Origin of the sequence: Enterococcus sp. 3C7_DIV0644, from assembly GCF_002141235.1 — a bacterium.
Taxonomy (GTDB): domain Bacteria; phylum Bacillota; class Bacilli; order Lactobacillales; family Enterococcaceae; genus Enterococcus_D; species Enterococcus_D entomosocium.
In genome coordinates this window covers 57,672-114,178 of record NZ_NGLK01000001.1, presented here as the reverse complement: position 1 = coordinate 114,178, position 56,507 = coordinate 57,672, and the positions used below count along the sequence as shown (strand labels likewise).

At 42.3% G+C, this 56,507-nt stretch carries 63 protein-coding genes and 1 pseudogene (1 of these 64 only partly in view); 22 read left to right on the top strand and 42 right to left on the bottom strand.

What is annotated here, in order from left to right; genetic code table 11:
* The 3 genes in view from A5877_RS00600 to A5877_RS00590 are tightly spaced (each overlapping or abutting the next) and all read left to right on the top strand, a layout consistent with a single transcriptional unit that may run on beyond the window.
* Window positions 1-40, top strand: partial view of a flavodoxin gene (locus A5877_RS00600; RefSeq protein WP_086316142.1) — the end only. It extends 527 nt beyond the left edge of the window; only the last 40 of its 567 coding nucleotides appear in the window; its start codon lies beyond the left edge, outside the window; its stop codon occupies window positions 38-40.
* Window positions 9-353, top strand: a complete 345-nt coding sequence (locus A5877_RS00595; protein WP_086316141.1) for a carboxymuconolactone decarboxylase family protein — start codon at window positions 9-11, stop codon at window positions 351-353. The genes A5877_RS00600 and A5877_RS00595 overlap by 32 nt, the downstream gene beginning before the upstream one ends.
* Complete coding sequence (locus A5877_RS00590; protein WP_086316140.1) at window positions 354-773, top strand: cupin domain-containing protein; 420 nt, start codon at window positions 354-356, stop codon at window positions 771-773. It abuts the gene before it with no gap.
* Between the two features lie 211 nt (window positions 774-984).
* Here the strand turns inward: A5877_RS00590 and A5877_RS00585 are convergent, their stop codons facing one another.
* Complete coding sequence (locus tag A5877_RS00585; protein ID WP_034878552.1) at window positions 985-1,839, bottom strand: LysR family transcriptional regulator; 855 nt, start codon at window positions 1,837-1,839, stop codon at window positions 985-987.
* Between the two features lie 117 nt (window positions 1,840-1,956).
* Here A5877_RS00585 and A5877_RS00580 point away from each other — a divergent pair, with 117 nt between their 5' ends.
* From A5877_RS00580 to A5877_RS00545, 8 genes are all read left to right on the top strand, one after another.
* On the top strand, window positions 1,957-2,871 hold the full coding sequence (locus A5877_RS00580; RefSeq protein ID WP_008379990.1) for an ACP S-malonyltransferase: 915 nt from the start codon (window positions 1,957-1,959) through the stop codon (window positions 2,869-2,871).
* A gap of 5 nt (window positions 2,872-2,876) precedes the next feature.
* A complete protein-coding gene (gene mdcA, locus A5877_RS00575) occupies window positions 2,877-4,523 on the top strand; it encodes a malonate decarboxylase subunit alpha (protein WP_086316139.1) in 1,647 nt (548 codons plus the stop codon).
* 25 nt (window positions 4,524-4,548) lie between these two features.
* On the top strand, window positions 4,549-4,848 hold the full coding sequence (locus A5877_RS00570) for a malonate decarboxylase subunit delta (protein WP_005226050.1): 300 nt from the start codon (window positions 4,549-4,551) through the stop codon (window positions 4,846-4,848).
* A complete protein-coding gene (mdcD, locus tag A5877_RS00565; protein ID WP_016611805.1) occupies window positions 4,838-6,520 on the top strand; it encodes a biotin-independent malonate decarboxylase subunit beta in 1,683 nt (560 codons plus the stop codon). The genes A5877_RS00570 and mdcD overlap by 11 nt, the downstream gene beginning before the upstream one ends.
* A 3-nt stretch (window positions 6,521-6,523) precedes the next feature.
* Window positions 6,524-7,117, top strand: coding sequence for a malonate decarboxylase holo-ACP synthase (locus A5877_RS00560; protein ID WP_086316138.1), 594 nt, complete (start codon window positions 6,524-6,526; stop codon window positions 7,115-7,117).
* A gap of 24 nt (window positions 7,118-7,141) precedes the next feature.
* Window positions 7,142-8,227 (top strand): acyltransferase family protein, encoded by a 1,086-nt coding sequence (locus A5877_RS00555; protein ID WP_086316137.1) that lies wholly within the window; start codon window positions 7,142-7,144, stop codon window positions 8,225-8,227.
* A gap of 12 nt (window positions 8,228-8,239) precedes the next feature.
* On the top strand, window positions 8,240-9,097 hold the full coding sequence (locus A5877_RS00550) for a triphosphoribosyl-dephospho-CoA synthase (protein WP_016611802.1): 858 nt from the start codon (window positions 8,240-8,242) through the stop codon (window positions 9,095-9,097).
* A 172-nt stretch (window positions 9,098-9,269) separates the two neighbouring features.
* Window positions 9,270-10,313: an AI-2E family transporter gene (locus A5877_RS00545; RefSeq protein ID WP_008379977.1), complete on the top strand. Its 1,044-nt coding sequence runs from the start codon at window positions 9,270-9,272 to the stop codon at window positions 10,311-10,313.
* 69 nt (window positions 10,314-10,382) lie between these two features.
* Here A5877_RS00545 and A5877_RS00540 read toward each other — a convergent pair whose 3' ends face one another.
* The 4 genes from A5877_RS00540 to A5877_RS00525 form a co-directional block, all read right to left on the bottom strand.
* Window positions 10,383-10,859, bottom strand: a complete 477-nt coding sequence (locus A5877_RS00540) for a GNAT family N-acetyltransferase (protein WP_016611801.1) — start codon at window positions 10,857-10,859, stop codon at window positions 10,383-10,385.
* A gap of 176 nt (window positions 10,860-11,035) precedes the next feature.
* Window positions 11,036-11,260, bottom strand: coding sequence for a hypothetical protein (locus A5877_RS00535; RefSeq protein WP_005235901.1), 225 nt, complete (start codon window positions 11,258-11,260; stop codon window positions 11,036-11,038).
* A 159-nt stretch (window positions 11,261-11,419) separates the two neighbouring features.
* Window positions 11,420-12,385: a Gfo/Idh/MocA family protein gene (locus A5877_RS00530; protein ID WP_008379972.1), complete on the bottom strand. Its 966-nt coding sequence runs from the start codon at window positions 12,383-12,385 to the stop codon at window positions 11,420-11,422.
* Window positions 12,382-13,275 carry a MurR/RpiR family transcriptional regulator gene (locus A5877_RS00525; RefSeq protein ID WP_016611800.1) on the bottom strand — a complete coding sequence of 298 codons (894 nt, stop codon included), beginning with the start codon at window positions 13,273-13,275 and terminating at the stop codon, window positions 12,382-12,384. Before A5877_RS00525 ends, A5877_RS00530 begins: the two co-directional genes overlap by 4 nt.
* A gap of 204 nt (window positions 13,276-13,479) precedes the next feature.
* Between A5877_RS00525 and A5877_RS00520 the strand changes: the two genes are divergently transcribed.
* The 3 genes from A5877_RS00520 (at window position 13,480) to A5877_RS00510 (ending at window position 16,019) form a co-directional block, all read left to right on the top strand.
* Entirely contained in the window at window positions 13,480-14,505 is a 1,026-nt protein-coding gene (locus tag A5877_RS00520; protein WP_086316136.1) for a Gfo/Idh/MocA family oxidoreductase, read from the top strand.
* Between the two features lie 72 nt (window positions 14,506-14,577).
* Window positions 14,578-15,018, top strand: a complete 441-nt coding sequence (locus tag A5877_RS00515) for a heme-binding protein (RefSeq protein WP_308810356.1) — start codon at window positions 14,578-14,580, stop codon at window positions 15,016-15,018.
* Between the two features lie 23 nt (window positions 15,019-15,041).
* Window positions 15,042-16,019, top strand: coding sequence for a Gfo/Idh/MocA family protein (locus tag A5877_RS00510; protein WP_086316135.1), 978 nt, complete (start codon window positions 15,042-15,044; stop codon window positions 16,017-16,019).
* A 62-nt stretch (window positions 16,020-16,081) separates the two neighbouring features.
* Here the strand turns inward: A5877_RS00510 and A5877_RS00505 are convergent, their stop codons facing one another.
* Entirely contained in the window at window positions 16,082-16,270 is a 189-nt protein-coding gene (locus tag A5877_RS00505) for a hypothetical protein (protein WP_005226063.1), read from the bottom strand.
* A 180-nt stretch (window positions 16,271-16,450) separates the two neighbouring features.
* Here A5877_RS00505 and A5877_RS00500 point away from each other — a divergent pair, with 180 nt between their 5' ends.
* Entirely contained in the window at window positions 16,451-17,776 is a 1,326-nt protein-coding gene (locus A5877_RS00500) for an NAD(P)/FAD-dependent oxidoreductase (protein ID WP_086316134.1), read from the top strand.
* Between the two features lie 242 nt (window positions 17,777-18,018).
* On the opposite strand, the gene A5877_RS17115 is transcribed toward A5877_RS00500, so the two are convergent.
* The 4 genes from A5877_RS17115 to A5877_RS00475 form a co-directional block, all read right to left on the bottom strand.
* The gene (locus A5877_RS17115) at window positions 18,019-18,186 is read right to left on the bottom strand and encodes a hypothetical protein (protein ID WP_005235914.1); all 168 of its coding nucleotides are present in this window, start codon (window positions 18,184-18,186) and stop codon (window positions 18,019-18,021) included.
* 262 nt (window positions 18,187-18,448) lie between these two features.
* Entirely contained in the window at window positions 18,449-19,171 is a 723-nt protein-coding gene (locus A5877_RS00485; protein WP_254907405.1) for a hypothetical protein, read from the bottom strand.
* A complete protein-coding gene (locus A5877_RS00480) occupies window positions 19,161-19,700 on the bottom strand; it encodes a sigma-70 family RNA polymerase sigma factor (protein ID WP_005235917.1) in 540 nt (179 codons plus the stop codon). Before A5877_RS00480 ends, A5877_RS00485 begins: the two co-directional genes overlap by 11 nt.
* Before the next feature lie 61 nt (window positions 19,701-19,761).
* The gene (locus A5877_RS00475) at window positions 19,762-20,154 is read right to left on the bottom strand and encodes a hypothetical protein (RefSeq protein ID WP_005235919.1); all 393 of its coding nucleotides are present in this window, start codon (window positions 20,152-20,154) and stop codon (window positions 19,762-19,764) included.
* 161 nt (window positions 20,155-20,315) lie between these two features.
* On the opposite strand from A5877_RS00475, the pseudogene A5877_RS00470 reads away from it, so the two are divergent.
* Window positions 20,316-21,560 (top strand): annotated as a pseudogene (locus A5877_RS00470) (glycosyltransferase).
* Between the two features lie 15 nt (window positions 21,561-21,575).
* Here A5877_RS00470 and A5877_RS00465 read toward each other — a convergent pair.
* Complete coding sequence (locus tag A5877_RS00465; protein ID WP_086316133.1) at window positions 21,576-22,061, bottom strand: AmiS/UreI family transporter; 486 nt, start codon at window positions 22,059-22,061, stop codon at window positions 21,576-21,578.
* Window positions 22,062-22,402: 341 nt separating this feature from the next.
* Here A5877_RS00465 and A5877_RS00460 point away from each other — a divergent pair, with 341 nt between their 5' ends.
* Window positions 22,403-22,657 carry a LexA family transcriptional regulator gene (locus tag A5877_RS00460; RefSeq protein WP_016620130.1) on the top strand — a complete coding sequence of 85 codons (255 nt, stop codon included), beginning with the start codon at window positions 22,403-22,405 and terminating at the stop codon, window positions 22,655-22,657.
* A 32-nt stretch (window positions 22,658-22,689) separates the two neighbouring features.
* Here A5877_RS00460 and A5877_RS00455 read toward each other — a convergent pair whose 3' ends face one another.
* The gene (locus A5877_RS00455) at window positions 22,690-23,676 is read right to left on the bottom strand and encodes a DNA/RNA non-specific endonuclease (RefSeq protein ID WP_008379949.1); all 987 of its coding nucleotides are present in this window, start codon (window positions 23,674-23,676) and stop codon (window positions 22,690-22,692) included.
* A 408-nt stretch (window positions 23,677-24,084) separates the two neighbouring features.
* Between A5877_RS00455 and mgtE the strand changes: the two genes are divergently transcribed.
* Both mgtE and rsgA read left to right on the top strand, forming a co-directional pair.
* A complete protein-coding gene (gene mgtE, locus A5877_RS00450; protein WP_034878560.1) occupies window positions 24,085-25,449 on the top strand; it encodes a magnesium transporter in 1,365 nt (454 codons plus the stop codon).
* Between the two features lie 152 nt (window positions 25,450-25,601).
* Complete coding sequence (gene rsgA / locus A5877_RS00445) at window positions 25,602-26,543, top strand: ribosome small subunit-dependent GTPase A (protein ID WP_086316132.1); 942 nt, start codon at window positions 25,602-25,604, stop codon at window positions 26,541-26,543.
* Between the two features lie 313 nt (window positions 26,544-26,856).
* Here rsgA and A5877_RS00440 read toward each other — a convergent pair whose 3' ends face one another.
* The 4 genes from A5877_RS00440 to A5877_RS00425 all read right to left on the bottom strand — a co-directional run bounded on the left by A5877_RS00440 (window position 26,857) and on the right by A5877_RS00425 (window position 28,279).
* Entirely contained in the window at window positions 26,857-27,210 is a 354-nt protein-coding gene (locus A5877_RS00440) for a DUF2200 domain-containing protein (protein WP_086316131.1), read from the bottom strand.
* A gap of 96 nt (window positions 27,211-27,306) precedes the next feature.
* A complete protein-coding gene (locus A5877_RS00435) occupies window positions 27,307-27,594 on the bottom strand; it encodes a hypothetical protein (RefSeq protein WP_008379940.1) in 288 nt (95 codons plus the stop codon).
* Window positions 27,591-27,869 (bottom strand): hypothetical protein, encoded by a 279-nt coding sequence (locus tag A5877_RS00430; protein ID WP_016611786.1) that lies wholly within the window; start codon window positions 27,867-27,869, stop codon window positions 27,591-27,593. The genes A5877_RS00435 and A5877_RS00430 overlap by 4 nt, the downstream gene beginning before the upstream one ends.
* Window positions 27,870-27,910: 41 nt before the next feature.
* Complete coding sequence (locus A5877_RS00425) at window positions 27,911-28,279, bottom strand: hypothetical protein (protein ID WP_008379938.1); 369 nt, start codon at window positions 28,277-28,279, stop codon at window positions 27,911-27,913.
* Between the two features lie 213 nt (window positions 28,280-28,492).
* Here A5877_RS00425 and A5877_RS00420 point away from each other — a divergent pair, with 213 nt between their 5' ends.
* Window positions 28,493-28,879: a hypothetical protein gene (locus A5877_RS00420; protein ID WP_086316130.1), complete on the top strand. Its 387-nt coding sequence runs from the start codon at window positions 28,493-28,495 to the stop codon at window positions 28,877-28,879.
* A gap of 160 nt (window positions 28,880-29,039) precedes the next feature.
* On the opposite strand, the gene A5877_RS00415 is transcribed toward A5877_RS00420, so the two are convergent.
* The 24 genes from A5877_RS00415 to A5877_RS00300 all read right to left on the bottom strand — a co-directional run bounded on the left by A5877_RS00415 (window position 29,040) and on the right by A5877_RS00300 (window position 52,206).
* Window positions 29,040-29,450: a hypothetical protein gene (locus tag A5877_RS00415; RefSeq protein ID WP_086316129.1), complete on the bottom strand. Its 411-nt coding sequence runs from the start codon at window positions 29,448-29,450 to the stop codon at window positions 29,040-29,042.
* A 1,490-nt stretch (window positions 29,451-30,940) separates the two neighbouring features.
* Window positions 30,941-31,789 (bottom strand): sce7725 family protein, encoded by an 849-nt coding sequence (locus A5877_RS00410; RefSeq protein ID WP_008379911.1) that lies wholly within the window; start codon window positions 31,787-31,789, stop codon window positions 30,941-30,943.
* Between the two features lie 15 nt (window positions 31,790-31,804).
* Window positions 31,805-32,473, bottom strand: a complete 669-nt coding sequence (locus A5877_RS00405) for a hypothetical protein (protein WP_008379910.1) — start codon at window positions 32,471-32,473, stop codon at window positions 31,805-31,807.
* A gap of 87 nt (window positions 32,474-32,560) precedes the next feature.
* On the bottom strand, window positions 32,561-33,013 hold the full coding sequence (locus A5877_RS00400; RefSeq protein WP_242691943.1) for a hypothetical protein: 453 nt from the start codon (window positions 33,011-33,013) through the stop codon (window positions 32,561-32,563).
* A 13-nt stretch (window positions 33,014-33,026) separates the two neighbouring features.
* Entirely contained in the window at window positions 33,027-33,200 is a 174-nt protein-coding gene (locus A5877_RS17290) for a hypothetical protein (RefSeq protein WP_254907404.1), read from the bottom strand.
* A 136-nt stretch (window positions 33,201-33,336) separates the two neighbouring features.
* A complete protein-coding gene (locus A5877_RS00395; RefSeq protein WP_086299439.1) occupies window positions 33,337-35,604 on the bottom strand; it encodes an AAA family ATPase in 2,268 nt (755 codons plus the stop codon).
* A gap of 18 nt (window positions 35,605-35,622) precedes the next feature.
* A complete protein-coding gene (locus A5877_RS00390; RefSeq protein WP_005235941.1) occupies window positions 35,623-36,102 on the bottom strand; it encodes a DUF6530 family protein in 480 nt (159 codons plus the stop codon).
* Window positions 36,103-36,291: 189 nt separating this feature from the next.
* Window positions 36,292-36,549 carry a TfoX/Sxy family DNA transformation protein gene (locus A5877_RS00385; RefSeq protein WP_005235943.1) on the bottom strand — a complete coding sequence of 86 codons (258 nt, stop codon included), beginning with the start codon at window positions 36,547-36,549 and terminating at the stop codon, window positions 36,292-36,294.
* Window positions 36,542-37,084, bottom strand: a complete 543-nt coding sequence (locus A5877_RS00380; RefSeq protein WP_008379907.1) for a GNAT family N-acetyltransferase — start codon at window positions 37,082-37,084, stop codon at window positions 36,542-36,544. Before A5877_RS00380 ends, A5877_RS00385 begins: the two co-directional genes overlap by 8 nt.
* Window positions 37,085-37,261: 177 nt before the next feature.
* Window positions 37,262-38,110, bottom strand: coding sequence for a DegV family protein (locus A5877_RS00375; protein ID WP_005235946.1), 849 nt, complete (start codon window positions 38,108-38,110; stop codon window positions 37,262-37,264).
* A gap of 93 nt (window positions 38,111-38,203) precedes the next feature.
* A complete protein-coding gene (locus tag A5877_RS00370) occupies window positions 38,204-39,478 on the bottom strand; it encodes an LCP family protein (RefSeq protein WP_086316128.1) in 1,275 nt (424 codons plus the stop codon).
* A 116-nt stretch (window positions 39,479-39,594) separates the two neighbouring features.
* A complete protein-coding gene (locus A5877_RS00365) occupies window positions 39,595-40,065 on the bottom strand; it encodes a GNAT family N-acetyltransferase (protein ID WP_086316127.1) in 471 nt (156 codons plus the stop codon).
* Window positions 40,040-40,921, bottom strand: a complete 882-nt coding sequence (pheA, locus tag A5877_RS00360) for a prephenate dehydratase (RefSeq protein ID WP_086299442.1) — start codon at window positions 40,919-40,921, stop codon at window positions 40,040-40,042. Before pheA ends, A5877_RS00365 begins: the two co-directional genes overlap by 26 nt.
* A 1-nt stretch (window position 40,922) precedes the next feature.
* Window positions 40,923-41,429, bottom strand: a complete 507-nt coding sequence (locus A5877_RS00355; protein ID WP_008379901.1) for a shikimate kinase — start codon at window positions 41,427-41,429, stop codon at window positions 40,923-40,925.
* Window positions 41,426-42,715, bottom strand: a complete 1,290-nt coding sequence (gene aroA / locus A5877_RS00350) for a 3-phosphoshikimate 1-carboxyvinyltransferase (RefSeq protein ID WP_086316126.1) — start codon at window positions 42,713-42,715, stop codon at window positions 41,426-41,428. The genes A5877_RS00355 and aroA overlap by 4 nt, the downstream gene beginning before the upstream one ends.
* 9 nt (window positions 42,716-42,724) lie before the next feature.
* Window positions 42,725-43,807, bottom strand: a complete 1,083-nt coding sequence (locus A5877_RS00345; RefSeq protein WP_176273383.1) for a prephenate dehydrogenase — start codon at window positions 43,805-43,807, stop codon at window positions 42,725-42,727.
* A gap of 45 nt (window positions 43,808-43,852) precedes the next feature.
* Complete coding sequence (gene aroC, locus A5877_RS00340; protein WP_016620144.1) at window positions 43,853-45,019, bottom strand: chorismate synthase; 1,167 nt, start codon at window positions 45,017-45,019, stop codon at window positions 43,853-43,855.
* 19 nt (window positions 45,020-45,038) lie between these two features.
* Window positions 45,039-46,094 carry a 3-dehydroquinate synthase gene (gene aroB / locus A5877_RS00335; RefSeq protein ID WP_086316124.1) on the bottom strand — a complete coding sequence of 352 codons (1,056 nt, stop codon included), beginning with the start codon at window positions 46,092-46,094 and terminating at the stop codon, window positions 45,039-45,041.
* Window positions 46,095-46,130: 36 nt separating this feature from the next.
* A complete protein-coding gene (gene aroF, locus A5877_RS00330; protein ID WP_005226100.1) occupies window positions 46,131-47,156 on the bottom strand; it encodes a 3-deoxy-7-phosphoheptulonate synthase in 1,026 nt (341 codons plus the stop codon).
* A 40-nt stretch (window positions 47,157-47,196) separates the two neighbouring features.
* A complete protein-coding gene (locus tag A5877_RS00325) occupies window positions 47,197-48,066 on the bottom strand; it encodes a shikimate dehydrogenase (protein ID WP_034872642.1) in 870 nt (289 codons plus the stop codon).
* 413 nt (window positions 48,067-48,479) lie between these two features.
* Window positions 48,480-49,238: an ABC transporter ATP-binding protein gene (locus A5877_RS00320; protein WP_008379891.1), complete on the bottom strand. Its 759-nt coding sequence runs from the start codon at window positions 49,236-49,238 to the stop codon at window positions 48,480-48,482.
* Complete coding sequence (locus tag A5877_RS00315; RefSeq protein ID WP_008379889.1) at window positions 49,238-50,122, bottom strand: ABC transporter permease; 885 nt, start codon at window positions 50,120-50,122, stop codon at window positions 49,238-49,240. Before A5877_RS00315 ends, A5877_RS00320 begins: the two co-directional genes overlap by 1 nt.
* Window positions 50,123-50,200: 78 nt before the next feature.
* On the bottom strand, window positions 50,201-51,253 hold the full coding sequence (gene trpX / locus A5877_RS00310; protein WP_086316123.1) for a tryptophan ABC transporter substrate-binding protein: 1,053 nt from the start codon (window positions 51,251-51,253) through the stop codon (window positions 50,201-50,203).
* Window positions 51,254-51,630: 377 nt separating this feature from the next.
* Window positions 51,631-52,206 (bottom strand): hypothetical protein, encoded by a 576-nt coding sequence (locus tag A5877_RS00300; RefSeq protein WP_086316122.1) that lies wholly within the window; start codon window positions 52,204-52,206, stop codon window positions 51,631-51,633.
* A gap of 126 nt (window positions 52,207-52,332) precedes the next feature.
* Here A5877_RS00300 and A5877_RS00295 point away from each other — a divergent pair, with 126 nt between their 5' ends.
* Both A5877_RS00295 and efbA read left to right on the top strand, forming a co-directional pair.
* Window positions 52,333-52,731, top strand: a complete 399-nt coding sequence (locus tag A5877_RS00295; RefSeq protein WP_005235970.1) for a DUF1622 domain-containing protein — start codon at window positions 52,333-52,335, stop codon at window positions 52,729-52,731.
* A gap of 108 nt (window positions 52,732-52,839) precedes the next feature.
* Entirely contained in the window at window positions 52,840-54,540 is a 1,701-nt protein-coding gene (gene efbA, locus A5877_RS00290; protein WP_086316121.1) for a fibronectin-binding protein EfbA, read from the top strand.
* Window positions 54,541-54,793: 253 nt separating this feature from the next.
* On the opposite strand, the gene A5877_RS00285 is transcribed toward efbA, so the two are convergent.
* Together A5877_RS00285 and A5877_RS00280 are read right to left on the bottom strand one after the other, a co-directional pair.
* Window positions 54,794-55,285 carry a pyridoxamine 5'-phosphate oxidase family protein gene (locus A5877_RS00285; RefSeq protein WP_016620151.1) on the bottom strand — a complete coding sequence of 164 codons (492 nt, stop codon included), beginning with the start codon at window positions 55,283-55,285 and terminating at the stop codon, window positions 54,794-54,796.
* Entirely contained in the window at window positions 55,285-56,202 is a 918-nt protein-coding gene (locus A5877_RS00280) for an AraC family transcriptional regulator (protein WP_086316120.1), read from the bottom strand. The genes A5877_RS00285 and A5877_RS00280 overlap by 1 nt, the downstream gene beginning before the upstream one ends.
* Between the last annotated feature and the right edge of the window lie 305 nt (window positions 56,203-56,507).

Here is a 56,507-nt window from a genome sequence, read left to right as displayed (position 1 = left end):
CGATCGATATGGTCAAGAAGCAAACAGCAGGAAGAGATAACTTAGGCAACTTTGCGCCGAAATTCGCGCAACTGAATGATGATGTGTTATTTGGTGAAGTTTGGTCACGTGAGGCAGAGTTGGCTCCTCATACGAGAAGTTTATTAACGATATCGGCCTTGATTTCCGGTGGCAATTTCGAACAATTGACTGCCCATCTGACGATTGGCAAGGAAAACGGGATCACTGCAGAAGAAATTGCAGAAGTAATCACTCATCTGGCTTTCTATGTTGGCTGGCCCAAAGCTTGGTCTGCTTTTAACATCGCCAAAACGGTTTATCAAGAAGAGTTAGCAGAATTGGAGGAAAAATAAATGTCAAAAGCTGATGCAGCAAAAGAAGCAGGAATCTTTTTATTGGGCAACACAAATGATGCCTATGCGCAATATTTTAGCGGTCAAAGTTACTTGAATCCTTTAGTAGCTGATCCAGCGATTCCAGTCAACGTTGTCAATGTGACCTTTGAACCAGGTTGCCGCAACAACTGGCATCGGCATATCGATGGTGGGTATCAATTGTTGTTGGTGACCGCAGGAAAAGGCTGGTACCAAGAAGCAGGTAAGAAACCGCAAAAACTTACTGTTGGGGATGTCGTAGTCATCAAGGAAGGGGTCAAACATTGGCATGGTGCAGCAAAAAATAGTTGGTTTGCCCATGTAGCGATTACTGCTGGTGCTTCAGAATGGTTAGAAGCAGTCAGTGATGAAGAATACGATCAATTGCCTGACGCATAAGTGATGGTAAGGCAGCCGTACTTGAAGGCGTGTAACAAATCTTATGAGGTCTCACCTGACTGGCAGCCAATACTGTGGCTAGTCAAAAGAGATCGAAGAGATCAATGTGAATGAATGTACGGTCGATTCGATGATTCAACCGGGGTAAATAGGAAAGAAAAAAGAAGCGTCCACTTGCACAACTAACGTGCGAGTGGACGCTTCTTTTTGTTTAGCCAAGATAAAATTCAATCAAGGTTTTTGCAATCAATTTTGTCATAGGATGACCTTTCGTAAAGCTTGATGCCAAATAGATCGTCCTTGATAAGGGAAAATCTGCTAGTTCACGTAAAACGAAAGGTGCCTCATCTTCATAACCCCAAGTTATTTTAGGAAAGAAGGTGATTCCTAGTCCTTGATTGATAAGGGAGCGCAGCGTCGCTGGATCGTCCGTCGTTGAGCCGATAGTCAAACTGATTTTTTTTGCTTCAAAAGCTTCGTCGATGGTTCTACGCAGCGGGCTGTTTTCAACCAGCATCAGCAGAGGCACGTGTTGGATATCGGCAACTTGCAAGTCTTTTTTTTCTGCCATGGGGTGCTTTTTGGGGATCGCCAATAAGATGGGTTCCGTGAATATCGGCAGATTAGTCAAGCCGTTCTTTGGCTCAGAGGTAATGTAGAAGGCTTGTTCTTTGTTGGTCTCCTTACTGCCGTGCTGCTTGATCGAAAGTTGGATCTCAGGGTGCTTTTCAACGAATGTCGCCACCAAGTTGGGCAAGGAAACAGAAGCGACTTCAGAGTAGATCGTCACTGCCGGGACCATTTCTCCATTTAAGGCTTGGATCGCACTCATTCCTTCGTCGAAACGTGCTAACGTCTCAACGACATAGGGATAAAATTCTTCAGCATACATCGTCAACTCGATATGCCGACCGGCATGATAGAACAAAGGAACGCCTAGTTCACTTTCTAAGTGTTTCATGGCACGGCTCAAGGCAGGTTGCGAGATGTATAATTCTTGTGCAGATTGGGTAATATTTTTCGATTCGGCTACTTTTTTAAAGTAGCGTAAATGATCAAGGTTCATCAGATACTCCTCTTTCCATACCTTTTGGTTATGGATAATCACGAAACTGGTATTTTTTATTATAACAAACTTCCGATATTATGACACAGGAAAGAGAAATTGCTTAGGAGGTGTTTCATGAGTACAGGTTTCGTATACCCAGGACAAGGCAGTCAGACCAGCAAGATGCTTGAAGACGTACCTGCCAGTTATTTCCATCGGCTAGAACAGGCGACAGGCTTTGATTTACACCGTGTATCGGAGAATCTAGAACAAGATACCGTCTATATTCAGTTGGCGCTTTTAGTAAAAGCGGCTTTTTACACGGACCAGATGAAAGCCTCTGGTGTGCAACCTCAGCTTGTGGCGGGGCATTCGATTGGCGCTTTTTCCGCTGCGTTAGCTTGTGAAAGCTTAAGTTTCGAAAATGCCGCTAGCTTGGTCTATCATCGGGCGACATTGATGAAAGAAGCCTATCCGACTGATTATGCCATGGGGGTACTTGTTGGTGTAACGAGAAGTGAAGCAGAAGCGCTCGTGGCAAAAACATTTGATCCTGCTGCTCCCGTCTATTTGTCAAATGAAAATTGCCCCATGCAGCATACGATCTCTGGTCATCTCAAAGGCTTGCGCAAGACGCTGGCTCAAGCGAAAGACTATCATGCGCAAACCGCCAAACTTTTAGCAGTGCCTGTGCCGTCCCATTGTGTGTTGATGACAGAACCCGTGAAACGGTTTGCGCCATTTATGAACACGTTATCCCTTGATGTGCCTATCTGTCCGTACCTCAAAAATACAGATGGGCGGATGACCATGAATCCTGAAGAGATCCGCCGTGATTTGCTGCAAAATATTGCTTTTCCGGTGCAGTGGAACAAGATCATGGATGTTGCCTACGAAGCAGGACTTGATTTGGCTCTTGAATTTCCTCCGGGCAATACCTTAACAAAACTGATCCAAGCAAAATTTGGTGAAAACAAAGCGATCCGTGTGATCAATTTGGATCAACATGGCATGGATGATGCTTTATTCCTATATCAAAAATGGAGATGAATACAATGGAAAAACCTGCAAGAAACTGGGCAAGTAAACGTGAAAAGAAAGCCCAAACCATGAAAAAAATCGAGCATCTTCTCGATGGAAAATATGTCCCAACGGAAGCAATCATTGAAGTCTTAGAACAGTTGATCCGTCCGGGAGACAAATTGGTCCTTGAAGGCGACAATCAAAAACAAGCAAGCTTTCTATCAAAAAGCTTAGAACAAGTCGATGCTCAAAAAGTCAACAATTTGCATATGATCATGTCGAGTATCTCCCGTCCAGAACATTTGACGATATTTGAAAAAGGCATTGCAACGAAAATCGATTTTTCTTATGCAGGCGCACAAAGTACGCGCGTTGCCCAAATGATTGAAGACAAAACCATGAAATTAGGGGACATTCATACGTATTTGGAATTATATGGTCGCTTATTTATCGACTTGATTCCGAATGTGGTCCTTGTGGCGGCGGACAAAGCCGATCGCCAAGGAAATCTTTATACAGGTTACAATACGGAAGAAACGCCAACGATCGTCGAAGCAGCAGCCTTTAAAGATGGGATTGTGATCGTCCAAGTTAATGAAGTGGTCGATCGTTTGCCGCGGGTCGACATTCCCAGCGATTGGATCGATGTCGTCGTGGTAGCAGACCAACCGTATCAATTAGAAGCCCTCTTTACGAGAGATCCGCAAAACATTACGGAATTACAAATTTTGATGGCGATGATGGCATTAAAAGGAATCTATGCAGAACATGAAGTACAATCGTTGAATCATGGGATCGGTTTTAATACCGCTGCGATCGAGTTACTTTTACCAACCTATGGAGAAACGCTTGGAATCAAAGGAAAAGTAGCGAAAAACTGGGTCTTGAATCCTCATCCAACGATGATTCCAGCTATCGAATCTGGTTGGGTCGAAAGCATCCACAGTTTTGGTGGGGAAGTTGGTATGGAAAAATACATTGCCGCTCGTCCAGATGTATTCTTTGTCGGAAAAGACGGCTCGATGCGCAGCAATCGAGCATTATCCCAAACTGCAGGTCAATATGCCATCGATATGTTTATCGGTTCGACCTTACAACTGGATTATCAAGGAAATTCTTCTACAGTGACGAAAGGCCGCTTATCTGGATTTGGTGGTGCACCAAATATGGGGCATAATCCGGGGGGCCGTCGGCATTCGACTCCAGCTTGGCAATCCTTACGGGATGAAACAGATCCTTTAGCAAAAGGACAAAAATTAGTCGTTCAAATGGTTGAAACGTATGGTTCCAATAAAAAACCTGTTTTTGTAGAAACGTTAGATGCGTTGGCTGTCCAAAAGCAAGCTGGTTTAGCCAATGCCCCAATTATGATCTATAGCGAAGATACGACGCATATCGTGACAGAAGAAGGCATCGCTTATCTTTATAAAGCAAACTCAAAAGAGGAAAAACAAGCAGCAATCGCAGCCATCGGTGGTGTAACCCCACTAGGAATGACCAGCACAAAAGCTTCTCTGGATGCCTTGCGCAAAGCGGGAATCGTGAAATTACCAGAAGACTTAGGGATCAAACGCAGTGATGCCAAACGATCATTGCTAGCAGCTCAAACCGTTGATGATTTGATCGAATGGTCCGATGGGTTGTATGAACCGCCAATGAAATTCAGAACGTGGTCTTAATAAGAGCAAGAGGAGAGAAGAAGAGATGGAAAAATTAGCTTATACGTATCAAACAACGAAACCAGTCACCAAAAAAGTCCATGTTGGCGTGGTTGGTTCTGGTGACTTGGAAATTCTGCTTTTTCCAACGGACAAACAAGAAACCACCGTTTCAGTTTGTACAGGAAGTGATGGCTTTGGCGATGTGTGGCAAAATGTCTTGACACGTTTTTTTGAGCGCTATCCAATCAGTGCGCAAATAGTGATCAACGACTTTGGCGCCACTCCCGGTGTGGTTTACCTACGATTAACCCAAGCAATGGAGGAACTAGCAGATGAAGAATAGTTTTGTAGAATTAAATGCCCGAGAACGGGTGCACGCATTATTGGATGCCAAGAGCGGTCGTGAATTGATCGATCCATTCGACCAAATGATCGCACCCAATCTGGTGGCTCAAGACATCGTGCCACAAAGCGATGATGGGATCGTTGTTTGCCGTGGAACGATTTCTGGAGAAAACGTGGTCGTGATCGCTATGGAAGGAAAATTCCAAGGTGGCGGGATCGGTGAAGTTTCTGGTGCTAAAATCATCGCGGCATTGACTCATGTGTTGGAAGAAAACCAAAAGGGCAATCCGATCACACCGATCATCATCCTCGATACTGGTGGCGTACGCCTCCAAGAAGCGAATTACGGCTTATTGTCGATTGCAGAAATCGGCAATTTGATCGTTGCAATAAAATCGTATGTGCCAGTGATTGGCTTAGTGCCAGGTCGGGTGGGTTCTTTTGGCGGTATGTCGATTACCTCAGCACTTATGAGCTACTTGATAGCGACGAAGAAAGCCCGTATCGGTTTGAACGGTCCTGAAGTCATCGAACAAGAAGCTGGCGTGAGAGAATTTGATTCCAGTGATAAAGATTTGATTTGGAACACCATTGGCGCCAAACAACGTTTGGCAGCACAAATGATCGATGAACTAGTGACTGACAGTGTCGAATCGATCCAAGAAGCTGTGATTGCGGCGATGGTTAAAAAGAAAGACAGTCATCGCAGCGAAAAAAGTGGTTTTTATCTTTCTCTTTTAAACGAACTTGATCTATCAAAGCCGCTGACTATCGAGGCATACAATAAGGCTCTTGCAGCGCATAAAGCAACTGGAGTGGCACCTATTACTGTAACAGAAGGCAAAGAAGCTGCTGCTGACAGTATCGGTTATCACTGGTTTTCAGCATTGACGAATCTGCAATTCCCAACCTCAACTAGTGCAACTGTCTATGCAGCTGCATCTGACCTTTTTACTGAAGAAGTCGTTGTTACAGCGATCGTGCCAAACCCAACTAATCCGATGTATCGGGTACGCAAGGGAGAAGTTGGTTTAGTCGAAGGGTATGAGATGGGCCACCTGTTAGAAACTGTTTATCAAGAAGACAAAGAGAAAGCAGTCAAACGACCAATCATTGCGGTCATCGATGTCCCTAGCCAAGCGTATGGCTACAATGAAGAATTGATTGGTATTCATGCAGCTTTAGCAAACAGTGCGGCAGCTTATGCCAAACTACGCCAAGCGGGTCATCCAGTGATCGGTTTTATCGCTGGTAATGCGATCTCTGGGGCTTTCTTAGCGCATGGCTTGCAATCAAGTCGTCTGATCGCACTAAATAGTGAAAAAATCACTGTTCAGGCAATGTCAAAAGAAAGTGCAAGTCGGGTCACCAAACGGTCGATTGCCGCGATTGAAGCCGCTGCGGAAAAAGTACCAAGTATTGCTTATGATATCAAAAATTATACGAAACTTGGGGCAATCTTCACTTTCTTATCCTCCATTACGGATCAGTCTGTCACCTCTGAAAGCAAAGCGACTGTAATTGAAGCGATCAATGAGGCGATTGATGATGTGCGTAAAACGAATGACACGATGTTGACCAGTCGCTACACCAATCCGATCGCTAAAAAGAGCGGCCGGCTGGAAACGAATAACGTATTTGAAAAAATGAATGCAGAATGGAATGAGTAACGAATGAACCGTGCCCACGATATCATTCAATTAGATAAAGAAGTTCTTGATATGATTGATATTCCGAAATGGTTTTCTGAAAAAGAACAGCTTTTTGCGACCGTCCGTCGTGGGAAACCCAGCAACCCTAGCTATTTACCCGTGGGGTTGCGCGGGGAAAAGCGGCAAGAACGGTTTGCCTTTGAGGCACCCTGTAACATGATCAAACGAACGATCCATCCTTGGGAATTGACCAGTCGTGAGAGCTTCCGATTCAATGAAGTAGCCAATTATCCAGTTTACCGCAGCTATCAAAAAGCACGGCTTTTATTGAAGTACTATTCTTGGGGAATTGGTGGCAGTTTGGGTTTTGAATTAGCTGCAAAACAGGCAGCAATCAAGCCGACAAGTGATTTAGATCTGTTGCTTTATGCCGACACGAAAGAAAAGCTGCCATTGGAACTATTGGAAAAGCAGGCAGCCTTTTTTCAACAGATCGATGTTCAAGTTATCACAAAACAAGGCGGGTTTGCCTTAAAGGAGTATTTGGAACATCCATCAAAAAAAATCTTAGTAAAAACAGACGAAGGGCCAAAACTCACCACTGAGATTTGGTAATTATTAGAAAAGTGAGCGAAAAACATGTTTGAGAACAACGATTTAAAAATCAACATCAGTGATTTCCAAAAAGTATTTGCCGTGACAGCAGTAATGATGCAAACGATTTTGACTTTTGCCTTATCCAATACCCAAGATGAAAAGACTGCAGCATTCATCGGTACCTTTTATGTCTTGGTGAAATTTACCGCACCCCTGTTTATTTTTGCTATTGTTTATAACATGGTTAAGACAAGTCAACATCTGTCTTATCTAGAATTTTTGAAAGAAAAGTTTTTTGAACTTGTCGTGCCATATGTGCTTTGGACGACGGCTTATTTATGGCTCTTTCCCGCTGTCCAACAAGGAAAACCTTATGCTGATACAGCAACGTTTTTACTGAAATATGTGACGGGGGATGCGGCGCCACACTTGTGGTATACGATCATGATGCTGCAGATCCAATTGTTGATGCCGTTTTTTGTCTGGTTAGGTTACAAAGTGTTGACGAAGAAAAAAGCTGTTTGGCCAGTATTGATCGTCGCAACTGCTTTGTATGCCGCTTGGTATGTGTTTTATGATCGCCAAGTTTTTGAAGGACCGCATCATGAAAACTGGTATTTATTGGATCGGTTTGTCTTTAGCTTTGCGATCTATGGGATCTATGGCGAAGCCGCTTTGATTTATCACGAAACTGTCTATCGCTTCCTATACAAGATTCGCTATGCTTTCTTGCCAGTGGGTTTAGCATTGGGGCTATTATCTGCCAATCATCTGCTACATTATGCAGGTGATCTAAGTTTCGCTCATGCACCGTATTTAAATACATTGCAAAGCTTATATAGCTTAGTATTGATTTTTGCAGTCTTTATGTTTGGGTCAACTATGATCAAGAACAATGCCCCTCAGTTAGGGACATTTAAGTGGCTATCTACTTATGCGTATCGAACCTATCTTGCCAATGTTTTTGTCTTTCAAGTTTTGTTGCTATGCTTCAAAGATTTGTTGCTGCAACTGCCAATGGGCATCATGATCATCGTCGCTTATTTGGCAACTGCCAGCTGTGGTTTTTTAACAAGCTATGTTTTGCATGTTTTATGGGTAACGATCAAAGGTCAAATCAAAAAATAGAGGAGGAGTTGGATGTTTGCATTTGCTGTAGAAGAAAATTGTCGACGACTCGCCCAATTGGTAGAAGAAGCCTTGATTGCAGAAGTGACATTGTCCCCAAAACCTGGGTTAGTGGATGCCATTGATTCAGGTGCCCATCACGATATGGATCAAGCACTCTTTCTGCGATCAGCTCGAGCATTGACGCCATACTTTGAAGAAATGGCCTTGGTGTCTTGGGGAAGCAGCATGTCTCAAGAGTTGCGGGAAGCAATCGCTGCAATCGGTCGGAAGGCAGAACAGGCGATGTTGGCAGCCACTGGTGGCATCAACACTCATAAAGGAGCCATTTGGGCATTAGGCTTGCTCATCAGCGCCGTCAGTAGCCAACTTAGTCGCAAACAGCGGATTTTTTTGCCAGAAGTCTTTTCTGACATCCAGCTTCTCACTGCATTTCCTGATCATGCGCTGACTCAACAAACGGAAAGTCATGGCAAAACTGTTCAAGCCAAATATGGACATCTCGGTGCGTATGGGGAAGCTGCTGCTGGGTTCCCCCATGTTCAAATCGCTCTAGCGGATTATTTTTCTCGGGATTGTTCCAATGAGACTGAAAAAAGGCTCCACATGCTGTTGGCGATCATCGCTACACTGGACGATACGTGTATTTTATACCGCAGCAATCAAGAGGTACTGGCACTGGTTCAGCAACTCGCACAAAAAGCCAATCAGCAAGCGTTGCCGAACCCAGCATTTCATGCACTAGCAGCCTTCTGCCAGTCAGAAAATGTGTCTCCAGGCGGCAGTGCTGATCTGTTGGCTGCCAGCTTCTTTTTATTGTCCATCAACTCGGTTTTACCCGTAAACGAAGGAAAGACCGTTTACCAATAACTCTTTTCCTTAGAAGAAAGCCAACGATTCTTCTAAGGATTTTTTGTTTCATTTTTTCGCTCGATTAAGAAAAATAAAATCTCTTGCTATTTGCATAGTTTAATGATTAGATAATTCTTAGGCACTACTGAAATGCTTCGTTGCTCCATTGCAACGAATAAAGGAGTTACAGATGAAATACTATAATGCTTTTCTTCAAAATCTTGTGTTGCGGCGCTGGACGGTCCTGTTTATGCTTGCGGGCATTCTTTTTTTGTTTCGCAGTATGATGACCATTCTTTTGCTGACCTTTATCTTTACGTATCTGATTTATCGGCTGGTTCTTTTGCTCCATCGAAAAAGTCATCTGCCCATTAAGCTTACGAGCATCCTGACTTACAGCTTGATTGTTTTTATTCTTTATTTAGTAGCAACAAATTATGTACCAATCATCATCAAACAATCCGTCCAATTAGTCAATTCCGTTGCTGATTTCTACCAACGGACAGACTCCAACAATGAATTGATCGAATATGTCTTGAATTTATTGCAAACCAGTGAATATATTCAGAAATTACAAAGCGGCGTTCTAGTCGTGATCAATTATCTGTATAATTTCGGTGAGTTGGCATTGACGGTGCTGATCTCATTTCTGCTTAGTTTCTTCTTTATGATCGATAACAAAAAGACCGTTGCGTTTTCTCGGCTATTTTTGCAAGGGCGAGGGGCGTGGTTCTTTGAAGATGTTTACTATTTAGGAGCTAAGTTTACGCGTGCTTTCGGAAATGTGATTGAGACGCAGTTGGTGATCGCCTTAGTTAATACAGCAATCACTGTCTTCGCCTTAGCGGTGATGGGCTTTCCGCAGCTGTTGAGTTTGGCGTTGATGATTTTCTTTCTCAGCTTGATTCCTGTTGCTGGTGTGATCATCTCGTGTATTCCATTGACGTTTATTGCCTATTCTATCGGCGGATTTAATGACGTGATCTATATTCTTTTGATCATAGTATTTGTTCATGCGTTGGAATCCTATATCTTAAATCCCCGCTTGATGGCCAATAAAACAGAGATTCCGATGTTTTACACGTTTATTCTCCTGTATCTTAGCGAACATCTCTTTGGTTTGTGGGGCTTGATCATTGGGATCCCATTGTTTACTTTCTTTTTAGATTTAATGAATGTGAAAGAGATTCCGCGATTGCGTAAAAAAACCGATGACACCTTGCAGGACCAATAAAATGATTGCTGTAAAGGATGGCAATTGATAGAAAAACCATCTCTGCCGATGAAAGGCGAGATGGCTTTTTTATTTCGCAGCAATTTTTTTCGTAAAGGAGACAAAGCAGATTGCTGAAGAGGTGCTTTGAAACCTGCCTGTTGGGGAATACCCCAAAGAATGATAAAAGTGAACCAGCTTGGGTTCTTGCAGGATCGTATTCAAATGTATCGTATCTGTTTGTACGTTCCTTTCAATCAAGGTCATTGCTTGTCTACCGATCCCGCGGTTCTCGTAGGAGGGAAGAAGGGCGATGGAAGATAGCTTCGTCGTATGCTCCTGCTCAACCGTCAGTTTTAGGAAGCCCACGGTTTTCTGAGCGGTCATGATTAAATAATAAGTGGTATTCGACGCAGAAAACTTTGCGTTTAGCTTCTCAAAACTTTGTAAATAGGGAGAAGTTTCTCCATCTTGATAACGGAGAAAGAGAGATTTGAAGGCAGCTTTTTGTATCAAGTAGATAGAAAGTAAATCGGAAAGCTTCGCTTCTTTAAGCTGAATGAGCATGCACACTCCATAAAAAGTCAGACATCATTTGTTGAAAGACATTGATTCGGTATAGAAGGTCCTGATGAAAAAGCCATCGAAGAGCAGTCTTTCATTGGCTCGTTTCCGTTTTGATCCTTCCCTCAACCAGAGGTTCAAAAACGAAGAGATCCGCAGGGCTTCGTGCCAACGGTGTTTTATTGAAAAAGATCATTTATCGATGTAACCAAGTCGTCATAGGTTTGACCGGTAGCGATTGCATAAACGGAAAGCAAAAAGACGAGGGCTGCTGCCAGCACGTAAAAAATTCGGAGGCGATAACCGTCACCTGTCCGGCGATTTTTTACAAAAGTAAAAATCGTCACAGCTAGATAAGCGAAGGTCAATAAACAAATAAGATACGTAATAATTTCTGGTGTCATGGGCGTTTTCCTTTCTTTTTCTATTTGTATAAAAATATACTCAATAAATATAATATAACCATTTCGATACCGTCAAAGAAAGCGCTCAATTTTTGATACAAAAAACTGACCGAGTGGTAGCCACTGGTCAGTTCTATTCAAAAACGATGGGGCATGATCTTAATTGTCTTTTTTTTCCGCATCTAGCAAGCTTCTTAGTTCATCTGCTAAAGCGATACAGGCAATACTATCCGTTAAGGACATCAGGGAATTTTCGAGTTGTCCTTGTGCAAGAGCGGTGTGAACTGCTTGAATCTCTGAATGGAAATCATCGATCTCGTACCCAATATCATAGACCGTGTCTTCTTGGTCAATCGTCACGGTAAAAGAAGCGGGGCGATGGAAGTTGGGGATCGTGATTTTCCCTTTTGTTCCTTGTAATTCCGCCACCGTCTCTTTTGTTTGGTCAAATCCAGTCTCAATCACTGCAACAAAGTCTTCACTGACAAAGCGTGCTTCAACATAGGTATCAACCCCAGTTTCATAAAGGCTGTAATCGATCATTTCGGCAGTTAAATTTTCTGGTGAAAAATCTTGGATAAAGGCTAAGTTATAGATCCCCATATCCAGTAAAGCACCCCCTTGTTTTGGCAGATAATGGTAAGAACTGCCTTCGACTGGTAAATGGCGGCGAAAAGTAGTCGTGACACTTGTTAGCTCACCGATATGACCACCATCCACAAGTTCTTTTAGTTTGCGATACGCTGGGGTGAAGCGTGGCTTCATGGCTTCCATAAAGAAGACTTCGTGTGCTTGGGCTTGTTTTTGTACATCGCGCATTTCTTGTGCAGTCAAGGTTGCTGGTTTTTCACATAAAACAGCTTTTTTTGCTTGAAAGGCTTTGATGATCCATTCATAGTGATACAAATGCGGCAAAGCAATATAAACGATATCGATAGCTGGATCATCTAATAGGTTTTGGTAGTTATCAAAGACGGCATCACACGGAAATTTTGCTTGAAACGCTTGCGCTTTTTCCATCGTACGACAAGCAACCCCATAAAGCTGGGCATCTTGAAAATTTTCTAAACTTGCAGCAAAGCGATTGGCGATATTTCCGGCACCAATAATTCCCCAATTGATCATTTCATTTCCCTCTTTTCTTCAGTTGACGGGTATTCTGAGAGAATCCCTGATTCCAAAACAGATTGTTTTTTTCTTAACTCGACAATATTTTTTTGATATTCTTTGGCATACAGCAAGGCAAACAGTGAATCTAAAATATACTCAAAGGCGACCTGTGAAGAAAAGGTACCGACTTTGAGAAAATCACGTTCATCATGAGAAGCGATGATCGCATGGGTCGCTAATGGGATGATTTTCGCATGGGCGTTGCCAGAGATTACGATCACTGGTACCCCAACATCACGAAAGTGTTGCATGATTTTTTCGTATTGTGTATTTTTCCCACGATAGGTAATAAACACGGCACAATCATTTTGCGTGACGTTCGATGCATTCCACGCATCATCCCCATATTCATCCGCAATGATCAGATACTTATTGATTTTGACCAACTTATTTTGAAAACTTCTTGCCCGGATCTGAGAATCACCGCGAGCAAATAAGAAAATCCGCTGCGCAGCTTCCAACGATTGCACCACTGCTTCCATCGTTTCTGGAGCGACCTGAGCGTGGGTTTTGTGGATCGAGTTGATCGTTAGATCGGCCATTTTTTTCATAATATCAGGTGTTTGATCCTTGGGCGAAAAGGGAAAATTCGCGTCAACAAAGGTTGGGTTGAACATCTGATTATGGGCAATTTCAGCCAGACCTAAGCGAAAACTTTTAAATCCTTCATACCCCATCTTTTTGGCTAGACGAATGACGGAAGAGTGGGATGTGTATGTATGCTTAGCGATGACTTCAATCGTCAACGAAGGCACATCATTGATATTTTGCAAAATATAATCGGCAAGCCGCTTCTCCGTATTGGTCAATCCTTCTTGAAGCCGTAATTTATCTCCTAATAACATCAAACCACCTCTTTCTAATCATAGCCTAGGACAAAGAAAACCAAAAGCAAAAACTGTACCTTTTTGGCAATTTGGTAAAAATGTTCAGAACCACTCAGCAGTTTGCGAAAAAGTCTGGTCAAAAGAACCTGTTTTTGGCAAAAGACTTCTCATTTCGAAGGATATCAGCAATAATCAAGCTATCAATTCATAGGAGGCGTCACAATGTTAACTATCGCATATCTCGGAAACGGAAAAAGCACCAATCGCTACCATCTGCCTTTTTCAACCAAGCTGCAGGATAAGATCAAAGTAAAGACGATCTATTCACCAAGCGGCAAGCTGACCTGGCCAACACTAGAAGGCGTTCATTACACCTCTGACTTAGAGGATATCTACCGTGATCCTGAAATTCAATTAGTTGTGGTCACGACCCCCAGTCATTTGCATTATGAATTAGGCAAGGATGTCTTGCTCCATGGGAAAAATGTCTTGATCGAAAAACCTTTTACGGAAACTTCGGCACAAGCAAAGGAATTGTTCGCACTGGCGCAAGAGAAAGGCTTATTTGTGCAATGTTATCAAAATCGCCGCTTTGATTCCGATTTTTTGACTACGCAAAAAGTGATCGAAAGCGGCGTGCTCGGAGATCTCTTAGAAGTAGAGATGCATTATGATTATTTTCGTCCAGAGATTCCACGGTCAGTGACCGAATTTTCATTGAATACTAGCTACTTGTACGGACACGCTTGTCATACACTGGACCAAGTGATCTCCTATTTTGGGCAACCAGACGATGTCCATTATGAGGTTCGGCAATTGCTTGGAAAAAATCGCATGAATGATTACTTCGATTTGGATCTGTTTTATGGTCGAATGAAAGTCTCTGTCAAATCTAGTTACTTCCGATTAAAAGAGCGGCCTAGTTTTGTCGTTTATGGCGAAAACGGCGTTTTTGTAAAACAAACGAAGGATCGACAAGAAGAGCATCTAAAACAGTTTTATCTCCCAGATCATGCCGATTTTGGGATTGATTTGCCAGAGCACTATGGCACACTAACTTATATGGATGCTAACGGTGACTACCATGAAGAAAAAGTCATCTCTGAAATTGGTGATTATAGCCGTGTGTACGAGGGCGTCTATGAAACGATCATCCATGGCAAAGAGAAAATCGTGAAAGACGAAGAAACGATTTTACAAATCGAAATGCTAGAAACAGGCATCAATCAAATGATCACTGAGTCATAAGGCAGAGTGATTACGAGGCTTTTGACAAACAAAGCGCCTGAAGGCATCAACTGACTCAACGTAAAGGAGTAGATACGAATCGAATCTTCAGAAATCCTGCAAGAAGAACAGCAGCTGCAGTTTGCTCATTTTGACAATGACCTCGCATTGCGATTGGTAATTGCCATTGATCAGTACGTTAAAAGGAACTACCCGAAGCCTGTAGGGATCAAAGTTGTTCATCATGGCTTGCCGATCATTCGATTTTTAATGGCAGGGCGAAAAGAAAGCCCTTGGCTTGAAAGAAAAGAACGAACGGTACTAGAAAGCGGGCATAGTTCACTATACGTCTATGCGCAAAAAGATAGAGATATACAATTTGCTAAATGGGCACAAGACGAACATTATGCAGTTTGTGGTGGTGGTTTTCCAATTATCGAAGATAGAGAAGTCACTGGTGCTATCTGTGTGTCAGGTTTGGCCCATTTAGAGGATCATAAAGTGATCACCGAGGTATTGAAACAAATGATCTAAGAAGATAGAAAAGGGGAAGCAAGATGAACTTAGCGATTTTAGGGGCAGGCATGATCGTCCATGATTTTTTGACGGTGGCAGGGGATGTCCCGCAGCTTGAACTGTCCGCTATTTTTGGGACAGAAAATGATTTAGAGAAAATGAATCACTTAAAACAGCAATACGGGATTCAAACCGTCTATACAGAGTTAGGGGCATGTTTGGCGGATCCCTCCGTTGACACCGTGTATGTCGCATTGCCCAATCATTTGCATTATTCCTTTGCCAAAGAAGCGATCCTCGCTGGCAAACACGTCATTTGTGAAAAGCCATTTACGTTGCAGGCACGAGAATTAGTAGAATTAACAGAATTGGCTGCTGCCCATGGGGTGCTTTTGATGGAAGCCATCACGAATCAGTACTTAGCCAACTACCAAGGAATAAAAGCGCAGCTTGAAACATTGGGAGAGCTGAAAGTGATTGAATGCAACTATTCGCAATATTCTTCTCGTTATGATTCATTCAAAGAGGGAACCGTTTTACCTGCATTTAACCCAAAAATGGGTGGTGGGGCATTGATGGATATCAATATCTATAATATTCATTTTGTGGTCGGGCTTTTAGGAAAACCTAAAAGTGTCCGCTATTTTGCTAATGTCGAAGAGGGGATCGATACTTCTGGCATGCTGTTTTTAGACTATGAACAAACAAAAGTCGTTTGTATTGGCGCCAAAGATTCGACAGCGACGATTCGCTCAACGATCCAAGGGACGAAAGGATCGATCATCGTCAATGGGCCGACGAATATGCTTGCCAGCTATGACGTTGAACCGGTCAATGGGGAAAAAATCCATCAGGATCAAAGCGTTCACGGACATCGTATGTTTGAAGAATTTGCCCGTTTTGCACAAGCCATTCACGAAAATGATCATGCCTTTGTCAAGGAACGCCTTGCACATAGCAAGCTGGTGATGGAAGTAGTGGAAAAAGCATTGGCAGATGCCCAGATCGTATTAGGATAATCGCATCAATGTGGAAAGACACCAGCTTCTTAGAGAAGTTGCTGGTGTCTTTGTGTGTTGTCTTATTTTTTCTTCTTTAAACTCAATAAGGTTAGTGGGATACCCAAGGTGAGATAGCCGACAATTGTCATCAAACAGACGACCAGCCAAAAATTATCTACTGCTAGAAACGCAATCAGGCCATAGGCCACCAGAATCGAGAGAAAATAAAAAAGAAAGAGCTGAAAAAAACGTTTAAAACTCACAGTCATTCATTCTCCTTTGTCGTTAAACTGACAAGAAAAGTATACCATATCAAACGCAATTTTAAGGGATGATTGTGATCATTCGCAGGAGCCGTTAAAGGCGAATTGTTTTGTGGGCTGACCGTGATTCGCTATACTTGAAGGGAAGAGAAAGAGCAGGATTTTTTTAAGAGAAGGAGGAGACAGATGAAAAAGGTGGATGTACTGATTATCGGAGCGGGTCCAGCTGGTACGGCTGCTGCCTACGGGTTAAAAGCCAAAGGAAAGACAGTGGCGATCGTCGAAGCTGATTTATGGGGTGGCACGTGCCCCAATCGCGGGTGCGATCCGAAAAAACTACTGATGCGAGGCGTAGAAGTCAAAACAGAGGCGAAACGTATGCAAGGCAATGGCGTTCAAGGGCAGGTAGCCATTGATTGGCCGGCACTGATGGCGTTTAAACGCTCGTATACTGATCGTGTGCCGGAGTCAACCAAACAAGGGCTACTGGCAGAAGGGATCACTACTTACTACGGACAAGCCGCTTTTCGTGATGTCCATACGGTCATCGTGGGCGCAGAAGAGATTCAAGCAGAAAAAATAATCATTGCGACAGGACAGCGTCCAGCCGTACTGCCAATCGTCGGCAAGGAGCATTTACAAAACAGTACTGATTTTCTTTCCTTTGAAAAGATGCCAGCAACGATTGCTTTCATAGGTGCTGGATATATTACCTTCGAATTGGCGATGATTGCTCAAGCAGCAGGTGCTGAAGTTCATGTGATTCATCATAATGACCAGCCATTAAAAGGATTTGATGCTGAATTGACCGCAGAAATGGTTCGTTCAATGCAGGACCAAGGTGTTTCGTTTCACTTTAACCAGAACACACAGCGAATCATGAAAGAACAAAACCACTATACAATTCAGACACAAGCATTGTCTCTCACCGTAGAAGCAGTGATTGGTGCCACGGGACGCAGACCCAATAGCGATCAGCTGCAACTGGAAAAGGCAGGGGTAGAAACGTCAAAACAAGGGATCGTTGTAAATGAGTTTTTGCAGACTAGTCAACCACACATCTACGCAATCGGAGATGTGCTAGCGAAAAAGCAGCCAAAACTGACGCCTGTTGCTAGCTTTGAAGCCGCCTATCTTGTCGAGCATATAGATGACCAGAAAACGCCCATCCGCTATCCACTGATCCCTACACTAGTTTTTGGTGCGGAAAAACTGGCAAGAGTCGGGATCAGTGAGCAAGAGATTGCCGATAATGCCTCAGAATATCATAGTGAGGTGATAGATCTTTCTTCTTGGTATACCTATCGACGAATCAATGATCAAGAGGCAAAAATCAAATTGGTTTATGACACATTTGATACAATCGTTGCTGTCACGATTTTTTCTGCACTGGCGGATGAGTTGATCAACCACTTCGTTTTTGTGTTGGAAAATCAGCTATCGAAAGAAGCACTGGCACAAATGATTTTTGCCTACCCCACACCTGCTAGCGATTTGTCCTATTTTCTATAAATAAACAAACAAGCCTGCGCTAGTTTCCGCTAGCACAGGCTCTAAATTATTATGTCCGTATTGACTATAGTCCGTGAACCTTAAATGAACCTTAAAGTTAGGCTGGGTTTCATTTAAGCAATGCCTTTGTTTTCTAGTAACCCTAGGTTTAGGCTTTTTTTGAAAGCCGACGGACAGCAACAATCAGTAAGATCGATGACAAGAAGAGTCCGACCAAATAGATGATGAAAATAGAATCTGGCTCATAGTGCCGATAATTGAATATTTTTACCATAAAAAAGAGAAACGGGATCGCTGCAATAAGGGTTGAAACGAAACGTTTCCGCCATTGTATGAAAAACGATCCAATCACTAGAAAAAGACAAAACGGGATCCAAAAGACCAAATGTCCGATAAGTTCGATTTTTCACACCTCCTAGCAAGTAAAATCATCATAACGTTTCTTCCTAAAAAGCAAGCGTGAATGAAAAAATAATCTCATTAGGCATGTATGAAATTATGAGTGGAGTCTTCTGAAAAGTTCACAAGAAATCTGAGAATTTCAAAAGGAAATGAAAAAACGGGCGGTTAGGAATGTCCCAATAGTCCGAGACAAGAAAGCACCTCTTGCAGCATTCGTTTTCACTTGAATCCTACAAGAGGTGCTCTTCCGTAGAAAATCTGGTGCTTTATTCAATTCAGTGGACCAAAGTGTAAGAAAAATCCGAGAATCAGTAATACAAACAGCAGCAGGAAGAGCAGGTTGAAAATGGTCATCAAGCGAAAACTGAAATGCCAATTACTCAGGAAATACTGATATTTCGCTGCTCGGTAAACTTTGTTTTGAATCGGAATTTTCTTGAGTGCAGGGATCGATTCATGATAGGACGTAAATAATTCGTAGTCTTTTTTCGTCAGTACTTCTGAGAAAATGTGCGTCCCTGCCTGAAAGTCGAAATAGCCCCAATGGAATTGTTCTTTATCCTCTGGTGATTCGTGCTTCATCAGCTTTCTTGGCTTGATGGTGAAGGCTTTGATGGTCTCATAGGGGTAACTGAAATAGGTGTTGCTTTCTAGATAGTCGATGATGACCAAAAAAAGCATTCGGGTCTCTGTGAAAACCAACAAACGATTGCCGCGGGTATCATGAAAGATGTCACGGTATGCTTTTGCTTTCTCGGTTGTTGCATAGGCATAGGCGCCAAGCCCTTGATTGGCGAAGGCGAGGTTTCCATCTGGCGTCAAGGGCAGATAGCCAAGAATCGTTTCGTCTTTTGCTAAAAGCGTCTGAAGCTCCTCTAATAGATCTTGCAAGAAAACATATTGTTTGGACAACTCGAAAGTTGTTGCTTTTTCTTGTTCAGATATTTTTGTCAGTGAATTGTTTTCATTTAAGACTAACTGTTTAAAATCCATCGATAGTCATCCTTTCTTTTAAGCGTTTGCGGCCACGGGAAAGACGATTGTAGATTGCTGAGACATTTAAGTCCGTCTGCTCTGCAATGGTTTCGGGTGATTCCTGATAAAAATAGTAGAGCAGAAAGATCCTTTGATCAAGGGCTTCAAGGTCTTCAATAAAGCCCAAAAAGTTTTCCTTTGTTAAAGGTGATTCTTCAATAGCTAGTTCCTGCTCATCAACAGGTTTTTCTTCCAATGAGCGCTTGTTCAACTTTCGCTTGTGGTCAATCGCACGACTACGACTGATCAAAAGCAGCCAAGTAATCAAGCGGCTTCTGTCAGGTTGATACGCAGCAATCTTTTGCCAAACCTCGTAAAAAACTTCGTTCGCTACATCTTGGCGCTCGCTCACTTCATGCGGTTGGGAGAGGACACTATGAATCGTCCTCAGCATGCTATCACCATAAACAGCTAACAGTTCTTCTAAGCCGGCATAGTCTTTCTTTTTGATTCGTTCAATGATTTCTTCATCCTGCACCTTTTTCACCCCTTCACACTATATACGAAGAATTTTTGTCTTTTCTATCAGAAAAAGAAAAAAACCTCTGTTAACGAGGTTCATGTTCTTTGGCCAGAAGATCTGTTGCCAAGCGCTGGGCCAAATATTCCCAAAGAATGCCGCCAAAAAAAGCGCCTATCATATAAAGAATGACTGCTTGCAGCTCCAATGGATTATTTGCTAGCCAGAAAGAAAATAGCGAGCCGATGATGAATAGGTAGCTGCCAAAAAGCACTTGCCGCCACGAGCGTTTTTTAACAAACTTGCTAATGAGAAAGGTTGAAAGGATCATCAAGAGAATTTGGATGAATGCCAGCGAAGGCAAAAGTGCAAAGTCAGAAACAACCATTTCCCAAAATTGTTGAATCAAGAAAAAGAAAGCAAAGAGAATGAGCCCGCGTGAGAATATACTAAGCCGCAAGGAAGATATTTTTTTTCGCATTGGTTTACTCCTTGAAAGGTTTTCTTTATTATAGCAAATTTTTAGTTAAACAATGTAAAAAGATGAACGAGAAGGTCTGCAAAAAACTTCTCCTAAGTATGCGCTCTTTTAGTATACTTGAAAGAAACGAGTGGATGGACTCGATACATGAGGAGGATTGCATGCCAATGATTCTTTTTGCACCTGCGGTATTCAACTTGGCTGAAACGACACGGATGATCGAAGTCGCTAAACAAATGCAAGGAAATCACCACTGTGAGTTCTTTGGTTTTTCAAAGACCTTTGCTTCACTTATCATTGAAAGTGGTTTTACGTACCATTTATTGACGCCGACTCTTACAGAAAAACAAGAGGAACAGATCATAAAATTAGATCAACTGCGCTCATTCAAAAATCCCTTCACCAAAGAGATGGTTGCTGCGCGTATTCTGAGCGAAAAAAAACTGGTCGACAAGCTTGCTCCTCAGGTGATTGTAACTGGATCGAATGTCACGATCTTTCTATCTGCTCGCAGCAAACAGATTCCCTTAGTCTACGTAAAACCCTATGCGATGAGTGATCCCTTTTTTCGATCAGATAGCGCGTTTATCCCTTCTAGTTTGCGTTTCTTCGGACCGTTAAGGAAACCACTTTGGTATTGGACAAGAAAACAATTAGTAAAATCCCGCTGGATGCCCTGAGCATTCAAACACGCTGCCCAAACAGAAAAACTTTCTATGCCTGAAACGAGCTTACGAATGATGGACGCTGATTTAAATCTCATCACCACTCCTGAACGCTTTATAACAAAAGAGCTGCTGCCAGATAATTATCGAATCGTGGGGCCGATTTTTGCCAAGATGGGGGCGTCCTTGCCAGAAGAAGTGTTGACTTTTATTGAACAAAAGCGGCGGGAAAGAAAACGAATCGTTTATTTTGCAATGGGCAGTTCGGGGAATCCGCGCATGGTGCGAAAAATCTTAGCTTTCTTACAAAACCGTCCGGAACTAGCGATCATTGCTCCGGTTACGCATCTACTCAAGGGGAAACACAACGTCTCAGAGAATTTGTTCCTGACCGAATATCTGCCAAGTCATCTATTGCATGAGCATATCGATTTTTCTTTTATCCATGGTGGGGAAGGGACTGTTCAAACAGCTTGTGCCTCTGGGAAGCCGTTTATCGGAATCGGGATGCACTATGAGCAAAGCTGCAATATTCAGTACTGCGTGGCGTATGGCAATGCAATTGCACTGACAAAACCAGTAACTGAGAAAAAGCTGGAAACTGCTCTGACAGAGGTTGGAGATCTGAAGATTTGCCAACAAGCCTGCCAGCTAAAGAATCATTTCCCGACAAATGGTCCTCAGAAGGCGATGCAGGAGATTGAGCACTTTTTAGAAATAAACAATAGTGATTATCATTGAGATAATCACTATTGTTTAATAGAGATCTAATAGCATCAGCAAACCTGGGACCCACGTAGTGAAGATACCGCAAGCGATCGCAAAATAATGAATCTTACGACCAAAGTTTACCTTCACGATCGTATCCAAAAAGCCGCAAAACCATAATGCTCCCCATGTTAACCAAATCAGTGCAAAAAGGGGATCTTGCTCCCATTGCCAAGAGACCCAGGCAAAAGGCAAGGTAATGATGGCTACGAATAGCGCAAAAATTCCATAAATCCGTAGATCCAAACCAAAGAGATAAATAATTCCTACTAGTAAATACGTGAAGGCAAAGAGAAAGCCTGTGCCTGCTTCATAATAAGCACCTTGGAGCATATAGATTAGATTGATAATGAAAGATAACGAACCTGTAAAAAGATTAATTAAAGCAAGTGAACGATAGTCAATGTGAAGTAAACTTCCCCAGCCGTTGATTATCAAAGTAATTCCTACAAAAAATAAGCCGATCCCTAACATAAAATCCTCCTTTACTTAAATTTAGAATAACAAATTCCAAGAAAAAATAATACCTTTATTTATTTTTATGTCAATAAAAAGGAAAATAATTTTCAAATTTACTATTTTTTGCTGTTAAATTTGATAAAATCAATAACAAAGAGCGCTGCTTGCCGATGTTTTTCTCGTTAAGGGGAAAATTCCAGCGTTTAAAAGGAACTTTAACTCGTTGGAAGAATGGGAAAAGAGAGAGGAACAATAGATTTTCAGTGTATTAATTGGACAAAAAGCTGACGAGGCAGTAGCTTATCGGTTTTTACGAATTTGCAGCAGTGAAGACTGTTTTGCGGAAAGGAGGAATTATGCCGAGAAAAGATCGAATCTTACTTTTTATTGACGAATATATGCAAGCTCAAGGTTGCGCACCTACCATACGAGAAATCTGTGCCAATGAAGAGATAAAAACAACTTCTTTGGTTTATCGTCATTTATTGCGTCTTGAAAAAAGAGGCCTGATTTACCGAGCTTATCGCTTTAAGTCACGTTCGGTTCGTTTTACAGACGAAGGGAAGGCCTATGTCAAAGTGTTGCGACAAGCACAAGCCAACGAAGAATAAATAAAACCAAAATAAAAAAGCCTTAGGCTTTTTTATTTTGGTGCACGGTAGCCGGCAGCTTCCGCTTCAGCGATGGTTTTGAACCATTCTTTCGGGTTGGTAGTATCCTCGTAGTATTTAGATCCGGGCAAATGATAGATGCCGCTTCTTGATCCTTTGATCAAACCGTTTCCTTGTTGATCGACATATTCTTTCTGTTTTTCCTCTGTTTCACTGCTTTGAGAAGTGGCTGTTGTCGTGTTGTTTTCACTACTTGTAGCATTCTCCGGCTGCGTCATATCTTCGTTGGAAATCTCGCTGCTACCATCCGCATAGTTGATTGTGACACCATCTTGGATGTTGAAGATATAATAGTTGAATTGGATCGTATCCTCGCCAATAGATTGGGCTTGCATCTGTACCCCACGGGCAACCAGCTCGTCATCGCGATAGATCGGGGTGACGGAATATCGGACATAATGATTTTTATCTTGCTTGAGATAATAGTTGATATCCATTTCTAAGCGCAACATCTCGGGATTGTTCAACTGACTTGTCCCTGTGATCAGATTCTTCCAGTTTGCATTTTCGCCAGCTAAAGCAAAGCCAATCAAGTGGGTTCGATTATATAAATATTTCCCATTGGGGAGCTGTTTATTACGCCAACCTGTCGGTTTCACACTGGAAATATCGCCACGCTTTTCCGTGGGCATCAAGGATTGATTCAACATTGCTTCAGCAGAGGTCGCACGATTGAGGTGATCGAGGTCGCCGTATGCTTCCCAGGCGCCATTTTCAAGGGAAAGATCATCTTCTGAAAACTCAGGAATGTTCTGATTGACTTCAATCGTTTGGGTGCCTTGGTAAGTTAACTGTGCCAGCTCATCTGCACGAATATCCTTAGCAGAAGTGACTGCCACTTCTGATGATGGTGTTTTGTGATTTGGGAATAGATCATTACTGTGTAGGAAACTAAATCCGACTGCTGCGAGTGCGAGAAGCGCAGTGACCGATCCGATAAATGTTTTTTTCTTTGCCATCTTTTTTGCCTCTCTTTTCATTGATGTATAGTTAGCATAAACGGGGAGTAAAAAAACTGCAACCCATTCATCATACCATTTGCATGGAGCGTTTTACAGAACTTTCAGGTTTCTTTTGCTTTTTGATCTCAAATGTTCTTAACCCACTTTCTTTACCAAGGGAACATGCCTGAATGGTTTTTTTTATTTGCAAGTCAAATTTTTCATGTTTTAAAAAAACTATGTGATATAATGAATAAAGTTGTTGCTATTTCCCTTTGATGCTTGTTTTAATAACAGGCATCTCCAGCTGCGGAACGAAATTTCAGCTGTATAGCACGCAACCTTCAAACGAAAGAAATCTGGACAATTTTCTGAACGATTTCCTTTCTTTCTTTGAGCAAAATTACAGGAGAAGGAGTGTATCCCATGAACCAGCAAGAAACCATCTTACATTATTTAAATCAGAAAGACTCTGAAAAATTAAAAGAACTCGTATCAGGAATGGAAGAGCTGCCGCTGTTACAATTGTTCAGCAATTTATCCGCGGATGAAAAAGTGATCGTTTTCCGACTATTACCGAAAGATAAAGCACTTATCCTGTTTGAAGATTTGACACCAGCTACACAACAACACTTATTACGCTCTTTCACCGATGAACGGGCAACCGAGTTTGTGAACGAAATGGCACCAGATGTCCGGGTAAGACTCTTGGATGAGTTGCCAGCGACCGTAACACAAAAACTTTTACAATCAATGGCACCGGATGAACGTGCTGCAACAAACCTCTTATTAGGGTATGAGGCTGAGACTGCTGGACGTTTGATGACACCGGAATTCATCACATTGAAAAAAGATATGACGGTCAATCAAGCGTTAGAAAAAGTGCGAATGCAAGCCAAAGAAAAAGAAACGATTTATACGCTTTATGTTACTGATCAAACGAAAACATTAGAAGGTGTTTTGTCACTGAAAGATCTCTTAATGGCGCAAGGGGATCAACTCATCAGTGAAATCATGTCCCAAAAAGTTATTTATGTTACCACGGACACGGACCAGGAAGAAGCGGCACGTTTGCTAAATGAACTAGATATCATTGCGCTACCAGTCGTAGACAAGGAATCGCGAATCGTTGGGATCATCACTGTCGATGACGCCATCGATGTCATCGAGCAAGAAACGACAGAAGACATGTTTAATGCTGCTGGTTTAGTCGATGTTGCTTCTAATGAAGCAGACCGTAGTAACGTTCTGATCAACGGCAGCCTTTGGCAAATTTGGAAAGTCCGATTGCCGTTCCTAGTGATCACTTTGGTTGCCGGTCTTTTAGCTGGGGTAGTCATTGATGAATTTGAACAAACATTGGAATCGGTGGCAGCCGTTGCGATTTTTATCCCTTTGATCATGGATATGGGTGGAAACGTTGGTACACAGTCCTCAACTGTTTTTGTTCGCGGGATGTCATTAGGGCATATTGATCTTTCGACCTTCACTCGCCATTTCTTTAAAGAAGTTTGGATCGGCTTAAGTCTAGGTTTGATCGTAGGGGTCATCTCTGGGGTTGCTGCATCACTTTGGCAAGGAATCCCGATGTTAGGTGTGGCTGTTGGTATTTCGTTAGTTTTTGCCATGACCTTAGCCGCAGCACTTGGTTTCTTAGTCCCGTTTGTACTGATTAAACTAAACATCGACCAAGCAGCCGGTTCGGCACCGATCATCACATCGATCAAAGATATCGCCGGCTTGTTTATCTACTTCGTTTCAGTAAATGTTCTTTTGGGTCATTTGCTTTAGCATACTGTCCGTTCCGGTGGTATAATAAAGCGACATCACATGATGAGCACAACATAGAAAGGGGAAATGTCCTATGACAAATCAAATGAAGCAACATCAACTCGGAGGTTTCTCTTTTTAAGTGCGGCCTCCTAACTAACTGGAGGGAAATCATGGAAAAACAAGGAATTGTGGTCTTTCAGGCCAAAGATATCGCAAAAGTCCGCTTGACCACAGGAGAAGAATGTTTAGCAACGGTTTCAGGAAAATTTCGCCAACAGGCACTAGCGCCAAAGGATTATCCGATCGTTGGTGATTCTGTACAAGGACAGGTGTATGATCAAGATCATTTCTTGATTGATGCTTTGCTGCCACGAAAAAGTTTTTTACAACGAAAAGTAGCTGGAAATCGCACGGACGAGCAAGGCATTGCGGCGAACATCGACACAGTTTTTATTGCAACTAGTGCCAATGAAGAATTCAATTTGGCTCGGTTAGAGCGCTTTGTAACGATCGCTTGGGACAGTGGGGCTAATCCGGTGATTCTCTTGACCAAAGCCGATCAAGTTACTGCTGATAAAAAACCAGAGCTGCTGCAAGCATTAAACGATGCATTTGGTGTGAAAACATTTGCTACGTCCATTTTTGAACCAAACGAATTGCTGATGGAAACGTATTTTTCTGACAGACAGATCAGCGCATTTATCGGTTCATCTGGGGTCGGAAAGTCCAGCTTATTAAATCAGCTTATGGCGCAAGACGTTCAAAAAACCAATGACATACGAGAGGATAGTCGAGGACGACACACGACGACGAGTCGCCAGTTGTTCACTCTGTCTTCTGGCGCAATGATCATTGATACTCCTGGCATGCGGGAAGTTGGCATCAGTACCGTCCGGTCAGCTTCGATCGACCAATCCTTTGAAGCGATCAGCCAGTATGCTGAAGGTTGTTTTTTCAGAGACTGTCGTCATGAAACAGAACCGAAATGCGCGGTCAAAGCAGCCATTGCTGCCGGTGAACTTTCAGAAGAAGCTTTCGCCCGCTATCGTAAAATGGAAAAAGAACTGGCGTATTTGAAGCGAAAAGAACAGATCAAAGAATTGAAAAAGTAATAGTAAGCACTCCTTTCTTTAAGAGGAGTGCTTTTTTGTACGTGTTAAGAGAGTCTTGTTGAGTAAAGAAGAGGGACGTAGACAATGTCCTTGTGTTTTCACGAAAAGGCGGCCAATTCCACAGGGCACTACATGCTAAGTGGTTGAACTAAGCTAAGAACGCCTGTCTGGTTGCAAGCTACCGTCAAGAAAAGCAGTATAAAAAAACACAGTGGGGTGTTTTCCCACTGTGTTTTGAGCAATGATTTGCCCCTGCCAAGGTATTTCAAGTATAAAGCGTTGATTCTTAAATAGCAACTCGAAAAAAACCGCCTCATTCAGCAGAGCGCAGAATTTTCGTCATGGCTTTTCCTTTCGCCAGTTCATCGATCAGTTTATCTAGATAACGAATTTCTTGAACCATTGGCTCTTCGATCTCTTCTACCCGAATGCCGCAAATGACACCAGTGATCTGCTTTCGTGCGGGATTGAGCTGAGGGGCTTGACTAAAAAAACGTTCAAAAGAAAGCTCTTCATTCATCTGTTGCAGCGTTTCTTGGTCATAACCGGTCAGCCAGATAATAATCTGATCTACTTCTTCTTTTGTTCGATTTTTCCGCTCTGCTTTGGCAATATATAGGGGATAGACTTTCGCGAAACTCATTTGGGTGATCTTTTGATTTTTCATGATATACTCCTTTAGTCTTTACACAAAGTATACTTTATTTTCTTCGTTTTGCCGAGATTTTCGACACTTGTTGTGTGCCAAAAATAGGCGAGGGGACTAAAGAATGATCTTTTCTTCTTGTTCACGAAACCCTAGAACTTTTTGACGTGACTCGCCATCCCAATAGAGTAAGTCCAAATTCTTATGCAGCATTAGCTGTGTATATAATTCTTTCAGCGTCAGAGCGGGTTTTTTTGGTTCAAAAAATAAAATCAATTGGTTATGGCTATCTTGGGCGATCGTCGTAAAAGGAATCAAGTTTTCTTTGTACATTAAATAAATTCCTTGGTAATCTGCTGCACTCGACGACGTTGTCAGTGCTGTCAAGAGGTCTCTTGCTCTCATAATGAACCCGCCTTTACTGTTTTTTGTCGATAGGCATCGATATCCAACATGATTTTTGTTTTGCCGTACACCGTATACTTTTGCACCACGAATTGACGGCGCTTATTCCAATAGCCGCCCACGGTTAGAAACATGCCGTCATCAACATCCCCTAAAAAATTCAAACTGTGTTTCGCAATCAAACAGTTGGTGGTACCTAATGTAAAGCGGACCAAAGGGGAGGGGGCAAAGGAGACGATTCTTATTTTTGAGACAGATCCTTTTTGTGTTTCCATCATTTCTTCCTCCTTTAGTTTAAGTAGTGTAAACAGTTGTATTATTCGCTGAGATCAAACCATTTTCTTTCTTCGTAGAAAGCAACGTGACGAATCTCATCATAATGGATTTTTTCCGTTGTTTCTCCCGTCAAATAAATACCTAATGGGTCATAACCGCTGATTTTCCCGATAATATCTGGAGGATAGCCGCCTTCTTCATTAACTTCTTCTCGTTGGATCGCCACAGTTAGGTTCTTTTTCATGGCTTCAAATAAACACTGATTGATTTCTTCCGTTGTGAGTGACGGCTTAGGTGGACAATCAAACTTACGTGTCGGTTCCTCTTCAATTTCAGTTGTATGCTCAGATAAAAAGAATCCTTGCCACTTTAGCTTTTTTCGATCTTCATATGGTTGTAGCATACCCATAGCAATCACCTCTTATCTATATAATACAAACATACGTTCTCTTTTGTAAAGCGAACAGATTTTTAAATTTCTGATTCTTCTATGAAACATCTAAAAAGGGCATCAAACAAGGGGCTAGTGGTGGGTATCGTTTTTTTGCACTATATCTGTTATAATTTATCCTGAAGCGACGATGAACGTTTTGGAAAATAGCTGGCGAAAAAGGAGAATAGTATGTCTGGATTAATCGTGGTCCTGCTTACGATCTACTTTGCAAGTAGGAAAGATAAAGAACAGTGGCTTTTTGATCGCAAACGATTGACTATTCTGGCGCTTATGTTTGTGATCGTCGGCATAAGTTGGGGCTTAAATGACAAAATAATGAAGGATCCTCTGAACCAAAATATTAGAAGTGATTTACTGTTTAATTATTCGTTCCCCTTATTGATATGTATGCTAGGTTTATTTATCAAAGAAATACCACGTTGGGGACGGATCGTGACTTTGTCATTTGGCTTTATGATTTTCGGGTATTTAGCTTTGCACTATTTGATAGGGTTTCACAACCCGTATTGGGAAAATCTACAGCTAAGTCCATTGTATTGGCTGCCAAGTGACTAGCCATACGAAAGTATCGCCAATGGAAACGCAAAAAAGCACTCCCTTTATTGAGTGCTTTTTTGCGGCTAAATAACTGCAGCAAGGTGTTTCTTTTCCCAAAAAAATAGGTTAGACCTAAGTAACGAGGGGATCATATAAGGAGAAGTCATGACTGTTTAAATTAAAACGATTGATTCTTGACTAAACCGTGTCTTTTGATCATTGCCAAAGTAAAATATGCGATGAGCGTTCCTGCAATACCAAAAAGTAAATCGATTCGATCAGGGGTGTTCATAAAGCCAAAGACAGTCTCACTCAATAGATTGGCAATGAGCAAAAGCAGGGTCAATAGCGTGACGGCTTTAAATGGCGCACCTACAAGAAGCCAAAAATACCCCAGTAAGCCAATAATCAAACTAATCAAAAAATTGGAGATATGAAGATAAAAGTCAGCATACCTCGAAGTAAAGAAAGAAATGTCCAAGTACTTTGATAAATAGAGGAAAAGGGCTGTGAACACAAAAAGCAAGTAGAGGAGTGACGCCCATAGTTTTGGTAAAAAGGCTAGCTTTAATTGCTTCTTCTTTTTCATTTTTATTCTCCTTTTTAGGAATTGTCAGCCATACTTATGAAATTGCTTTTATCGGGTATTAATTCTACAAATGGAAAAAAGTTGCAAACCAGGCAAATCAGTGGTCTGCGCCTCATTAATAGTAAAATGAGGTGAGGTGATAAAATGACAATAATAAACAATGAGCGATTATGGTTAGGCTTAAACGAAATATCCTAAGTTATCTACCTGATTTTAGGGTTCTTTTTTATAGAATCATGTAACGGGTATTTGTTAGCATTTGCAACATCTAAGCACTAGTGTTAGAACTTTGAAACGGATTGGCTATATATGAATAAAGTTCGAGAAAAAAGCTCAAAGATTTTCAAAATGATTATAGCATACAATCAAACCGATTGGTTCGTAAATCAAGGCTAAGGCTGATAATTTGCTGAGATAAAGAAAGTAGGACGACGAATCCGCAAGTACTTGCTACCAGACAGTTATCAATCTGTTAATCAGCAAATCAAAAAAAGAATCTGAAGAACATGTAAAACAAGAAATTCTTAGTTTTAATTGAATTTTAGGTGCATTAGCGACAATCTACTGATAAAAGTCATTCGGAGGGAGGTAAAATGATACAAAATTGTCTTGAACTATTTAGAATGGCACGAACCCTTTTTTGAATGTAACTTTGTATAATATATATTATGTAAACTAAAATAAAAAATTTTTTGAACACCGTATCTAGCTAGTAATTGTGCGACTCTCCTCTCTCTTATTCATGATTATTTCCTTCAAATTAACCTAATTAGCAGTATAATCCAAAAAAACGGTTATTTAAGCGATAGTTTAGGATTTTTGTTTATTTTACGACTGACAAGAAAATCAATTGACAAATTATATCTGTACCTTTGTCTGTATTTGATCTTGTTGATCCTTGAATCTTTGAATTCAAAGATAGTTTGCAGCTGATGGCCAATCTCAATGAATCACTCAATGCTTAATGAATCACTGTTCACGATTTTATCAGTAATGATTCGTACATAACCCAGCCAAATTTGTTCTAACTAAATAGCCTAATGGGAATCTTGATCACAGGCAAACCAGCAACGATAAACAACAAAAGTTGAGTTGCGTTCAGTTTTTACCTAAACGGATCCGATTCCCATAGCGAGTCCTAATCAAGGGATCACAGTCATCTAAGTACAATTTTCTTTTTGTTGCTGCTAATAAAGCAATGACAGCTACGGAAAGTTTCAAACTATGTAATACAGGATCGCCGAAAAGACAATGATCAAAACGACCAAAACAATGATTAGTTGATTTAAACGTCGAATAAGCAGGTTTTTCTTATTTTTTTCAAATTCTTTTCCTTCATTTCGATAATATTCTCTATCTTTTGTTCCCACGAGCGCCAACTCCTTTTCCCTGATTTTATCACTATCCTGAAAACAATGGGTGCAATCAAGGTGTTTTGTACAATAAATGGCAGTATTTTGTTAGAGCTTACCATCGTATACGTATAGAGACTAAATAAGACGACTGACGAGTTCCAAGTGATTCATAACCGCAGCTTTCCGAATAACGCCCATACCTGGAAACGACCTTTGCTGATAGGCAGCAATTAATAGCTGCAGCCCAGCTGTTTGTGTAGAATACTCTTCTTCATGCTGTAACAAAGCTTCCATGACTTCGAAAAATTTTTCTTTCTGATTTGGTAATTCTTCCTCAGAAAATAAGTGAACGATTCGCAAATCTTGCTCAGTTGTCGGATAGATCCAATGCAAAACCAACCGCTTTGAGGGATAACTGTGCTCATAATAAATTTTGCTATCGACAGAAAAATCACTAAACCCAGCATAACCCAATTTTTGATAAAGATGATGGGTTTTTGAAAACCCTTCGTCCGGACATTCTGTATAAAAACTATTTTTAGGTAAACGTGTAAACGGATCTTCCATCAGTAGTTTCGGGCCGTTGATTTTATTTAACAAACGAAACTCTTTGCCTACCAGCACCGGCAGTGTATTTTCCCGCCAATCACTAGCGAGTGCTGGGTCCGCTTGATGAACGATCCAAAGATCAGGCGTTTCTTCCACTGTTTCAATGGGTCGATCTACGATCATTGCTTTAGGGGCAGCAACATTTTGCAACTCTGCTAACCCCTCTGCAGTCAGAAAAGCCCCAGCCTGTGGATTGCGAACAAGATAAAAAGGATGCTGCTTCCTTTGAAACAGGTCAATGGTCGTCCAAAACGTTTTTGATTGCTTGACCGGTTCAATGATCGGCTGGATCGCTTCTGACAAGCGATCTTGTTCCAACAGTGCTTTCAATGCCAATAAATCAAATTGTTTTCCACGAATATACGGGAAGTACATCTTCTTCTCTCCTTCTTACTCGCCTGATAAAAAACGTTTTTCCAGCGCTTCATAGGCTGCTCTCGTAGCGGCCAATTCTTCTTTCAAGGCTTCGATCGCTTGCAGCTGAGTATCTTCAATAAATCGATCATAGTAATTGACTCCACCACCGAACAAGTCATACTCAGGCTGGCGTTTCTTCAGTTCTTGGTACAAACGTTCTGTTGAAAATACCCGCAATCCTCGAGCAGTCTGTTTTGCTTTGCCGACTTCTCTCGCTTGTGCCGAAATCAACCGAAACAATAAGCCATTTTCTGGAACCTGCAGCTCTTGCCGTTGGGGTTTCTTTTCGACACTGAAATACCCTTTGCTGCCCGTTTCTTTTTCAAGAAATGCATGATAGACCAAAACACCAATTGTAGGTGCAATCTGATCTTTGACTTTTTCATACAATGACTTGGGTAAGACAAAATAATTATAATTCCCAATAAAGGATAGTTTTGCTTTTGAGCGAAAATCTGCCAAACTAACTTTGAGTTCGTAGCAACGCCATTCAAATGTATTTTCAGTCGTCAAGCGACAACTCAAAGTATCCACGATGCCGTGATCATCTGGCATGACTACCTCTTCTACCACAATATCACTGTTTTCACGACAATAATAATAAAGTGCCTCTTCCATTTCTAAAGTTAAGGATGTCTTCACAAATTCACGACCTTTATCTTGTTTCACCTATTATAAAACATATGTTCGCATTTTAAAAGAGGGAAATAAAAGCAACCTATCATCCCCTCACTCATTCGGGCATCCGTTACCGAGAATCTCTTCAACCGTCCTCTTTGTACCGCGGAATCGTAACAAAAAAAGCAGCAAGAGCACACCAAGTTGCGTGATTAATAGACCTTTAAAGGGAAATTCAAAAGTAAAGCCTGCGGGAAGATGAAAGAAATGAAAAAAATCCTGCAGTGCTTTTTGACTAAGCCACAAACCGCTGACAAGCCCTATCAAACCAATAACAATGCTTTGAATGCCTACAAAGAAAAGCTCTTCTAAGGTGACCACCAACGGAGACTGTCCTAACAACAACCGAATACTCAGAGATTGCTGCTCCTCCCCCATCAAATGAAAACGATACATGTGATTGCAGTGCCATAAAAAGGCGGCGATCAATCCTATAGCTAGAATGCTAAGTACGAAGCGCAGCAATTGCAAAAAGAAAAGCCAACTGGCATATGTGAGATCCATCTGATTCTCACCACTATTTGTTTCGTAGTGCAGCCATTGACGAAAAAAAAACTAGCCAATTCTTTGCAAAGATGGCAATGATCAGTAGAAGAATCGCCAATACCCCACTCATCAGCAAACTGCGCCTACGAAGTGCTGCGTGCCAGCCGAATTGGCAAGGATAGTAGAAGTACCGCCATTTGTTCATGATATCCCTCCTTTTGGCGCCTATTTTACAGAACTTTTCAAATTTAGACAAACATCTTCTTGTTTACATAATATAATTATGATCAAAAAAGAGTGCGGCACGTAGCCCACACTCTTTTCCCTTTAGCTATCGACGTCTACAAATACCTTGTCAGCAGCTGCAACAAGCGCTGCGGAAATTCTGTTAGATTGGAAAGATCAATAAAGCGTTCTTCCCCATAAATCGCTTTGATCACCTCTTTGTCTTGGCCAATGGCAGCTGCCAGAAACAGCACCCCTTGTCGTTCATAGTCAGCGATCACCTGCTGAATATCTTCTTTGGCTTTTACCCCTGTATAATCAGGAAGAGCTTTTGGCTGGCCATCACTGATATTCAAGAGTAATTTAGTGGTTGCCGGCTGATGAGCGAGCTTTTCAGCTAGCACGCGCAAGACAGCCCCATCACGGTTATTTTGCCGAGGCTTCATTGTCATGAGTTTCTCTGGCACAAATTCAAAGCCTTCATTAAATTCTTTGTATGCAAAAAGCGAGGTTTTTTCACGAGCGGTCACGTCTGCTGTATCGCCATAGATCATCAATGGCAAAGATAAACGTTCGGCAAAAGCATTCACCGCTAAGACCGCCTGTTGCGCATACAATATCCGATCTTCTCGAATCATCGAACCCGATTCATCGATGCGCAAAGCAAGAGCTAAGGAAGGCTGTTCATGAGGTGGATTCTTCTTGTCAAAGGTCCGGAAATCTTGATACGCAACCTTGCTGGCATCAAAGCGTGTGCCGCTGTACTTACCTTTACTGTATGCCGAAGCTTGTTCATTTTCCAATACTTCTTGGGTTTGCTTGATCAATGACTCTACGATCGGCAGCAACGGCTGCAAACGCTGTTGGGCTTCAGTCGCTTTTTCTAAATCGACGGGTGGTCGATGAACGATCAGCCCTTCTTTGGCATGGATTGATTCTTTCAATGCTTGTCGTGCTGTCTTTGATGCCGTGGTTTTCTTTTCTTTCTCCTGGGTTTCATACGCTTCGATCGACAAAGAATGAGCAGCAGGAGCTGCCTCTTGTGCCTCACTCCCAGCTTTTGCTTGGCCATCATGACTATTGCGTTCCAGTTCTTCTGAAAACGTCGCCTCAGTTGCTGCGCTTTTCGCTTCTTGTTTGTCAGAATCACTGGTTTCCATCGTTTCCGCCTCAGTTTCTTGATTGGGCGTCTCAAGGACTTGTTCATTTTTTAGGACGGGCGTACCTTCTTCCACTACATTGCGCTGGTCCGCCTCTTCGCTGCTGATTCGACGCCCTTTGATTTGTTGTTTAAAAGCATTTAGTGGTTGTCCAGAAAACAAAAGTCGCAGTTGCGCCAATAACCCTGAAGCTTCTAGTGCTTGTTGTAACAGAGAAAGCTCATTTGGATCGGTGGTGATTTTGTATAGCACTTTGCTATCAATTGCAGTAAAAGGATCTTGTCCTTGTTTGACTGCATTTAGCCAATAAAAATAGGAACGCATGCCCGCCACCCCTTTGATGGCATTGGCTTTGGCGGTCACGTCTAGCAAGCGTATGATCTCAGCCATTTTCTCCGCAGTCGTTTTGTCTGGATAATTGGTTTTGGCAATGCCTCGCTGCACCATGACTGCCAGCTCAGGTAAATCCATTTTTTCAGCATGCTGCATCCGGTCTCGCAAGGATTCGTTCAAGGGGCGGTTGCCTTGGTAATTCCGATTCGTTGTGATGATCACCACACAGTCAGGGTGTCGTCGGACGAAGCCAGTCGGGATATTCAGCATTCCATTTTGTTCAAGGGCCGAGTTTAGTGCCACTAGTACCGAAGCATCACGAATGACCGTTGGCTCTTGAATCTCAAGCAAGTAGCCTTTTTCCAGCGCCCGTACGATTTCGGAGGGATAAAATTTGTATTGAATCGTAGGTTGTTGATCACTGGTTTCGATTCGTTCGATCAGTTCTGCAAATTTCGCCCGTGCCCGCTCACGAGTCAGGGAAAAATGCCGCTGGATCAACCCCAAAACATCTTCAAAACAATCACTTTGATAAATCGCATCCAGCAAGTCCTTGTCCTCTTCTTGGTCGGTGTTGATCACTGGTAATAAAGCACCAAATACATCTGACTTATCCATATCCGCAAAGCAGGTGATTTTGGTGTAGGGCAGTTGCAGGTCGGCAGAAAGTGCCTTTGCCAACTGGGTCTTGCCGGAACCAGCATCGCCTTCCAACAACACATTGAAGATCTTCATTTCTGGATCCGTCCAGTTCAACGCGATCTCTGAAGCGATTCGCAGTTCTTCGGCACTGGTCTGATGACTTTGTGGTTTCTTCCAAATCATTGTTTGTTCTAATTTGCTAAAAGCGCGTCCTTTCGTTACGACAAAAGACGGTTGAATTTGTGTCATGGTAATCTGCTCCTTTTCTTAATAACCTAGCTCATCCAAAAGCCGTTTTAGGATTTTGAAGCGTTCACCATAAAGTTCGCCATCTTTTTGCAAGGAATCATAAAAAAGTAGAATGTCTTCATCGATCTTAGGATTTTCGGTGTCTACTTCAACGGTCATACGATTTCCTTGTAAGCCAATGATCTCGATCAACGGATTTTCAGGATCGTAAAACTTTTCATGGCGATAAGCCTCTTGAAAATACAAACTGGATTGCGCCACTAAGATTGCTAGATCTAAGATTCTAGTGAGCGGTAGTTCTTCTGACTGACGAGACCATTTTTCACCTGTGTGGCGCCAAACCTTGCCTGAGATATCGACTTTTCCCCGGTCGTTCCATTGTGCCAATCCGAGGGAAAGGCCTTTTGCATCCGTATGTAACGCATTTTTTCCGTCAACAGTATCATAGTCTTCCACTTTAATGACGGGCTTATGTTTCAAGTTTTCTGGTATTTTCATTGTTCTCACTCCTTGTTTAGTAAATTACTAATTTACTAGATAGAGTAAGTATAATGAGGAAGCTAGTTTGGGACAAGCAAAAGGTCTTTTCTAGTAGCTAGGGACAGATGTCTATAGAAAAAGCACTTGATAAGAAGTATCTAAAAACAAACGCTCTTAAAAAGTGCTTTTTTAAGACGCATTACTTCACTAGCTCAATTGATTGAAAAAAAGGCGCAATTCTTGCTTTCTCTGACTTGCAAGTTGGGCTTTGGGAATGCCTTGGATCGCCCCTTCAATACCATAGAGCATATGGAGGCAAGCGCCCGCATCACATTGTTGGCGGATCGTCACAAAAATGGCTTCGGCCGTTTTTGTGCGCAATTGTTCAGGGGTACTGATGCCGATACGAACCAGGTGATCCGCTAAAACTTGGCCTACATTTGGTAACTTTTGCAGTTCATTCATAGGTTTCTCCTTTTTGATTGTTGTCATCCTGCCCGTCTTCCTCTTGACGAATCAACGCATAGAGTTTCATATCTAACAGCTGATGGTTTTTCTCCGCATGCTTTCGCAAAACGCCTTCTAATGTAAAACCTGCCTTTTCCAACACACGACAAGAGGAATGATTCTTCGCAAAAGATTCAGCAGAAATACGAACGATAGTTGAAGTAGTAAATATATAGTCACATAGTTGTTGAACGGCTTGTGTCATCAAACCTTTTCCCCAGTACTCTTGTGCAATAGAGTAGCCAATCTCAGCCGTTCTATAATGGATATTTTCTTTGCGAACAGCACGGATACTGCCGACTGCTCGGTCATCCACAGTGATTGCAAAGGCAAATTCTGCTTCTTCCACAGATCGAATATAGGCTTGTGCATCTGCGACCGTATACGGGAATGGCAACCCCTCCCGTAAATAATCGTGGATGGATTGATTATTTAACGCATGGGCTAAATCTTGCGCATCGCTCATTTGCCACCTTCTTAAGGAACACTTCATAGCAATTCCTCCTTTGCAAGTCCTTCATTTTGATCCTATTGTACGAGTTTGTGTGATTTTTTACAAGCGAATCTCAAAAAAGCAGAAAAAAGAACCAGCTAGACGAACGTCTAACTGATTCTTACATACATTGTCTTGAGGAGATAATGGCGTGAATAAACATAGAAAAAATAAAAATTATTGCGCTGAAATAGCGATGCCAATGGCTTTTTCCCCTAAATGCGTGCCGATAACTGGTCCGAAGTGACCAATCTCAATTTCTGCATTTGGGTATTTCGCTTGTAGCTTCGCTTTTTCTTCTTTCGCTACTTCTAAATTATTGGCGTGGATTACATAAAATTTAACAGGCAATGCGATTTCTTGCTCCCGTTGACCAATGATATCTTCCGCGCGATTGAATGCTTTTTTGCTGGAACGAATGCGCTCGTAAAGCACAATTTTTCCTTGATCAAAGGTCAAAATCGGTTTGATTTTTAATAATCCGCCAATCAAGGCTGCTCCATTGGTTAAGCGACCGCCACGAACCAAGTTATTCAAGTCGTCAACGATCAAATAGGCATAGGTATTGTCTCTGATAGTGTCCAGATGGGAAATGATCTCTTCTACGGTTTTGCCTTGACTTGACAGATCAAGAGCGGTTTCTACCATGTGCCCCATCGGCATACTTGTGATTTTCGAATCGTAAGGAATGATTTGAACGCCTTCGATTTCATCGGTAATTCCATAAAGCGTTCCGATAAATCCAGAGATACCGCTTGATAAGTGGATACTAATGATCGTGTCGTAACCGCGATCTTTCAATGACTCATATAAGGCTAACACTTCTCCTAATACCGGTTGAGAAGTGGTTGGGAATTCTTTGCTGTTTTTCAACAAAGCGTAATACTCATCAGCTTCAATGTCGATGCCCTCATTGTAGACTTTTCCATCTAAAATAACAGGGATCGGTATGATAAACAAATCTTCATGGTTTTTGATCCGTTCCGGCAGATAAGCTGTACTGTCAGTAACAACGGCTAATTTCATTCTTTTTCCTCGTTTCAACAAATTTCAAACGTCATTAATAATATAGCATAAATTTACTTACTTTCAAATGGTTTTCAGAACTTTTCATTCTGCTTACTCATTAAGAAAATTCCTGATCGCTTGTTGATTGGTTTCAAGATTGACGACTAACACACTTCCGGCACTCGCACTTGAACCGTATTGCCAAGAGTCAGCGACTGGGACAGTCAAGCTGTCGACTCCTCCCGCCCCTCGAGCAATCGAGAAGGTATTTTTTAATAGGAAAGACATTGGCAGGTTGGTGGAAGCATAGCCTAAGACTTTTCCAGCTGCATAAGGCAATTTTAAAATAGCTAAAGGATTTTTCATTTCGCTAAAGATCGCATCCATTACTTGCTGCTGTCGTCTTACACGACCGAAGTCACCTTCTTCGTCCATCCGAAAGCGTGCGTATTGCAACAGCTCAAGCCCATTCATTTGTTGTTGCCCTTGCTTGATGGCAACTTCAAGATTTTTACTCATATCTTTTTCCGCGTTGATAGCAACGCCTGAGGGAAACAATGTGTCGATCACTTTTTCAAAGGAACGAAAGTCAACTTTTGCATAATAGTTGGTTTCTAGCCCGAAGTTCTCCGCTAACGTTTGTCTAACCAAATCAGCACCACCAAAGGCATAAGCCGCATTGATCTTGTTTTCGCCATAACCGGGAATCGTAACTAAAGTATCCCGCATAAAGGAAAGTAGCTTCGGTTGCTTACTGGGACCATCTAATTGCAAAACCATAATAGTGTCTGCTCGTCCAGCTTCTCCTTCACGACTATCACTACCAATGAGCAATATATTCCGAGCACCATTTGCAGCGGCCGTACCATTAAAGGTCTCTTCATCAGTCGTAGAAAAAGCAGCGTCACTTCTTGCGACTTGCTGACCGACAAGAAACGCAATCAATGAATAGGCAAAAAGCACCAATAGTACCCGAACCACAATACGCAGAACTGGGTGCTTCCGCTTTTTCTTTTGTTTGGGTTGCTTGGTCTTCTTAAGCTTTGGCGGTTTTTGTTTGCATTGTTCCTGGCTTTGATGCATCGCAGGCCTCTGAGCAGATAGCGGAGGGATCGCGCTTTTTCGTCCCTCAGATTTTATTGCTCCTACTTGTGACTGTTCTCGAGAACTTTGAGCCGCACGAGAGTCGCTTGCCCTAGGATGCTCGTTGTTTTGATAAGGAATGTCTCCTACTCGCTCATCAGCAGAAGAAGTAGAATCACTCGGTCTGACGCGCTGGTTTCTTCTTTTGGCTTCTCGGCGGGCAAAGATACTTTCTTTGGCTGCCTGACTGGATTCCTTTTCTAGCCGTTCATGCAGTTTTTTATTTTTTTCCATCCTGCTCATTGCTTCTGATCCTCCAACTAAAAAATAGCTCTCTGTCTATAAGGATACCCTAGACCTTATAGAAAGAAAGCTATTTTCTGAAATTTTAACCTTTTTCTAGGAAATTTCTTCATATTTTACCTTAGATGCTTTGATGCACCTTGTCGTTTGCTCACAAATCCTGCTTGCTCATAAAATGATTTCACTTGGTTTGCCGACCAAAAGTTTAGTGAGAGATCATCGAAGCCTTTTTCCAGCGCAACGTTTTCAGCAAATGCCAACAATTGTTTTCCAATATGCATCCCTTGGTACCGAGGGTCAACAGCGATCGCTGCAATTTCCAGCCACTTTCGTTCATGCATCATCGCATTTTGTGGCAAACAGACCTCTTGAAGATGCACAAAGCCACAAGGCTGGTCCGCCAACCAAGCGATAAAAAAGTGGTGGCTTGGCTCTTGCAGCTGCTGTGTGATTGCTTGTTCAAATCTTGACTGATCAAAGGGCTTAAAAATCGTTGGGTACCATTGATGGTGCTGTGTTTGGATCTCTTTATGAAACGTTGCTAAAAGGGTTTCATCTTGGCTAAATTTTATTTTGACTTGAGTCATTTTTTGTCACTTCCTCAACAACATTTACGGAATACACGCCGAGAAGATGGACTTGACCACCCAACAACTGAATCTCTTCAAAAGCATTTACAATCAGTTGCCACGGCTTGTCCATCACCAGATCGATCACGAAAAAGTATTCCCCTAAGGTGGTTTTTGAAGGCCGCGATTCAATTTTGCTTAAATCAATTTCTCGCCAGCCAAAGGTTGCTAAGATTTTGTGCAAGATCCCCGGTCGGTTTGCTGGGAGCGTCACAAAAATCGTTGCTTTCTCAGCAGTCTGCTCTGGTAACTGGGTGTTTGCTGCTTTCTTCGTCAAAACCCAAAAACGGGTTTGATTAAAGGCAACATCTTGAATATTGGTTTCTTTGATCGTTAATTGATAGGCCAATGCCGCTTCTTTGGAAGCAATCGCCGCAACTGCTTCTTCTGGATGTTTTGCTACGTAGGCTGCTGCAGTCGTTGTGGAAGCAACCGCCTCAACAGTAGCTCCAGCAAATCGGGCTTCGATGAAGTCGGCACATTGCGCTAAGGCTTGCGGATGAGAAATAATCTTAGTGATGGGACGGTTGTCTTTTGATGTTTGCTGAGAAACTAACAATTGATGATTGATCGGTAAAATAACTTCCTGTTCGATGCTCAACTGATTTTGACGAAAGAGCGTATCAATCGTGGCATGAACAGACCCTTCTAATGAGTTCTCGTTCGGAACGACCGCGCGATCGATCACGCCGTTAGCTAGCGCTTGAATACAAAGCGGAATCGATCCATAGGGGATACAGGTATTTTCCGGATAAGCTTCTTGCGCAGCTATATGCGTAAAGGAACTTTTCGGTCCTAAATAACCAATCTTCATTTTATGCACCCGCTTTGATCAAAATTTCCTGTACGATTTCTTCTGGTGCTTTGTTCGTCGTTTCAACGATCAATGAAGCAGTTTCTTCATAAAGAGGGATCCGAGGACGGTAAACAGCCAATATTTCTTCTGGTGATTTTGAGACGACTAAGGGACGAATGCTGCCATTATCCGCCTTTAAGCGATGAATCAGCTCCTCGGGATCTGTTTTTAAATACACGACGAGCGGCATCTCTTTTAAAAGTTGACGATTTTCTTCTTTTAATACGATGCCCCCACCAGTGGAAATAATTTGTTCCTTTGCCAAAGTTTTAGCTAAAATATCCGTTTCGATTTTGCGAAAGGCTTCCTCACCGTGTTGGTCGAAAAATTCTTGAATGGTCATGCCGATCTCAGCAACGATCAAGTCATCAAAATCCACATGAGACTGTTTCGTTTCTTCAGCCAAAAGACGACCAATCGTGGTTTTTCCAGCACCCATAAATCCAATTAATATCACTTTTTTCACTCGCTGTTTCCTCCTTTAGCCAAACGTGCGACATCCTCAAAAAAATCAGGATAAGAAACTGCTACGGCTTCGGCTTTTTCTAATTCTACCTCTTCACCTGTCAATAAGGCGGCAATTTGCAGCATCATGCCGATGCGATGGTCCCCCCGACTTGACACACGTCCGCCATGCAAAGGGGTTGGACCGTTGATGATCAACCCGTCCTCGGTGGGAGTGATGTCCGCTCCAAGTTTTGTCAACTCTTCGGCAGTTGCATCAATTCGGTTGGTTTCTTTTACTTTTAGTTCTTCCGCATCTTTGATCACCGTTTTGCCATGAGCCTGCGTGGCTAACAACGCAATGATCGGCAATTCATCGATCAAACGTGGGATAATATCGCCAGCGATGGTCACTGCCTGCAAGGTAGAACTTCGAACGGTAAGGTCAGCTGATTGATTCTGATCGTCTTGATTAGAACAAGCAATTGAAGCACCCATCTCCTCTAGTACGTCAAGAATTCCTGTACGAGTGGGGTTGATCCCGACATTTTTTAAAACGATCTCACTTTCTGGCATAATCGCGCCGGCTGTTAGGAAAAAAGCAGCGGAGGAAATATCACCAGGAACAATTACTTCTTGTCCTTGGAGTGTTTGAGGTCCCGTCACAGTGATCGTTTTGCCTTGTGTTGTAATGACACCACCGAATTGACGAATCATTTCTTCGGTATGGTTGCGACTTGTCTCTTTTTCAATAATCGTCGAGGTACCTTGTGCTTGCAATGCCGCAAAAATCAGCGCCGATTTTACTTGGGCACTTGCTACGGGCATCTGATAATTGATGGGCTGTAAAGAAGCAGTACCATTAACGGTGATCGGTGGGAACTCCGTCTGCTCATGCCCTCTCACATTGGCACCCATTTCTCTTAATGGCAGCATCACTCGGTTCATCGGACGTTTATTCAAAGAGTTATCGCCGAATAAGGTGGTTGTAAATGGCTGTCCAGCCAAAATCCCCATCATTAAGCGAATCGTTGTACCAGAATTGCCGATATCAATTGGGTCTTGGGCAGGCTTAAGGCCATTAAAGCCCTGTCCTTCAATCGTGATCGTCTGACCGTCATCATGGATTGGAACGCCTAATGATTGAAATGCATGAAGGGTGCTATAGCAGTCTTCTCCACGCAAGAAATTACGGACAATCGTTGTCCCTTCGGCTAACGCCCCGAACATGATACTACGATGCGAGATTGATTTGTCAGCAGGGACTGCTATCGTCCCTTTTAGATGTGTTGCTTTTTTTAGTTTCATAACGGCCTCCTATTTTTTTCGACATGAATAGGTCGTCTTTTTTTGAATCAGCTGCTCTGCTTGCAGCAAATCATTTTGCGTTTTGAATGAAATCTGTAAAACACCAATAATATCTTCTCGAGTTTCAAGAATTTTCAAGTTGATCAAAGAGAGCTGATGTTCGCTCAATAGCCCCGTCACTTCAGCGACAACGCCGGGATGATCCGGTACATCGATGAATAGATCATAGAATGCTGGGATCGCCCCATTTTGATGAACCGGCAATTGATCCCGTGTTTCCTTCGCGGATTCAAAAAACCGAAAGATCGCCCGTTCGTCTTTTTTCTGCAACCAGTGAGCCATGGTCGTCATTTGTTTTTGCCACTCATCGATCAGCTGCAGCAGCTCCTGTCGATTACTCAATAAGATATCGGTCCACATACGAGGATCTGAAGAAGCAATGCGAGTGATATCGCGAAAACCGCCTGCTGCAAGTTGCTGTGCTCTAGGGTGTTCGTGGTTGAAGGCATCTGCCTGATTGACTAATCCCGAAGCAATAATATGAGGCAGATGGCTCAACATCCCTGTGATTTGATCATGCTCTTGGGGAGCAAGTGCCACATATTTGGCTCTAGTGCCGCGAAAAAGCTCTTGTAGTTCTTCCACCCGCTGACTTTTCGTCGGTGTGAAGATATAGTAAGCATTCTCGAAAAGGTTCTCATCGGCTGCTGTGATCCCTGATTTATGAGAGCCAGCCATCGGATGGCCCCCAATAAAATCAAAGGAAAAGGACTCGGCAAATTGCGTGATTTCCGCTTTGGTACTGCCGGTGTCTGTTACCAGGACCGAAGGCTTTAATGAAAGTGCCCCCAGTTCGGCAAGATAGTTTTTGGTGATCTCTACCGGCAATGCCAACAAAATCACGTCGGCACGAACAGCACCTTCAGAAAATGAAGGGGGCACTTCGTCTACTAAACTTGTTGCCAATGCGATCTCATTGGTTTCCTGACAATCCCACCCCATCAAATGCGCTTGCGGATGTGCCTTTTTGATACATGTTGCTAAGGAAGCGCCGATCAATCCTAGACCGGCGACGAAGATATTTTGGCTCATGAAAAGAATCCTCATTTCTACTGGAATTTTTTGCTGCTTCTTTAATCAGTAGGTTAACAAGTATTCTCGATACGCCTGAACAGATGCGGTCAATTCTTCGAAAGAATCACTTGGAAACTTTTCTAATAGTTCATTGGCCACCACTGTTGCCACCACACTCTCACAAACAACACTAGCTGCTGGTACAGCGGTGCTATCTGAGCGTTCGACGCTTGCTTTATACGGTTCTTTGCTGTCGATATCAACACTTTGCAACGGCTTGTACAAGGTCGGGATCGGCTTCATAACCCCGCGAACCACAATTGGTTCCCCGTTCGTCATGCCGCCTTCAAAACCACCTAGGTTGTTGCTGCGACGGGTGTAGCCCCGTTGTTCGTCCCATAAAATCTCATCCATGACTTTTGAACCCGGTAAAACACCTGCCTCAAAGCCAACACCGAACTCAGCACCTTTAAAGGCGTTGATACTGACCACGGCTTGGGCAATCTTCGCATCAAGTTTTTTGTCCCATTGCACGTAACTGCCAAGACCAGCAGGAACGCCGCCAACAAGCACTTCCACTACGCCGCCGATCGTATCACCATTTTTCTTCGTTTGATCGATCAACTGCTTGATTTCTTCTTCGACAGATGGATCTAAGACTCTTACTTCCGAGGCTTCAGAGCGTTGTGCGATTTCTTTGACAGTCAACCCTTCTGGAATTTCTGCTTTGATGCCGCCTAACATCGTTACATGACCTGCCACATCGATGCCAAGCTCCTTCAAAATTTTCTTCGCGATTGCGCCGATGGCTACCCGCATAGTCGTTTCCCGGGCAGATGAACGTTCCAGGACGTTTCGTAGATCTTGATGGTGGTATTTCATACCGCCGACCAAGTCAGCATGACCAGGTCTTGGTCGTGCCACTCGTCGTAGTTTGCGGTCTTTTTCTGGTACCTCTTCGATTGCCATGACCTTGGTCCAATTTTTCCAATCTTTGTTCTCGACCACTAAAGTCACAGGAGAGCCTAATGTTTTTCCATGACGGATACCGGAAGTGATACGGACTTGGTCTTTTTCAATCAACATCCGTCCCCCACGACCATAGCCGGTTTGTCGTCTCGCTAATTCAAAATTGATGTCTTCTGCTGTTAATGGCAATCCTGCCGGTAACCCTTCGATAATGGCGGTCAACTCTGGTCCATGTGATTCGCCTGCTGTAATATAACGCATGATCCGTTACCTTCCTTTCTTATACTAGGTAGTCTTTGATTTTTTCAGTCGGGATCGTCACGATTTTCGCCTGTCCGATCGCTTCTAATAGAATAATCTTCAATTGTTGCCCGCGGGCTTTTTTATCATGAGTGATTGCTTGGTATAATTGCTCTTTATCTATTTCCCTTGGTGTAATCGGCAAGTGAAACTTCTCAACCATTTCTGTAAGCTGCTGGGTCGTACCTTTTGGTGTTAATCCGGTGACTTCTGCATGTCGGGTGATCATAATCATCCCCATCGCAACGCCTTCTCCGTGACTAGTCTCAAAAGCAGCCGTTCTTTCTAAGCCATGACCGATCGTATGACCGAAGTTCAGTGTCAGACGACTACCATGATCAAAGGGGTCTTCTTCCACTACTTTTTGTTTAACCTTTAAAGAAGCTGTGATCACATTTTCAGCGTGGGCCAACAAATCGGCTTCATCTTTCAAACCTGCTAACGTTTGCCAAAGTTCAGGATCTGCAATAGCGGCTGACTTGATGATTTCAGCAATGCCTTCTTGGACGCGTTTAAGCGGCAAACTTTCAAGTAAATCTGGATCGATCATCACACCGGCTGGTTGGGCAAACGTGCCAACGAGATTCTTGGCACTGCCAGTATTTACAGCTGTTTTTCCGCCGATACTTGAATCGACCTGTGCCAATAACGTCGTCGGAATCTGCAAGAAATCAATGCCGCGCATATAAGTAGAAGCAACAAATCCTCCGAGATCACCGATCACACCGCCACCAAGGGCAATGATCCCATCGCTTCTGGTCATTCCGAATTGGGCAAGACCATCATATAAACTAGCTGCTTGCTCTAGTGATTTGCTTTTTTCGCCGGCTGGTACGATTAACAGTGTCGCTTCAAACCCGGCAGCGGTTATGGAATCAACGATTTGTCCGCCATACAGGGGTGCGACATTGCTGTCTGTAATGACGGCAATGCGCTGTTTGTCCCACAACTGTTGTACCCAGGTTCCGACTTTTCGAAACGCCCCTCGTTTAATGAGGATATCATAGGAATGGTCTTCTAAGTGAATGTGTAACATTGATTTTTGCACCTCTTTTATTGGTTGTCTTCACGCTTAGTCTTGCAACGCTTTGATTTCTTTCATCGCTTTTTCCATGATATGGACTTCTTTCATCATGTTCATGTACGTTTTTTCGTTAAGTGATTGAGGACCATCAGACCAAGCATTGGCTGGATCTGGATGGATCTCTACGATCATCCCATCGGCGCCGGCAGCAACACCCGCTCTTGCCATTGGTGGTACGAGATCCCAGATACCTGTTCCATGACTAGGATCGACGATGATTGGGAAGTGGCTCAGTTTTTTGATGATTGGTACTGCACTTAGATCAAAGGTATTACGGGTTGCTGTTTCGTAAGTTCGGATCCCACGTTCAATGAAAATCACTTCACTTTTATCTTGAACAGCGATGTATTCCGCTGCATTCAACCATTCGTCGATCGTGCCTGAGATGCCTCGTTTAAGGCCAATTGGTTTCCCAGTTTTTCCAACGGCAGCTAGCAATTTGAAGTTTTGCATGTTCCGAGCACCAATCTGCAAAATATCACTGTATTCCGCCACCATATCGATATGTCCTTCGTCCATGACTTCTGTGATGACTTTCATGCCAGTTTCATCAGCAGCTTGGCGAATGTATTTTAGCCCTTCTTCTTCAAGCCCTTGGAATGCGTAAGGCGACGTGCGGGGTTTGAAGGCACCACCACGTAAGATTTGTGCACCACCAGCTTTGGCGATTCGGGCACATTCACGAATTTGGTCTAAGCCTTCAATCGAACATGGACCAGCCATCGTAACAAAGTTGCCGTCACCGATTTTCACACCATCTACATCCACAACCGTATCTTGCGGATGGAACTCACGAGAGGTCAATTTGTAAGTATTTGAGATCCGAATGGCATCTTCGACACCTTCGTAGCTGCGAAAAGCAACATCTTGGATGCGGCGTGTATCCCCTTTTAACCCGATAACGACCTGTTCTTTTCCTTGGTTGACTTGAACATCTAAGCCTTCTTTTTTGATTCTAGTTACAACAACTTCAACTTGTTCTGGCGTAGCGCCTGGTTTCATAATTACGATCATTTTTTCTTCCTACTTTCGTTTTTTCTAATTTTTTTATTTTTTACATGGATTCAATAAGTGCTTTTACTTTTTCAACAGGCATTTCTTGGCCTGTCCAAAGTTTAAATGCAGCTGCACCTTGATACAGCAACATGCTTAAGCCGTTTGCAGTTTTGGCACCAACTGCTTTCGCATCTTTCAAAAGCTGCGTTTCTCTTGGATTATAGATGACATCATAGACAGCTAATGATTCCCGCAAGAGTGTTTTGTCTTTTAGAGGACTTACCGTATCATTCGGCTTCATCCCCACGCCAGTAGCATTAACTAAAAGACTGCTTTGATCGATGGCTGTTTTTAGAGCCGTCTGATCTTCTAAATCCGTTAATGTGATCTCAGAGGCGGTCTTTTCTGCGATCTGTGTCAATTTTTCCTGGATGATTGGATAAAACTCATCCTTGCGGTTAAAGACACGGATTGTTTTGACACCATCTAGTGCAGCTTGACTAATGATTGCTGTCGCTGCTCCACCTGCACCGATCACAGTCATCGTTTTTCCAATGATCGACACTTGAATGTCTTCAAGTGCGCGCATAAAGCCGATACCATCTGTATTGTGCCCAATCAATCGCCCCTCTTGATTGACGATTGTATTGATTGCGCCGATCAGCTCGGCTGCTGGTGAGCATTCATCCATCAACGGTACTGCTGCCATTTTATGGGGCATTGATAGATTGACACCTAAGAGATCCAACTGACGGATGCTTTGGATACTAGCGGCTAAATCATCCGGCTCAACATCAAAGGCCAGATACACGGCGTCGATCCCTTGTTCTTCAAAAGAAAGATTGTGCATCGCTGGAGAGATGCTGTGTTTGGCTGGTTTGGCAAATAGTGCCGCCAACCGTGTGTGACCGGTTATCATTTGTTTCATCTGGTTCATTCCTTTCAACAAAAAAAGATGTCCACCGTAAATTTAAGAATCTACAGTGAACACCTTCAAACATTACATAGCGACAGCGCCGATATGTGAATATAAAAAATAGCCACTATAGATTTTACGATCTACGTGGCTGCGAATTCATTACGAAATGCTCTAGCCATCATAGATACAAACTTAGCGTTTGTACCCATGCCTTCATGAATACAAACCTATCTAAAATAGCTAAAGTAATATTTATTCAGTTGTGTGGGGTTCGTTAGCAATAATTTTTGCATAGTCCTTCGCTCCAAACTGATGTAAGATTGACCTAAGTATAGGTTTAACTTTGAAAGATGTCAATGATTTTTTCTTATTTTTTTCATTTATTTGATTATTTTTTTTGAAAACACTGTTCTATCAAGGGTTTATAAGTCGTCTTCAAAGAACAGTAACAGTTCTGGTAAACTTAAGCGAGCTTTTTCATCTGCTGAAAGATCCTTGACGATTTCCCCTTTTCTGAGCAGGATCAAGCGGTCTCCGTATTTTAATGCATCTTCCATCCGATGGGTGATCATGAGACAAGTTAGATTTTGTTCTTCCACGCGTTTTGCTGTGATTTGCATCAGTTGTTTGGAGGTCTTTGGGTCTAACGCAGCCGTATGTTCATCTAGCAACAACAGTTTTGGTGTTTGAATCGTTGCCATCAATAAACTTAGTGCCTGTCGTTGACCACCAGATAAACTGCCCGTTGGCGTATCCAAATGATTTTCCAACCCATTGCCGATTTCTTTACAAAGGGCATAGAACGTTTCTCTTTGCCCTTGGAGTTGTCGAAGACCTAGTGACCGTTTTTCCCCTCTTTTTTGTGCTAATAGAAGATTTTCTGCCACTGTCATACGGGGAGCCGTCCCCATTTTCGGGTCTTGGAAGACACGTGCCAAAAAGCGGGCGCGTTTTTCTTCCGAAAGTGCGGTCACGTTTTGATCATCGATCATCACTTGCCCACTCGTCAAGGGCATGGTGCCTGAGATGCAGTTGAATAACGTACTTTTGCCGGCGCCATTTCCTCCGACGACCGTGACAAATTCTCCTGGTTTTAAAGAAAGATCGATTTTATTCAAGAGCACTTTTTTCTCATTCGGTCCGTTGCCGACAACTTTAAAGGCTTTTTTTAAGGCTAACATTATTCATCCTCCGTTTCAAAACCAGTGCGTAGATGCAAGGCTTGTTTAAATTGAGGGATCAACAGGCAGATCGTCAAGACGATTGCAGAGAAGATCTTCAAGTAAGTCGTATCAAATCCAGCTTTGATCACAAATAGGATCAATAATTGGTAGATAATGCTGCCGATCACGATAGCGATCAGACGTTCCAGCAAGGTCAATTCACCATATAATACCTCACCAATGATGATTGACGCCAGTCCGATAACGATCACACCGATTCCCTTGCTTATGTCGGCGTAGCCGTCGTTTTGAGCGATCAATGCGCCTGAGAGTGCGATCACGCCATTGGAGACGATCAGTCCAATGATTTTCATTCGATCCGTATTGATCCCCATTGACTTGGCCATGTGTTCATTATCCCCGGTAGCAATATAAGCTTGACCCAAGTTGGTATGGAAAAAGTAAACCAAGACGCCCCCAATCAACAAGACCATGATCAATCCGATAATCACCGTATCATAATAATTCGGTAAATTCATTCTAGTAAAAAAATCTTGAATTTTCGGTTGGTTTAATAAAGAGAGGTTTGGTGAGCGCATCACAAACAGCATGACCGAGTTCAATGAAGACATCACCAAAATACCTGCTAAAATCACGGGAATTTTGCCTTTTGTATAAAGAAGTCCTGTCACACAGCCCGCACACATCCCAGCCAATACTCCTAACAAAGTCGCTAAGACGGGCGACACCCCATGGGTGATCGCTGTCACACAGACAGCACCGCCTAACGGAAAGGACCCTTCCGTCGTCATATCCGGGAAATTCAAAATACGATAGGTCATAAAAATCCCTAATCCCAGGATTCCCCAAAGTAGCCCTTGCCCTATTGCTGAAACAATCATCATTCTTCCTCCATATTCTTACAAGTTTTCTCTTTCAAGACTCTCTCGGTGATCGCAGGTGATTGCTGTTCCTAATTGTTACTCATCACTTGCTTCACTTTCCGGTGTCGTTGTAATCAATTTTGCCTCGTCTTTGAGGTTTTCTGGGATAGTGATTCCCAATAACTGCGCTTGTGTTTCATTAATGATCGTTTCGCCATCGCTGAATGTATAGATCGGCGTTGTCGCAGGTTCGGCCGTCCCGTCAAGAATTGCTGCCACCATCTTCCCAGTTTCGACCCCAATCGTAAATTGATCTTGCCCAACCGTTGCTAAGCCGCCTTGTTCCACCATCGTATCAACAGACGTGATGATGGGCGTTTTTGATTTATTGGCTTCTTGTACTACCGTCTGCATAGCATTTGCGATCGTATTGTCTAACGGAATATAGATAAAATCGAATTCCCGTGCCATCACTTGCACCATTTGCGCAATTTCATTACTTGAAGGAACGGCATACGATTTGCTGGTCAAGCCATTTTCTTCGGCAGCAGCTTCTGCTTCTGCCACTTGGTATTTCGAATTGTCTTCGGTCGAAGAATACAAAATACCGACTGTTTTTGCCTCTGGCAGCAAATCTTTTGCTAGTTTGATTTGTGCAGCAACTGGTGCTTTATCGGAAACACCAGTGATATTGCCGCCGGGTTGATCCATATCTGCCACGAGATTTGCCCCAACTGGATCAGTGACCGCTCCTAAAACGATCGGTACATCCTGAGTGACATTCGCCAACGCTTGTGCCGCGGGTGTTGCTACCCCAACCAAAACGTCGGCATCTTTATTTAGCAGCTGCTGGCTCATCGTTGCCAATTTGCTTTGATCCGCTTGACCGTTCTGGAATTCGATCGTCAAGTTGTCCCCTTCGGTATAGCCTGATTCTTTAAGGCCTTCTTTGATCCCCTCGGTGATCGCATCTAACGCTTCATGACTGACAAACTGCAGGATCCCAACTGTTTTTTCAGCTTTTTCTACTGGTTCCGAAGTCTCACTGGCTTGATTGGTCCCACTTCTCATTCCTAACTGATAGACAAAGGTCGCTCCTAAAAATAATAAAATAACGGCAACCGATGCAATTAATCCCTTGTTTTTCATTTTTCATTCTCCTTTTTCTGCTTACGTTTTTCGTGTTTTCGTTTTTACGGTTTTTGAGAACAAAAAAAGCAACTGCCTATGTGACGGCAATTGCAAGTAAGCAAAAGCCGCATAGAAGGTTGTCCTATGCGGCGATAAATTCAACTACCAGCATAGATACAGCACTTTAGAAGGTTCTCTAAAAAGTTGTATCTATGGAATGAGGTCCCATCAATACAACTATCTACGCCAGTTTTGCCATGATTTCACTTGCAATGGAATAAATAGTTTCATGATTGTTCCTCCTTCTCAACTTGTTTTCTTTCTTGATTGAATTCAGTTTAGCCTATTGATAAAAAAACGTCAACAATTTTCTGTCAAATTGTCAGATTTTTTTATCAATCATTGGTAGAAGAACGAATCGTCCACATGGGTAAACGATTCAATTCTGGGATGAATTCCGTCGTTGGCTGCTCAAATGAATCAAAAGTAAAGCGATTTTTCTCGACTCCTTCTTCATAGAAGACAAAGGTCACTTTATCAGGATCAATGTCATATTCATTGGAGAAAAATGCCACGTCATAGACGATCGGATAATAAAAAAATGTTCGATTCATTTCGTCTTCCTGTGCTTGGATCAGATCAAACACTTGATCCAGCTGTGGGCCATTTGGTTTACTGTACATCACAGAAATCGCTCTTGTTTCGCGAATCGTCTTATCAGCTGTCAAATATGGTAATGGCTGTACTTTTTCCGAAGGTAACTTGTCGAAAGCGATTCGATCCACTAAAGAGGCGTTGATGCGATTTTGAGAAAAAACGATCAAGCCTGCAAAAAACAGCGCGAAAAGAATGCCTCCGATCAGCGTGAAAATCGTTTTTTTCTGATCTCGGTATAGATCATCTAACAAAGCTTGCCAGCTTTCCACTATTTTTTCTTTCGTGTAATGAACAAAGTTCCTAACTTGTTCCATAATTTGCCCACCTTTTTTAAAAATCCTACTATTAATTCATACTATCAATTCCCTTCTAGAACGTCAAGAAACTTCACATTTCTTCGATAATTCGGTAAGATAAAAGAAAACGGTAAAGGAGTCATTATGCATAATCTAGCTAGTTCTTTGATGACTGGAGCCAACCCAATCTTCGATTTCATTGTTGTCTGTTTAAACTTTCTCTCCATTTTCGTCATCGTTTGGGGTGTATTGATCGCAGGCATTGATTTCGTGCGCTACGAATTAACAGAAAAGGACCGTTTGGTGGCAGCCAGAGAGAATAATTTTATCCGCAATTATTTAGGGAGTTATGTCTTATTAGGTCTTGAGATCTTGATTGCAGCAGATATTATTGAGACGATCATCCACCCTACTTTCGAAGACATCGTACGTCTAGCTGCAGTCGTTATTATTCGAACAGTCATCTCTTATTTCTTGAACAAAGAAATTGAGCGTGCACTGCAAACCACCGATCACCAACCTAACAAGAAAAAGGAAAGCTAGCTGCCATGGCTTTTCTTTGGATTCTTCGGTATAATAGATAGGAATATTTGACATTGGAAGGATCAATCCCTCAGTCAAACTATCCTTATAAGAAAAGAGGGAAACAATATGTCTTTTGATGGTGTTTTTACCCATTTAATGGTCAAAGAATTACAAAATCAATTAACCAGTGGACGTGTGAACAAAATTCATCAACCTTATGAAAATGAGGTCGTATTTGTGATCCGTGCCCAAGGGAAAAATCATAAACTTTTGCTATCCGCACATCCCACCTATGCTCGTGTGCAATGCACAACGATCGCCTATAGCAATCCAGAAACCCCACCGAATTTCTTGATGATGCTGCGGAAATATTTAGAAGGGGCGATCTTAGAATCAATCGAACAAATCGACAATGACCGTGTGATCCATTTTCATTTTACTCGACGAGATGAATTAGGTGATTTACAATCCCTCGTCTTGATTGTCGAATTGATGGGCCGTCACAGCACGATTTTATTAATGAATAAGACGAGCGGAAAAATTGTCGATACAATCAAACACATTGGTCATTCACAAAATACGTATCGTACTTTATTACCGGGTGCTACTTATATTGCACCACCAAAGCAAACAACACTTAATCCTTTTACAGCCTCTCGCACCAAAATTTTTGAAGAATTATCGACCATCGATCCCTTGACGGCAAAAGAACTTCAACAACGATTCCAAGGCTTAGGCCGCGATACAGCAGAAGAATTAATCGCTCGAATCAATGCCAATCCCAATGAAAAACTGCGTCAGTGGGATGCTTTCTTTACAGAGCTTACCCAGGAGCTAGCACCAAGTTATCTCCAGTCAGAGAAAAAGGAATATTTTACACCAATTCCTTATCCATCATTGATCGATGCGACCACCACTGTCACCTCTTATCAGAGTCTGAGCGAGCTTTTAGATGCGTTTTATCACGACAAGGCGGAAAGAGATCGGGTCAAACAACAAGGTGGCGAATTACTAAAGAAGATTGAGAATGAACTGAAACGCAACCAATTGAAGTTAAAGAAACGCCAACAAACGTTAATCGATTCAGAAAACGCAGAAGAATTCCGTCAAAAAGGTGAGCTTTTGACGACCTTTATGAATCAAGTCCCCCGAGGTGCTGCTTCAGTTGATTTGGAAAATTACTATGATGAGAATCGGCTTTTGACGATCAAATTAGATCCCGCTCTTTCTCCCAATCAAAATGCTCAGAAATATTTTCAACGTTATCAGAAATTAAAAAATGCAGTCAAACTGGTCCATCAGCAGATTGCCGAAACGAAAGAAGAAATCGCGTATCTCGAATCCGTGTTAGCTCAATTAGAAATCGCCTCTCCAATGGATCTGGCGGTTATTCGGGAAGAACTGATTGCACAAGGCTATGTCAAAAATCGGACGAAACAGCGCAAAAAAGCCGCTCCTTCGCAACCAGAACGATTTCTTTCTTCAGACGGAACAGAAATTTTCGTTGGAAAAAACAATTTACAAAATGACCAACTGACTTTAAAAACAGCTCGTAAGAGTGATATCTGGCTGCATACCAAAAATATTCCTGGCTCTCATGTCATCATTCGTTCGGATGATCCTAGTGAGACAACCTTAATGGAAGCTGCAGAGCTTGCCGCATATTTCTCAAAATATCGTCAATCTGCCCAAGTACCGGTGGACTACGTGCAAGTCAAACATATTCGGAAACCGAATGGTGCCAAACCTGGATTCGTCATTTATGAGAATCAAAAAACGCTTTTTGTGACACCTGATGAGGGAATTTTGAGATTAAAACAGTCCTAGCTGCTCTCAGTCTATTCGGATCAAAAAATCATAGTGTAATCAATAAAAGAACCGACCACAAAAGCGCTGCGAAGAGGCACGCGCTTGTGATCGGTTTTTATGCTTTTTCCTTCTATCTACTGCTCTTTCAGCGACAATTTTCCTTAGCTTAAACCACAAAAGGCAAACCTTCTCAGAATTTAGCCATCGAAGTATCTGCTAGATCCGATAGAATGGCAATTGAAACTCACCTGCAGCCAGTAGGTTCTGTTGGCTAATAAATTCCACCATCCTCCATAGTGACTTTCTTCTCGAAATCAAAATGATACAGCTTTTCCCAGTGATTGATATTCAACGTTCCTTTGGTCAAATGGATTGCTAGAAAGCAACAGCCTTTATCATTCTCATTGTTGACTTCGTCGTACCAGACAAAGGCTTTGCGAATTTTGCTTCTTAATTCTGCATTTTTAGGGTCTAGCACCCAACCTAAATTCTCCCCTTGACCGACCGCAGTAAACCATTCACCGCTAACGGCAATGGAAACTGCTGGGTTCTTTTTGATTTGCTTGATTTTATTGGATTGCTCGTGTGTCGACACGTAAAAAACGCCCTCTTCATAAAAAGCATCAACTTCTCGAACGACTGGTTGTATGTGTCCCTCTACAGTTTTGTCACAAGCTGTCGTCGCAAGGGCAATCACATTGTCTTTAAAATGTCCGAATTTTTCTTCAAGCAGCTTTATTCCTTCTTCATACTGGTGGGTCATTATTCTGTTCCTCCTTGCATCTTAATTCTTTTTTTAAAAGGAATCCATAATTCGACATGAACCACATGATTTTCCCCTTTTTGATAAAGCTCAGGAAAAAAATTCTCAGCAATCCAGCCATTTTTCTTGAGCCAAAAACGGGTATAACGCATCGCCTTTCCCATATTGATGATCAGTTGCTCTGAGACCGTATCAAAACTGCAAACAATATACTCACGTTCTGGTAAAGTCCATTCAGTGCAGTTGAGAAATTGCGAACCATCAGATATTTGACCAACAAAATAACTTGAATAGCCTTCAGGCGCATCTCCCGGAAATGAAACACCGATCAGGCAATGATCGGTGCGAGGCTGATTGGCAGTCTTTTGATAAAAATCATGCCAAATATCATCAATCGGATCAATCCCTGTTCGTTGGCCCAGCATTTTTCCATACTTAAATGGATAGTAACCAACAACGCCACAAAAAACCAGCGGTTGCTGATTTCGCTTCTTCTGAATCTCCAAAACGACTCCTTCGCTGATCAATGGATTGCCTTCTTCTGTGACAATATACCCTAAAGATAGATCCGGCTTATCAAAATTTTGCAAACCGATCGGCGCTTTTTGGTAAAGAGAAGGTGAAAGTCCATAAACGGTCTTAAAGGTTCTTGAAAATACTGCATGGCTATTAAAACCAACCTCAAAAGCGACCTCAATGACTCGACTTTTTCTGTCTTTTAATAAAACAGCGGCTCTGGCCAGACGACGCAGTTTTATATATTCCCTAACAGAAATTTTAACTAAGCGAGTAAATAAGCGTTGATAATAAAATACAGAAAGTGATGCGACTTGTGCTAACGTTTCGATCTCTAGCGACTCAGCAAGATTGTCTTCGATAAAATCGATGGATTTTTGGATTGCTTCCCATGCATGCATATGGATTTCCTTTCTTTCACTATAAAATACTCAGCCAAAAAAGCTTTACCGTGTCTGCTCTTTTTCTAAAAAAACTATATTTGTATTTATTTTCACAATGCATTAACTGCCGAGAATCAGCTTATTTAATATTTTAGCATAGCCTTCATGGTCCTAGAATATAAAAATAAAAAAAGACGAAGAGTTTTCGTCTTTTTCTAGTCAATGACATTCTAAAAATTCTAACATCATTTTTATTGATTACCCTTACGAAGTGGTTTCTATACCTGTCTCTTATACACATCTAGATGTGTATAAGAGACAGA

Coding starts and splice junctions, on each gene's coding strand:
- A5877_RS00595 (WP_086316141.1), top strand. CDS start 9: ATGGTCAAGAAGCAAACAGCAGGAAGAGATAACTTAGGCAACTTTGCG.
- A5877_RS00590 (WP_086316140.1), top strand. CDS start 354: ATGTCAAAAGCTGATGCAGCAAAAGAAGCAGGAATCTTTTTATTGGGC.
- A5877_RS00585 (WP_034878552.1), bottom strand. CDS start 1,839: ATGAACCTTGATCATTTACGCTACTTTAAAAAAGTAGCCGAATCGAAA.
- A5877_RS00580 (WP_008379990.1), top strand. CDS start 1,957: ATGAGTACAGGTTTCGTATACCCAGGACAAGGCAGTCAGACCAGCAAG.
- mdcA (WP_086316139.1), top strand. CDS start 2,877: ATGGAAAAACCTGCAAGAAACTGGGCAAGTAAACGTGAAAAGAAAGCC.
- A5877_RS00570 (WP_005226050.1), top strand. CDS start 4,549: ATGGAAAAATTAGCTTATACGTATCAAACAACGAAACCAGTCACCAAA.
- mdcD (WP_016611805.1), top strand. CDS start 4,838: ATGAAGAATAGTTTTGTAGAATTAAATGCCCGAGAACGGGTGCACGCA.
- A5877_RS00560 (WP_086316138.1), top strand. CDS start 6,524: ATGAACCGTGCCCACGATATCATTCAATTAGATAAAGAAGTTCTTGAT.
- A5877_RS00555 (WP_086316137.1), top strand. CDS start 7,142: ATGTTTGAGAACAACGATTTAAAAATCAACATCAGTGATTTCCAAAAA.
- A5877_RS00550 (WP_016611802.1), top strand. CDS start 8,240: ATGTTTGCATTTGCTGTAGAAGAAAATTGTCGACGACTCGCCCAATTG.
- A5877_RS00545 (WP_008379977.1), top strand. CDS start 9,270: ATGAAATACTATAATGCTTTTCTTCAAAATCTTGTGTTGCGGCGCTGG.
- A5877_RS00540 (WP_016611801.1), bottom strand. CDS start 10,859: ATGCTCATTCAGCTTAAAGAAGCGAAGCTTTCCGATTTACTTTCTATC.
- A5877_RS00535 (WP_005235901.1), bottom strand. CDS start 11,260: ATGACACCAGAAATTATTACGTATCTTATTTGTTTATTGACCTTCGCT.
- A5877_RS00530 (WP_008379972.1), bottom strand. CDS start 12,385: ATGATCAATTGGGGAATTATTGGTGCCGGAAATATCGCCAATCGCTTT.
- A5877_RS00525 (WP_016611800.1), bottom strand. CDS start 13,275: ATGTTATTAGGAGATAAATTACGGCTTCAAGAAGGATTGACCAATACG.
- A5877_RS00520 (WP_086316136.1), top strand. CDS start 13,480: ATGTTAACTATCGCATATCTCGGAAACGGAAAAAGCACCAATCGCTAC.
- A5877_RS00510 (WP_086316135.1), top strand. CDS start 15,042: ATGAACTTAGCGATTTTAGGGGCAGGCATGATCGTCCATGATTTTTTG.
- A5877_RS00505 (WP_005226063.1), bottom strand. CDS start 16,270: ATGACTGTGAGTTTTAAACGTTTTTTTCAGCTCTTTCTTTTTTATTTT.
- A5877_RS00500 (WP_086316134.1), top strand. CDS start 16,451: ATGAAAAAGGTGGATGTACTGATTATCGGAGCGGGTCCAGCTGGTACG.
- A5877_RS00485 (WP_254907405.1), bottom strand. CDS start 19,171: ATGGATTTTAAACAGTTAGTCTTAAATGAAAACAATTCACTGACAAAA.
- A5877_RS00475 (WP_005235919.1), bottom strand. CDS start 20,154: ATGCGAAAAAAAATATCTTCCTTGCGGCTTAGTATATTCTCACGCGGG.
- A5877_RS00465 (WP_086316133.1), bottom strand. CDS start 22,061: ATGTTAGGGATCGGCTTATTTTTTGTAGGAATTACTTTGATAATCAAC.
- A5877_RS00460 (WP_016620130.1), top strand. CDS start 22,403: ATGCCGAGAAAAGATCGAATCTTACTTTTTATTGACGAATATATGCAA.
- A5877_RS00455 (WP_008379949.1), bottom strand. CDS start 23,676: ATGGCAAAGAAAAAAACATTTATCGGATCGGTCACTGCGCTTCTCGCA.
- mgtE (WP_034878560.1), top strand. CDS start 24,085: ATGAACCAGCAAGAAACCATCTTACATTATTTAAATCAGAAAGACTCT.
- rsgA (WP_086316132.1), top strand. CDS start 25,602: ATGGAAAAACAAGGAATTGTGGTCTTTCAGGCCAAAGATATCGCAAAA.
- A5877_RS00440 (WP_086316131.1), bottom strand. CDS start 27,210: ATGAAAAATCAAAAGATCACCCAAATGAGTTTCGCGAAAGTCTATCCC.
- A5877_RS00435 (WP_008379940.1), bottom strand. CDS start 27,594: ATGAGAGCAAGAGACCTCTTGACAGCACTGACAACGTCGTCGAGTGCA.
- A5877_RS00430 (WP_016611786.1), bottom strand. CDS start 27,869: ATGGAAACACAAAAAGGATCTGTCTCAAAAATAAGAATCGTCTCCTTT.
- A5877_RS00425 (WP_008379938.1), bottom strand. CDS start 28,279: ATGGGTATGCTACAACCATATGAAGATCGAAAAAAGCTAAAGTGGCAA.
- A5877_RS00420 (WP_086316130.1), top strand. CDS start 28,493: ATGTCTGGATTAATCGTGGTCCTGCTTACGATCTACTTTGCAAGTAGG.
- A5877_RS00415 (WP_086316129.1), bottom strand. CDS start 29,450: ATGAAAAAGAAGAAGCAATTAAAGCTAGCCTTTTTACCAAAACTATGG.
- A5877_RS00410 (WP_008379911.1), bottom strand. CDS start 31,789: ATGTACTTCCCGTATATTCGTGGAAAACAATTTGATTTATTGGCATTG.
- A5877_RS00400 (WP_242691943.1), bottom strand. CDS start 33,013: ATGGATCTCACATATGCCAGTTGGCTTTTCTTTTTGCAATTGCTGCGC.
- A5877_RS17290 (WP_254907404.1), bottom strand. CDS start 33,200: ATGAACAAATGGCGGTACTTCTACTATCCTTGCCAATTCGGCTGGCAC.
- A5877_RS00395 (WP_086299439.1), bottom strand. CDS start 35,604: ATGACACAAATTCAACCGTCTTTTGTCGTAACGAAAGGACGCGCTTTT.
- A5877_RS00390 (WP_005235941.1), bottom strand. CDS start 36,102: ATGAAAATACCAGAAAACTTGAAACATAAGCCCGTCATTAAAGTGGAA.
- A5877_RS00385 (WP_005235943.1), bottom strand. CDS start 36,549: ATGAATGAACTGCAAAAGTTACCAAATGTAGGCCAAGTTTTAGCGGAT.
- A5877_RS00380 (WP_008379907.1), bottom strand. CDS start 37,084: ATGAAGTGTTCCTTAAGAAGGTGGCAAATGAGCGATGCGCAAGATTTA.
- A5877_RS00375 (WP_005235946.1), bottom strand. CDS start 38,110: ATGAAATTAGCCGTTGTTACTGACAGTACAGCTTATCTGCCGGAACGG.
- A5877_RS00370 (WP_086316128.1), bottom strand. CDS start 39,478: ATGAGCAGGATGGAAAAAAATAAAAAACTGCATGAACGGCTAGAAAAG.
- A5877_RS00365 (WP_086316127.1), bottom strand. CDS start 40,065: ATGACTCAAGTCAAAATAAAATTTAGCCAAGATGAAACCCTTTTAGCA.
- pheA (WP_086299442.1), bottom strand. CDS start 40,921: ATGAAGATTGGTTATTTAGGACCGAAAAGTTCCTTTACGCATATAGCT.
- aroA (WP_086316126.1), bottom strand. CDS start 42,715: ATGAAACTAAAAAAAGCAACACATCTAAAAGGGACGATAGCAGTCCCT.
- A5877_RS00345 (WP_176273383.1), bottom strand. CDS start 43,807: ATGAGCCAAAATATCTTCGTCGCCGGTCTAGGATTGATCGGCGCTTCC.
- aroC (WP_016620144.1), bottom strand. CDS start 45,019: ATGCGTTATATTACAGCAGGCGAATCACATGGACCAGAGTTGACCGCC.
- aroB (WP_086316124.1), bottom strand. CDS start 46,094: ATGTTACACATTCACTTAGAAGACCATTCCTATGATATCCTCATTAAA.
- aroF (WP_005226100.1), bottom strand. CDS start 47,156: ATGATCGTAATTATGAAACCAGGCGCTACGCCAGAACAAGTTGAAGTT.
- A5877_RS00325 (WP_034872642.1), bottom strand. CDS start 48,066: ATGAAACAAATGATAACCGGTCACACACGGTTGGCGGCACTATTTGCC.
- A5877_RS00320 (WP_008379891.1), bottom strand. CDS start 49,238: ATGTTAGCCTTAAAAAAAGCCTTTAAAGTTGTCGGCAACGGACCGAAT.
- A5877_RS00315 (WP_008379889.1), bottom strand. CDS start 50,122: ATGATTGTTTCAGCAATAGGGCAAGGGCTACTTTGGGGAATCCTGGGA.
- trpX (WP_086316123.1), bottom strand. CDS start 51,253: ATGAAAAACAAGGGATTAATTGCATCGGTTGCCGTTATTTTATTATTT.
- A5877_RS00300 (WP_086316122.1), bottom strand. CDS start 52,206: ATGGAACAAGTTAGGAACTTTGTTCATTACACGAAAGAAAAAATAGTG.
- A5877_RS00295 (WP_005235970.1), top strand. CDS start 52,333: ATGCATAATCTAGCTAGTTCTTTGATGACTGGAGCCAACCCAATCTTC.
- efbA (WP_086316121.1), top strand. CDS start 52,840: ATGTCTTTTGATGGTGTTTTTACCCATTTAATGGTCAAAGAATTACAA.
- A5877_RS00285 (WP_016620151.1), bottom strand. CDS start 55,285: ATGACCCACCAGTATGAAGAAGGAATAAAGCTGCTTGAAGAAAAATTC.
- A5877_RS00280 (WP_086316120.1), bottom strand. CDS start 56,202: ATGCATGCATGGGAAGCAATCCAAAAATCCATCGATTTTATCGAAGAC.